At 68.8% G+C, this 55886-nt stretch carries 55 protein-coding genes and 1 riboswitch (2 of these 56 only partly in view); of the genes, 30 read left to right on the top strand and 25 right to left on the bottom strand.

What is annotated here, in order from left to right; genetic code table 11:
- Positions 1-1955, bottom strand: partial view of an esterase-like activity of phytase family protein gene (locus MTDSW087_RS12580; RefSeq protein WP_144764316.1) — the 5' portion only. Its footprint begins 544 nt before the window's first position; only the first 1955 of its 2499 coding nucleotides appear in the window; its start codon is at positions 1953-1955; the stop codon falls past the left edge of the window.
- A 219-nt stretch (positions 1956-2174) separates the two neighbouring features.
- Complete coding sequence (gene hpnH / locus MTDSW087_RS12575) at positions 2175-3338, bottom strand: adenosyl-hopene transferase HpnH (RefSeq protein WP_144764314.1); 1164 nt, start codon at positions 3336-3338, stop codon at positions 2175-2177.
- Between the two features lie 702 nt (positions 3339-4040).
- Between hpnH and hpnN the strand changes: the two genes are divergently transcribed.
- Genes hpnN through MTDSW087_RS12560 form a run of 3 tightly spaced genes read left to right on the top strand, consistent with a single transcriptional unit; the run spans position 4041 to position 7398 of the window.
- Entirely contained in the window at positions 4041-6695 is a 2655-nt protein-coding gene (hpnN, locus tag MTDSW087_RS12570) for a hopanoid transporter HpnN (RefSeq protein ID WP_144764312.1), read from the top strand.
- A gap of 53 nt (positions 6696-6748) precedes the next feature.
- Positions 6749-7006, top strand: coding sequence for a type II toxin-antitoxin system Phd/YefM family antitoxin (locus MTDSW087_RS12565; protein WP_144764310.1), 258 nt, complete (start codon positions 6749-6751; stop codon positions 7004-7006).
- Positions 7003-7398: a type II toxin-antitoxin system VapC family toxin gene (locus MTDSW087_RS12560; RefSeq protein ID WP_144764308.1), complete on the top strand. Its 396-nt coding sequence runs from the start codon at positions 7003-7005 to the stop codon at positions 7396-7398. The genes MTDSW087_RS12565 and MTDSW087_RS12560 overlap by 4 nt, the downstream gene beginning before the upstream one ends.
- A 45-nt stretch (positions 7399-7443) precedes the next feature.
- Here MTDSW087_RS12560 and hpnK read toward each other — a convergent pair whose 3' ends face one another.
- The 5 genes from hpnK to MTDSW087_RS12535 form a co-directional block, all read right to left on the bottom strand.
- Positions 7444-8307 carry a hopanoid biosynthesis-associated protein HpnK gene (hpnK, locus tag MTDSW087_RS12555; protein WP_144764306.1) on the bottom strand — a complete coding sequence of 288 codons (864 nt, stop codon included), beginning with the start codon at positions 8305-8307 and terminating at the stop codon, positions 7444-7446.
- Positions 8308-8436: 129 nt separating this feature from the next.
- Positions 8437-9870 carry a hopanoid biosynthesis associated radical SAM protein HpnJ gene (gene hpnJ / locus MTDSW087_RS12550; protein WP_144764305.1) on the bottom strand — a complete coding sequence of 478 codons (1434 nt, stop codon included), beginning with the start codon at positions 9868-9870 and terminating at the stop codon, positions 8437-8439.
- Positions 9871-9931: 61 nt separating this feature from the next.
- Positions 9932-11125, bottom strand: coding sequence for a bacteriohopanetetrol glucosamine biosynthesis glycosyltransferase HpnI (gene hpnI / locus MTDSW087_RS12545; RefSeq protein WP_144764303.1), 1194 nt, complete (start codon positions 11123-11125; stop codon positions 9932-9934).
- Between the two features lie 70 nt (positions 11126-11195).
- Positions 11196-11792, bottom strand: coding sequence for an MlaC/ttg2D family ABC transporter substrate-binding protein (locus MTDSW087_RS12540; protein WP_144764301.1), 597 nt, complete (start codon positions 11790-11792; stop codon positions 11196-11198).
- On the bottom strand, positions 11783-12892 hold the full coding sequence (locus MTDSW087_RS12535) for a flippase-like domain-containing protein (protein ID WP_144764299.1): 1110 nt from the start codon (positions 12890-12892) through the stop codon (positions 11783-11785). Before MTDSW087_RS12535 ends, MTDSW087_RS12540 begins: the two co-directional genes overlap by 10 nt.
- A gap of 208 nt (positions 12893-13100) precedes the next feature.
- Here MTDSW087_RS12535 and MTDSW087_RS12530 point away from each other — a divergent pair, with 208 nt between their 5' ends.
- From MTDSW087_RS12530 to MTDSW087_RS12500, 7 genes are all read left to right on the top strand, one after another.
- On the top strand, positions 13101-14282 hold the full coding sequence (locus MTDSW087_RS12530; protein ID WP_144764297.1) for an amidinotransferase: 1182 nt from the start codon (positions 13101-13103) through the stop codon (positions 14280-14282).
- 130 nt (positions 14283-14412) lie between these two features.
- Entirely contained in the window at positions 14413-15687 is a 1275-nt protein-coding gene (locus tag MTDSW087_RS12525) for an NAD(P)/FAD-dependent oxidoreductase (protein ID WP_144764295.1), read from the top strand.
- Positions 15688-15855: 168 nt separating this feature from the next.
- Positions 15856-16572: a glutathione S-transferase C-terminal domain-containing protein gene (locus MTDSW087_RS12520; protein ID WP_144764293.1), complete on the top strand. Its 717-nt coding sequence runs from the start codon at positions 15856-15858 to the stop codon at positions 16570-16572.
- 118 nt (positions 16573-16690) lie between these two features.
- Entirely contained in the window at positions 16691-17035 is a 345-nt protein-coding gene (locus tag MTDSW087_RS12515; RefSeq protein ID WP_144764291.1) for a DMT family transporter, read from the top strand.
- Positions 17036-17037: 2 nt separating this feature from the next.
- On the top strand, positions 17038-17601 hold the full coding sequence (locus MTDSW087_RS12510) for a TetR/AcrR family transcriptional regulator (RefSeq protein ID WP_144764289.1): 564 nt from the start codon (positions 17038-17040) through the stop codon (positions 17599-17601).
- A 50-nt stretch (positions 17602-17651) separates the two neighbouring features.
- Positions 17652-18824, top strand: coding sequence for an efflux RND transporter periplasmic adaptor subunit (locus MTDSW087_RS12505; protein WP_144764287.1), 1173 nt, complete (start codon positions 17652-17654; stop codon positions 18822-18824).
- 54 nt (positions 18825-18878) lie between these two features.
- The gene (locus MTDSW087_RS12500) at positions 18879-22043 is read left to right on the top strand and encodes an efflux RND transporter permease subunit (RefSeq protein ID WP_144764285.1); all 3165 of its coding nucleotides are present in this window, start codon (positions 18879-18881) and stop codon (positions 22041-22043) included.
- Between the two features lie 147 nt (positions 22044-22190).
- Here MTDSW087_RS12500 and MTDSW087_RS12495 read toward each other — a convergent pair whose 3' ends face one another.
- Positions 22191-22943 (bottom strand): GntR family transcriptional regulator, encoded by a 753-nt coding sequence (locus tag MTDSW087_RS12495; protein ID WP_144764283.1) that lies wholly within the window; start codon positions 22941-22943, stop codon positions 22191-22193.
- A gap of 161 nt (positions 22944-23104) precedes the next feature.
- On the opposite strand from MTDSW087_RS12495, the gene MTDSW087_RS12490 reads away from it, so the two are divergent.
- From MTDSW087_RS12490 to MTDSW087_RS12435, 12 genes are all read left to right on the top strand, one after another.
- Positions 23105-24520: an MFS transporter gene (locus tag MTDSW087_RS12490; protein WP_144764281.1), complete on the top strand. Its 1416-nt coding sequence runs from the start codon at positions 23105-23107 to the stop codon at positions 24518-24520.
- 207 nt (positions 24521-24727) lie between these two features.
- The gene (locus tag MTDSW087_RS12485) at positions 24728-25519 is read left to right on the top strand and encodes a sterol desaturase family protein (RefSeq protein ID WP_144764279.1); all 792 of its coding nucleotides are present in this window, start codon (positions 24728-24730) and stop codon (positions 25517-25519) included.
- 170 nt (positions 25520-25689) lie between these two features.
- Positions 25690-26073, top strand: a complete 384-nt coding sequence (locus MTDSW087_RS12480) for a hypothetical protein (protein WP_144764277.1) — start codon at positions 25690-25692, stop codon at positions 26071-26073.
- Positions 26074-26100: 27 nt separating this feature from the next.
- Positions 26101-26319, top strand: coding sequence for a hypothetical protein (locus MTDSW087_RS12475; RefSeq protein WP_144764275.1), 219 nt, complete (start codon positions 26101-26103; stop codon positions 26317-26319).
- The gene (locus tag MTDSW087_RS12470; RefSeq protein WP_144764273.1) at positions 26316-26612 is read left to right on the top strand and encodes a DUF6166 domain-containing protein; all 297 of its coding nucleotides are present in this window, start codon (positions 26316-26318) and stop codon (positions 26610-26612) included. Before MTDSW087_RS12475 ends, MTDSW087_RS12470 begins: the two co-directional genes overlap by 4 nt.
- 101 nt (positions 26613-26713) lie before the next feature.
- On the top strand, positions 26714-27613 hold the full coding sequence (gene panB, locus MTDSW087_RS12465; RefSeq protein WP_144764272.1) for a 3-methyl-2-oxobutanoate hydroxymethyltransferase: 900 nt from the start codon (positions 26714-26716) through the stop codon (positions 27611-27613).
- Positions 27614-27720: 107 nt separating this feature from the next.
- On the top strand, positions 27721-29382 hold the full coding sequence (mdcA, locus tag MTDSW087_RS12460) for a malonate decarboxylase subunit alpha (protein WP_144764270.1): 1662 nt from the start codon (positions 27721-27723) through the stop codon (positions 29380-29382).
- A 5-nt stretch (positions 29383-29387) separates the two neighbouring features.
- Positions 29388-29702, top strand: a complete 315-nt coding sequence (mdcC, locus tag MTDSW087_RS12455; protein WP_144764268.1) for a malonate decarboxylase acyl carrier protein — start codon at positions 29388-29390, stop codon at positions 29700-29702.
- On the top strand, positions 29699-30595 hold the full coding sequence (locus tag MTDSW087_RS12450) for a biotin-independent malonate decarboxylase subunit beta (protein ID WP_144764265.1): 897 nt from the start codon (positions 29699-29701) through the stop codon (positions 30593-30595). Before mdcC ends, MTDSW087_RS12450 begins: the two co-directional genes overlap by 4 nt.
- Positions 30592-31320 (top strand): biotin-independent malonate decarboxylase subunit gamma, encoded by a 729-nt coding sequence (locus MTDSW087_RS12445; protein WP_144764263.1) that lies wholly within the window; start codon positions 30592-30594, stop codon positions 31318-31320. Before MTDSW087_RS12450 ends, MTDSW087_RS12445 begins: the two co-directional genes overlap by 4 nt.
- 1 nt (position 31321) lies before the next feature.
- Entirely contained in the window at positions 31322-32173 is an 852-nt protein-coding gene (gene mdcB / locus MTDSW087_RS12440; RefSeq protein WP_144764261.1) for a triphosphoribosyl-dephospho-CoA synthase MdcB, read from the top strand.
- Positions 32170-33090, top strand: coding sequence for an ACP S-malonyltransferase (locus MTDSW087_RS12435; protein ID WP_144764259.1), 921 nt, complete (start codon positions 32170-32172; stop codon positions 33088-33090). The genes mdcB and MTDSW087_RS12435 overlap by 4 nt, the downstream gene beginning before the upstream one ends.
- A 396-nt stretch (positions 33091-33486) precedes the next feature.
- Here the strand turns inward: MTDSW087_RS12435 and oxlT are convergent, their stop codons facing one another.
- The 8 genes from oxlT to MTDSW087_RS12400 form a co-directional block, all read right to left on the bottom strand.
- Positions 33487-34806: an oxalate/formate MFS antiporter gene (oxlT, locus tag MTDSW087_RS12430; RefSeq protein ID WP_144764257.1), complete on the bottom strand. Its 1320-nt coding sequence runs from the start codon at positions 34804-34806 to the stop codon at positions 33487-33489.
- Between the two features lie 322 nt (positions 34807-35128).
- Complete coding sequence (locus MTDSW087_RS12425) at positions 35129-36709, bottom strand: alpha/beta hydrolase domain-containing protein (protein WP_144764255.1); 1581 nt, start codon at positions 36707-36709, stop codon at positions 35129-35131.
- A gap of 150 nt (positions 36710-36859) precedes the next feature.
- Complete coding sequence (gene phnE / locus MTDSW087_RS12420) at positions 36860-37669, bottom strand: phosphonate ABC transporter, permease protein PhnE (RefSeq protein ID WP_186383824.1); 810 nt, start codon at positions 37667-37669, stop codon at positions 36860-36862.
- Positions 37666-38472, bottom strand: coding sequence for a phosphonate ABC transporter, permease protein PhnE (phnE, locus tag MTDSW087_RS12415; protein WP_144764253.1), 807 nt, complete (start codon positions 38470-38472; stop codon positions 37666-37668). Before phnE (MTDSW087_RS12415) ends, phnE (MTDSW087_RS12420) begins: the two co-directional genes overlap by 4 nt.
- Positions 38469-39272 (bottom strand): phosphonate ABC transporter ATP-binding protein, encoded by an 804-nt coding sequence (phnC, locus tag MTDSW087_RS12410; RefSeq protein WP_144764251.1) that lies wholly within the window; start codon positions 39270-39272, stop codon positions 38469-38471. The genes phnE (MTDSW087_RS12415) and phnC overlap by 4 nt, the downstream gene beginning before the upstream one ends.
- A gap of 14 nt (positions 39273-39286) precedes the next feature.
- The gene (gene phnD / locus MTDSW087_RS12405) at positions 39287-40309 is read right to left on the bottom strand and encodes a phosphate/phosphite/phosphonate ABC transporter substrate-binding protein (RefSeq protein ID WP_144764249.1); all 1023 of its coding nucleotides are present in this window, start codon (positions 40307-40309) and stop codon (positions 39287-39289) included.
- A gap of 359 nt (positions 40310-40668) precedes the next feature.
- Positions 40669-40836 carry a hypothetical protein gene (locus tag MTDSW087_RS30120; protein WP_186383823.1) on the bottom strand — a complete coding sequence of 56 codons (168 nt, stop codon included), beginning with the start codon at positions 40834-40836 and terminating at the stop codon, positions 40669-40671.
- Between the two features lie 1043 nt (positions 40837-41879).
- On the bottom strand, positions 41880-44072 hold the full coding sequence (locus MTDSW087_RS12400; protein ID WP_144764247.1) for a transglycosylase domain-containing protein: 2193 nt from the start codon (positions 44070-44072) through the stop codon (positions 41880-41882).
- A gap of 402 nt (positions 44073-44474) precedes the next feature.
- Here MTDSW087_RS12400 and MTDSW087_RS12395 point away from each other — a divergent pair, with 402 nt between their 5' ends.
- Complete coding sequence (locus tag MTDSW087_RS12395; protein WP_144764245.1) at positions 44475-44735, top strand: hypothetical protein; 261 nt, start codon at positions 44475-44477, stop codon at positions 44733-44735.
- 62 nt (positions 44736-44797) lie between these two features.
- Here the strand turns inward: MTDSW087_RS12395 and MTDSW087_RS12390 are convergent, their stop codons facing one another.
- The gene (locus MTDSW087_RS12390; RefSeq protein ID WP_144764243.1) at positions 44798-45295 is read right to left on the bottom strand and encodes a DUF3617 domain-containing protein; all 498 of its coding nucleotides are present in this window, start codon (positions 45293-45295) and stop codon (positions 44798-44800) included.
- Between the two features lie 363 nt (positions 45296-45658).
- On the opposite strand from MTDSW087_RS12390, the gene MTDSW087_RS12385 reads away from it, so the two are divergent.
- Positions 45659-46288 carry an outer membrane protein gene (locus MTDSW087_RS12385; RefSeq protein WP_144764241.1) on the top strand — a complete coding sequence of 210 codons (630 nt, stop codon included), beginning with the start codon at positions 45659-45661 and terminating at the stop codon, positions 46286-46288.
- 42 nt (positions 46289-46330) lie between these two features.
- Here the strand turns inward: MTDSW087_RS12385 and MTDSW087_RS12380 are convergent, their stop codons facing one another.
- The 4 genes from MTDSW087_RS12380 to MTDSW087_RS12365 form a co-directional block, all read right to left on the bottom strand.
- Entirely contained in the window at positions 46331-46531 is a 201-nt protein-coding gene (locus MTDSW087_RS12380) for a hypothetical protein (RefSeq protein WP_144764239.1), read from the bottom strand.
- The gene (locus MTDSW087_RS12375) at positions 46528-46761 is read right to left on the bottom strand and encodes a hypothetical protein (protein ID WP_238178617.1); all 234 of its coding nucleotides are present in this window, start codon (positions 46759-46761) and stop codon (positions 46528-46530) included. The genes MTDSW087_RS12380 and MTDSW087_RS12375 overlap by 4 nt, the downstream gene beginning before the upstream one ends.
- 180 nt (positions 46762-46941) lie before the next feature.
- Positions 46942-47472 (bottom strand): hypothetical protein, encoded by a 531-nt coding sequence (locus MTDSW087_RS12370; protein WP_238178618.1) that lies wholly within the window; start codon positions 47470-47472, stop codon positions 46942-46944.
- Between the two features lie 56 nt (positions 47473-47528).
- Entirely contained in the window at positions 47529-47954 is a 426-nt protein-coding gene (locus MTDSW087_RS12365) for a response regulator (protein WP_144764235.1), read from the bottom strand.
- Positions 47955-48161: 207 nt separating this feature from the next.
- On the opposite strand from MTDSW087_RS12365, the gene MTDSW087_RS12360 reads away from it, so the two are divergent.
- The 3 genes from MTDSW087_RS12360 to MTDSW087_RS12350 all read left to right on the top strand — a co-directional run bounded on the left by MTDSW087_RS12360 (position 48162) and on the right by MTDSW087_RS12350 (position 51218).
- Positions 48162-48971: a Crp/Fnr family transcriptional regulator gene (locus MTDSW087_RS12360; RefSeq protein WP_144764233.1), complete on the top strand. Its 810-nt coding sequence runs from the start codon at positions 48162-48164 to the stop codon at positions 48969-48971.
- A gap of 687 nt (positions 48972-49658) precedes the next feature.
- Positions 49659-50030, top strand: a complete 372-nt coding sequence (locus MTDSW087_RS12355; protein ID WP_144764231.1) for an HNH endonuclease family protein — start codon at positions 49659-49661, stop codon at positions 50028-50030.
- A 108-nt stretch (positions 50031-50138) separates the two neighbouring features.
- On the top strand, positions 50139-51218 hold the full coding sequence (locus tag MTDSW087_RS12350) for an acyltransferase family protein (RefSeq protein WP_144764228.1): 1080 nt from the start codon (positions 50139-50141) through the stop codon (positions 51216-51218).
- Positions 51219-51326: 108 nt separating this feature from the next.
- Here the strand turns inward: MTDSW087_RS12350 and MTDSW087_RS12345 are convergent, their stop codons facing one another.
- The 3 genes from MTDSW087_RS12345 to MTDSW087_RS12335 all read right to left on the bottom strand — a co-directional run bounded on the left by MTDSW087_RS12345 (position 51327) and on the right by MTDSW087_RS12335 (position 52191).
- Positions 51327-51572 carry a PilZ domain-containing protein gene (locus MTDSW087_RS12345; protein WP_144764225.1) on the bottom strand — a complete coding sequence of 82 codons (246 nt, stop codon included), beginning with the start codon at positions 51570-51572 and terminating at the stop codon, positions 51327-51329.
- Between the two features lie 96 nt (positions 51573-51668).
- Complete coding sequence (locus tag MTDSW087_RS12340; RefSeq protein WP_144764223.1) at positions 51669-51920, bottom strand: PilZ domain-containing protein; 252 nt, start codon at positions 51918-51920, stop codon at positions 51669-51671.
- Positions 51921-51927: 7 nt separating this feature from the next.
- Entirely contained in the window at positions 51928-52191 is a 264-nt protein-coding gene (locus MTDSW087_RS12335; RefSeq protein WP_144764221.1) for a flagellar protein, read from the bottom strand.
- 261 nt (positions 52192-52452) lie between these two features.
- On the opposite strand from MTDSW087_RS12335, the gene MTDSW087_RS12330 reads away from it, so the two are divergent.
- From MTDSW087_RS12330 to MTDSW087_RS12320, 3 genes are all read left to right on the top strand, one after another.
- Positions 52453-52722 carry a hypothetical protein gene (locus MTDSW087_RS12330; protein ID WP_144764219.1) on the top strand — a complete coding sequence of 90 codons (270 nt, stop codon included), beginning with the start codon at positions 52453-52455 and terminating at the stop codon, positions 52720-52722.
- 325 nt (positions 52723-53047) lie between these two features.
- Positions 53048-53156, top strand: a riboswitch (TPP riboswitch).
- 77 nt (positions 53157-53233) lie between these two features.
- Positions 53234-55123 carry a phosphomethylpyrimidine synthase ThiC gene (thiC, locus tag MTDSW087_RS12325; protein ID WP_144764217.1) on the top strand — a complete coding sequence of 630 codons (1890 nt, stop codon included), beginning with the start codon at positions 53234-53236 and terminating at the stop codon, positions 55121-55123.
- A gap of 191 nt (positions 55124-55314) precedes the next feature.
- Positions 55315-55716, top strand: a complete 402-nt coding sequence (locus MTDSW087_RS12320) for a hypothetical protein (RefSeq protein WP_144764215.1) — start codon at positions 55315-55317, stop codon at positions 55714-55716.
- Between the two features lie 131 nt (positions 55717-55847).
- Here MTDSW087_RS12320 and MTDSW087_RS12315 read toward each other — a convergent pair whose 3' ends face one another.
- Positions 55848-55886: the end of a tetratricopeptide repeat protein gene (locus tag MTDSW087_RS12315; protein WP_186383822.1), read on the bottom strand. Its footprint extends 2112 nt past the window's final position; 39 of the gene's 2151 nt are visible here — the last part of the coding sequence; its start codon lies off the right edge, out of view; the stop codon is at positions 55848-55850.

Raw genomic sequence — 55886 nt, 5'->3', positions numbered from 1 at the left:
ACATCTGGCGCGCCGCCCACGATGCCCTGCGCGTAGAAGTCGGATCCGTAATAGCCCGCATAGGCCGAGACCGTGACGGCGCTGTGCTCCTGGGCGAAGCCGCCCGGGCGGCTCAGCGAGCCGCCGCCGCCGCCCACCGCGATGCCCGCCCGCCAGGGGCCGGTGAAGGGCAGGTCGAGGCCGACCGTGCCCTGGGCGATGGTGCGGTCGAGGGCGAGGCCGCCGTTGCGCGGCTGATCGGCGAAGACGAAGTCGCCGCTGACCCAGAGGCCCCAGCCCTGGCCCGCCCAGGCGCCCGCACCACCGGCGCCGCGGCGGAGGGCCGAGAGGTGATCCTGCACGCCGCGCGTGGAGGAGGCGGCGAAGCCCAAAGTCGCGCCGCCGAGCCCCTGCAGCACGGTCGGCGCCGTCTGCTTCATCACGGCGAGCGAGAGCGGGTCGACATAGGTCGGCAGCGTCAGGAGGTAGGCGAGCAGCACCGAGTCGTTGTTGATGCCGGCATCGTAGCTCTGGCCGTTGATGCTGCCCTGGCGGGTGAGGAAATCGTTGTCGTTGCCGACGAGCAGGAAGTAGTCGTTCGGCGCCCGCTCGCTCAGCACCGGCACGAGGCCGAGCGCCTCGAACTTCTCGGAGAGCGTCGTCTGCGTCGCCGGATTGGTGTTGAGGTTCATGCCGAACCGGCCGAGCTGCACCGGGTTCAGCAGGTTGACCACCTCGGTGGCCTGGACCGGCCGGATGTCGGGGCGCAGCACGCCGCCCGGCGCGGCCGGCGTCGTCGTGGTGTCGAAGGTCGAGCCGGCGATGTTGGTCGCCTGGGCGATGTCGACGAGGAGCACGCTCTTGAAGACGATCGGCGTGGTGTTGCCCGTGCCGAGCCCGTTCGAATCGCGCGCGAGCACCAGGAACTGGGTGTCGTTGAGCGCGATCATCTCGCTCTGGGCCGCGGTGCGGTTCGCCGCCTGCCCGTTGCCGTTGTCGCGGTAGACGGGCAATTGCAGCACGTATTCGCGCACGGGTGCGCTCGGCACCGGGTTGGCGGCGATGTCGTAGACGAGGATGCGCGTGTTGGCGCGCGTCTGCTGGTTCGCGGTCGAGTCTTGGAGCGGCGCGCTCTGGAGGATGGTCACAAGGCTGCGGCCGTCCGGCGTGAGCGAAAGCGCCTCGAAGCCCTGGTTGTTGCGCCGGCCGGTATCGGGCGGGTTGAGCGAGTTGAAGTTGAGCTGGCCGTTGGTGCGCGGCCGCAGCGCCTCGGGCACGCCGAGCACGCCCTGGAGCTGCCCGTTGGCGTTGAAATAGTAGACGTTCGCGCCGTACTCGTCGCTGACATAGAAGGACCCGTCGAGGCGGCGGGCGAGGCCTTCCGCGTCGAGGCTGACCCGGCCGGCGCTCGGGCCGGTCGCGGCCGAGGGCAGGATCGCGCCGAGCTGCGTGAGAGTGCCCGTCCCCGGATCGAAGCCGCTGAACCGGCGGCCGAGCGCTTCGGTGAGCACGATGCCGCCATCGGGCGTCAGGGTGATCTGGCGCTGCGAGGCGGTCGATTGCGGGAGGCTGGCGCCGGGCTCGGGCGTGAAGGTCAGCCGGAACCGGTTGAGGCGGCCGGCATAGTCCGTGAAGATGCCGCCGTCCGGATTGTTGTAGCCGCGGTCCGGCAGCGTGTAGAGCGTGCCCGTATAGGTGTCGCCGACCCGGCGCCAGCTCGCGAGATCCACCGCCAGGGCCGAGAACGAGCCCAGCGTGTCGCCGAGGAAGTCGCGCGTCGTGGCGGGAAGGCGGCCGACGCCCTGCAGGCCCAGATTCGTGATCGTCGTGCCGTTGAGGGTGGCCGAGACCGGCTCGTCGGCCAGTTGCAGGTTCGGCCGCGTCACCGTGATCGATTGCGCCGACGCCGCGCCTGCCATCAGGGCGAGCAGCCCCAATGAGCCCGCGGCCCGCGCCGCGGAAGTCCGTACCACCATTGCCCCAGCCCCCTCGTCAGCCTTTTGCGGCTGTCCGCGCGGCAGGTAGCGGCGGCTCGATGACGGTTGCGTGTCGGCGGCCTGGGAATTCCGCCCTGGGAGCGGCCCGGGCTCCTTGGCGTGACGCACCTGCCACAGATGTGGCAGCGAAACATCCGGATACGAAAAGGCCCGCGCTGCCGGAGCTGCGCGGGCCTTCTCAAGAGCGTGTGCCTTCGATCAGGCGGCGGTGCGCTTGCGGGCTTCCTGCTTCGTGTCGATGCCGGCCGCTTTGATCTCGGACAGCTTCTGCGCGACGTTGCGCGAGAACACGAACTCGGCCGGGCGCTGGCCCTCGAGGCTGATCTCGGGGGCCATGTCGCCCTCGGTCTTGATGCCGCGGATGGCGTGGACCAGCGGCTTCCACGGCTTGCGCACCGAATCGACCACCGAGGAGGCCTCGTAGCCCGAGTGGACCATGCAGTCGGCGCACTTCTCGTAGTTGCCGGTGCCGTAGGCGTCCCAGTCCGTGGTCTCCATCAGCTCCTTGAAGGTGGCCGCGTAGCCCTCGCCGAGCAGGTAGCAGGGCTTCTGCCAGCCGAACACGGTGCGGGTCGGGTTGCCCCACGGGGTGCAATGGTAGGACTGGTTGCCGGCCAGGAAGTCGAGGAACAGGCCCGACTGCTGGAAGGTCCACTTCTCGCGGCCCTTCTCCTTGCCGTGGCGGAACACGCCGCGGAACAGGTCCTTCGTGGCCTTGCGGTTGAGGAAGTGCTGCTGGTCCGGGGCGCGCTCGTAGGCGTAGCCGGGCGATACGGTGATGCCGTCGATGCCCATGCGGGTCACCGAGTCGAAGAAGTCGGCGATCTTGTCGGCCGAGGAATTGTTGAAGAAGGTGCAGTTGATGGTGACCCGGAAGCCCATCTCCTTGGCCTTCTTGATCGCCGCGACGGCCTTGTCGTAGACGCCGCGCTGGCAGACCGACTGGTCGTGCATCTCCTTGTCGCCGTCGAGGTGGATCGACCAGGTGAAGTACGGGCTCGGCTTGTACTCCTTGATCTTCTTCTCGAGCAGGAGCGCGTTCGTGCACACGATCGCGAACTTCTTCTGCGCGATGATGCCCTCGACGATCTGCGGAAGATCCTTGTGGAGAAGCGGCTCGCCGCCCGCGATCACCACCACGGGCGCGCCGCATTCACGCACCGATTCGAGAGCCTCGGCGACCGGAAGGCGCTTGTTGAGGATCTCGTCCGGGTAGTCGATCTTGCCGCAGCCGGCGCAGGCGAGGTTGCAGCGGAACAGGGGCTCCATCATCATCACCAGCGGGTAGCGCTTGCGGCCCGTGAGGTGCTGCTTGAGGATGTAGCCGCCGATCTTCGCGACGTACCGGAGGGGAATGCCCAAGTTGCGGCTCCTGTTCTGTTGGCCCCGGCTCAGCGGGGCTGCTTAACGCGAAAACGTGCCCGGTTCCAGCGCTCTAGCTTGGAACGAATCTCGAAAGCGCCCTATTCGGCCGTCGACGCATCACGGATCTCGGAGATGACGCAACGGTGCCACAACCGGGCCTCTGCCCTCCCGCCTCGAACGGGTGCAGCAAAACATTGCGCGCGACAGACCCGGCGAATGCGTCGGCAATGCGACCGGGTGAAGCGAAGCGACGTTGCCGCCCGCGGCGCTGTGCCTTATCGCACAGGCCTCTACCGCAGTGCAAACTGAGCCGTGGAGATCCTGCGCGGATCGCGCCACCGATGGGTGTCGCAGCCTGCGCTCGGTTTGCAATCGTGGCGCCGCGCCATTACTGAGCGCAGGACTCGCGCCTGGGCATTCCCGTCGCGGCATGCCCGGGCCGTGCCCGGTTCCGGCATCGTCCTCGGAAGCCCGGCCGGCCCGGCTGGCGGGAGACTTCCCGACGATCGGGCGTTGCGCGAGAGGGACCTGTGGCATGCGCCTCGGCCGGGCGGGCCCCGCGCGGGAACATCCGGCGCGCATCGTGCGTCTCGAAACCGTGACCGCTGGCCGGGATCGTTTGTGACGGGCGGCGCATCCTTATAGAGGGGCCCCTGGCGCGCCGCGCTCCAGGGCGCGTCCCAGGTAGGCAGGATACTCGTGATCGAACGACTCGTCGCGTCCTCCGTCCGGCACCGCTGGATCGTCATCGCCCTGATCGCGCTGCTGACGGCCGCGAGCGGCGGCCTCGCTGCCCACCTGTTCCGGATCAACACCGACGTCGAGCGCCTGATCGACCCGAAGGAATCGTGGCGCCAGGACGAGATCGAGTACGAGAAGGCCTTCCCGCAGCGGACCAACACCGTGGTCGCGGTGATCGACGGCAAGACGCCCGAGCAGGCCGAGGAGGCCGCGGGCGCGCTCACCAAGGCGCTCGCCGTTCACAAGAACCTCATCGAGACCGTCTACCGGCCCGATGGCGGCCCGTTCTACGACCGGAACGGCCTGCTGTTGATGTCCCAGGCCGAGCTGCAGAAGACCACCGAGCAGCTCGTGCAGCAGCAGGGCCTGCTCGGACCGCTGGCCTCCGACCCGTCGCTGCGCGGCGTGATGCGCGTGCTCTCGCTCGGCGCCCGCGGCGTGAAGAGCGGCGACGCCAAGCTCGAAGACCTCGACAAGCCCATGGGGCAGATCGACGCCACGCTGCAGAAGGTGCTGAACGGCGAGCCGGCGCGCCTGTCCTGGCAGCTCCTGCTCTCCGGCGGCGAGACCAAGTCCACGGACCTGCGCAAGTTCGTGATGATCAAGCCGGTCCTCGACTTCAACGCGCTCCAGCCTGGCTACACCGCCACCAAGCTGATCCGGAACGTCGCCAAGGATCTGAAGATCACGCCGGAATACGGCCTGACCATGCGCCTGACCGGGCCCGTGGCCGTGGCCGACGACGAGTTCGCGACGCTCTCCGACGACGCCTTCCTCAACAACGCGGTCACGGTCGGCGCCATCGTGCTGTTCTTGTGGCTGGCGCTGCGCTCGGCACCGCTCGTCGTCGCGGTCATCATCACCACCTTCGCCGGCCTTGTGGTGACGGCGGCGCTCGGCCTCGTCATGGTGGGCGAGCTGAACCCGATCTCGGTAGCCTTCGCCGCCTTGTTCGTCGGCCTCGGCATCGATTTCGGCATCCAGTTCGCGGTGCGCTACCGGGCCGACCGCTACGAGCAGCCAACCCTGGAGGCAGCGATCCGCGCGGCCGCGCGCGGCGTCGGCTGGTCGCTGACGCTCGCCGCCGTGTCGCTGATCGCCGGCTTCTTCGCCTTCCTGCCCACCGCCTTCCGCGGCGTGTCCGAACTCGGCCTGATCGCCGGCGCCGGCATGATCGTGGCCTACCTGTTCTCGCTGACCCTGCTGCCCGCGCTCATCGCGGTGTTCCAGCCCAAGGGCGAGAAGGAGGCGGTGCGCACCTCCTGGATGGCCGGTGTCGACCCCTGGATCATCGAGAACCGCAAGGCCGTGCTCATCGGCGTCGGCCTGATCACGCTGGCGGGTGCGCCGCTCCTGTGGAAGCTGCCCTTCGATTCGAACCCGATGCATCTGCGCAGCCCGAAGGTCGAATCGATCGCCACCTATCTCGACCTGATCAAGGATCCGGCCACGAGCCCGAACGTGATCGACGTGCTGGCCCCGAGCGTGGACGCGGTGCCCGCGGACTCGAAGAAGCTCGCCGCCCTGTCCTCCGTCGCCGAGGTCATGAGCATCGACACCTTCGTGCCGCGCGACCAGGACAAGAAGCTCGCCCTGGTGGCCGAGACGGCGGAACTGCTCGACCCGGTTCTGAACCCCGGCCGCAAGCCGCCGCCGCCGACCGATGCCGACAACGTCAAGGCCCTCAAGGAGGCCGCCGCCGCCCTCAAGGGCATCGCCACCGGCGATTCCTCCGGCGCCAAGACCGCCGGGCGGCTCTCCGGCACCCTCGACAAGCTCGCGGAGGCCCCCGTCGCCAAGCGCGAGGCAGCCTCCGTGGCGGTCACCACCGATCTCGGGCCGCTGCTGAAGCGCCTGCGCGAGCTGCTGCACCCGGAGAAGATCACTCTCGACAACCTGCCGCCCCAGCTCAAGGCCGAGTGGGTCGCCGCCGACGGGCGCGCGCGGATCGAGCTGCACCCGAAGGGCAATTCGAACGACGACGAGGTGCTGCGCAACTTCGCCAACGAGGTGCGCACGGTGGCCCCGCATGCGACCGGCGCGCCGGTGGCGACGACGGCCTCGAGCTACACCATCCTCGGCGCCTTCGTGCAGGCGGGCGTGACCGCCTTCGTGCTGATCTTCATCATCCTCTCGGTGGCGCTCCGCAAACCCTGGGACGTGGCGATGACGCTCGGGCCGCTGGTGCTCGCCACCCTGTGGACGCTGATGGCGCTCTATGTGATCGGCATGCCGCTCAACTTCGCCAACATCATCGCGCTGCCGCTGATGCTCGCCGTGGGCGTCGCCTTCCACATCTACTACGTGATCGCGTGGCGGGCGGGCGTGGTCGACATGCTGGCCTCGAGCCTGACCCGGGCGATCTTTTTCTCGGCGCTGACCACCGGCACGGCCTTCGGCTCGCTCGTCCTGTCGAGCCATCCGGGCACGGCGAGCATGGGCAAGCTGCTCGCCCTGTCGCTGTTCTTCACCCTGGTGGCCGCCTTCTTCGTGGTGCCGGCCTTCCTGGGCCCGCCCCCGGTGCAGCCGGACGAGGACCGGCCCGAGGGCGACGCCGCGGCCAAGGATCCGCTGATCTCCGCCCGCCAGGCGGAGGCGGTGCCGGTGAAGTGACCGGGACCGAGTTCCGTCTGGACGATTCCATGCCGCGCACATAGATTCGTGGCATGGTTTCCTTCGCGCTCGAAACGATCGGCGACGCGCTCACGGACCTCATCCGTCGGGCAGAAGAGGGCGAGACCGTCGTGCTCACCCGCAACGGCCGTCCGGTCCTGGATGTTGTCCCTCATCGGAAGGGCGGTATCGACCTCGCCGCCGGGGATGCATTCCTGCGCGCGCGCGGTATCGACAACCCGTTCCCCTATGTCGCAGACGACTTCGATGCGCCGCTCCCGGAGGATTTCCTGATCCGGCCCGAAGCGTGAAGCTTCTGATCGACACGCATATCTTCCTGGCGCTCACGCCGCAGCGCCGCATGGATCTGGATGCGCGTATGGCCGCGCTCCTCAGTGATCCATCCCATCGGGTATCGGTCAGCGTCGCGAGTCTCTGGGAAATCGCGATCAAGAACCGTCTCGGCAAGCTCAACCTTGGCATCCTGCGGGCTGATCTGCCGCTCTACGTCCAGAGTCTCGGCATCGAGCTGCTGCCAATCAGCGCGCGCCATGCGGTCACGGATATCGACCCGTTGCCGCCGACGCGCGATCCTTTCGATCGCCTGCTTTTGGCGCAGTGCCTCGTCGAGGGATGCAGACTGGTCACCGTCGACGGTGCCCTTCGCGATCACCCGCTCGCTTTCCGGTTCTCGTCGTCCTGAACGCCGTATCCGTGTCGCGGCGGCCCTGCATGCTCGGATCGGAGCCTATCGCGGCTTGAGCGCGCTCCGCTCCAGAAAATCCGAGAACCCGCCGCGCTGCATCCCGGTGCGCTCCACGGCCGCTCGCGCCGCCGGGTCGATCAGCGCGTCGCGCTCGGCGGCGTAGGCGTAGCCGGGCGCCTCGCCCGGGAAACCGCCCGCGGTGGCCGGGTGGGTATAGAGTTCGGTGAGCCCGTCCGGCAGGTCGGCGAGGAGGCCTGCCACGCGACGCGGCGTCATGGCGCCGGACCAGGCGAGGCCGAGGGTGCGGTCGGGGATCAGGAGCCCGGCCTGTCGCGCCCGCACCGCCAGGAGCGCGGCCCAGGGCGCGGTGTCGAGGGCGGCGCGCGGGTTGGAGCCGGGTTCGGCCCGGCGCAGGATCTCGCGGGGCTCGCGGGGGACTCGCAGGGCCCGCATGCCGAAATCGCGCCCGATCCGCAGGACCGCGCCCGCGATCAGCGGGTGGATGTGGAAGTGCTTGTGCGCGTTGACGTGGTCGAGTGCTAAGCCAGTGGCGCGATAGGCCTCGAACTGGGCTCGGATCTCGGCTGTGAGCTGTCGCCGCGCCGCAGGCTTCAGGGCGAGGTCGAGACCGAGCCGCTCCATGTCCCGCCGCATCAGGCCTTGTGCGTCGGTGAGGTCCGGCAGGTCGGCGGCCGGCAGGGTCGGCCAAGCCTCCACGAGGACGAGGTGCAGTCCGACGCGCAGCGATGGCAGGCGGCGTGCCCGCGCCACGGCATCGGCGGCGGCGGGGGCGGAAACCATCAGGCTGGCGGCGGTGAGGATGCCCTCGCGATGCGCCTGCTCGACGGCCTCGTTGACCTCTGAGCTGAGGCCGAAATCATCCGCCGTGACGACGAGCCGCTTCAAGGGGTGCTCCTGATCCGGGTGTCGAGAGGGATCATCCCTCTCGCGGGTCGAGGGCAGAGCCCTCGAACGAGAACGGCCGGGCTCTCGCCCGGCCGTGAACGGTCTCTGAGTTGGTTTTGAGGCTCTGGCTCAGGCGGCCTTCGAGACGCCTTGGCGCTCGCGGAGGAAGTGCCAGAATTCGACGCCCTCGCGGAGGCGGCGCTTCATCATGTCGGGCGAGCGGACCATCTCGCTGACGATCGAGGCGATCTTCGGGGCGCGGAAGTAGAACTTCTTGTAGAACTCCTCGACCGCCGCGAAGATCTCGGAATGCGACAGGTGCGGGTAGTGCAGCGGGGCGATCTGCACGCCGTTCTCGTCGACGAGCTCGGCATTCTCCACGTCGAGCCAGCCGTTCTCGACCGCCTGCTTGTAGAGGAAGGTGCCCGGGTAGGGCGCGGCCAGCGAGACCTGGATCGTGTGCGGATTGATGCGCTTGGCGAAGGCGATCGTCTCCTGGATCGTCTCCTTCGTCTCGCCCGGCAGGCCCACGATGAAGGTGCCGTGGATGGCGATGCCGAGGTCGTGGCAATCCTTGGTGAACTTCTCGGCGACCTCGACGCGCATGCCCTTCTTGATGTTGTTCAGGATCTTCTGGTTGCCGGACTCGTAGCCGACGAGCAGCAGGCGCAGGCCGTTGTCCTTCAGCACCTTCAGGGTCTCGCGCGGCACGTTGGCCTTGGCGTTGCAGGACCAGGTGACGCCGAGCTTGCCGAGTTCGCGCGCGATCTCCTCGGCGCGGGGCAGGTTGTCCGTGAAGGTGTCGTCGTCGAAGAAGAACTCCTTCGTCTGCGGGAACTCCTTCATGCAGTACTTGATCTCTTCGATCACGTGCGCGACCGAGCGGGTGCGATAGGTGTGCCCGCCGACCGTCTGCGGCCAGAGGCAGAAGGTACAGCGGCTCTTGCAGCCGCGGCCGGAATAGAACGAGATGTAGGGGTGCTTGAGGTACCCGATGAAGTACTTCTCCATCTCGAGATCGCGCTTGTACACGCTCGTGACGAAGGGAAGCTGATCCATGTCCGTCATGATCTCGCGATCCTCGTTATGGATCACGACACCGTCGGCGTTGCGGTAGGACAGGCCCTTGATCTCCGACATGGGCACGCCGTCGGCGACTTCCTTCACCGTGAAGTCGAACTCGTTGCGGGCGCAGAAATCGACCACCGGGGCCTGCTCCATGGCGCCGGCGGCGTCCACGGCCACCTTGGCGCCGATCAGGCCGGCGACGAGCTTCGGGTTGGCCTTCTTGAGCGCCTCGATGGTCTTCACGTCCGACTTGAAGGACGGGACCGAAGTGTGGAGCACCACGAGGTCGAAGTCGTTGGCCTGGGCCACGATCTCCGGCAGCTTGATGTTGTGCGGCGGCGCGTCGATCAGCTTCGAGTTCGGCACCAGGGCGGCGGGCTGGGCCAGCCAGGTCGGATACCAGAACGACTTGATCTCGCGCTTGGCCTGGTAGCGGGAGCCGGCGCCGCCATCGAATCCGTCGAAGGTGGGGGCCTGGAGGAAGAGCGTGCGCATGGGGTTCAAGGCCTCAGTGCAATGCTGGTTGCGATGAGCGAGCGGGAAACAGCAGATCAGATCAGGCGGTCGGCGCCTCAGCATCCTTGCTGAGCTGCGCTTCCGGGATCAGCGTACCGTCCGCAACCACGCGATAATCGTGACCTTTCCATGTCACCGCCCCCGATACGAACCCCCAGGAGAAGTTCGCGAAGGAGAGGATGTCGCGGATCGGCAACAGCCAGTAGGGATGCGAGTCGAGGCCGAAGGCCCGCTCCAGGCGCATGCAGAGGACGATGCGGCAGGCGAGCGCCAGGGCCGCGACCGCGAGCGCGGCGGTGCCGGCGCCCGGCAGGAGCGCGCCGATCAGGGCGAGCGGGAAGGCGTGGGTGACGACGGAGCCGGCATAGCCGGCCGGGTCGACGTTGCGGATGGTGCGGTTCCAGCGCAGCTCGTGCCGCCACAACCCGCGGATGTCGGTATCGACGCAGGTATGCCCGATGGAGAAGTTCGGGATGGCGACCCGGCCGCCGAGGCCGCGGAGCGCCGCCCCGAGCTCGTAATCGTCGGCGAGGTCGTTGCGGATGCGGTGGAAGCCGCCGATCGCCTTCAGCGATTCGGCGGTGAAGGCGATGGTCGAGCCGAAGCAGGGCTTGGCGAGGCCGAGGCCCACCCCCATCACCACGTTGGGCAGGAACTGCACGTCGATGGCGAGCGCCGAGAGGTGGGCGTAGACGCCGCGATTGGCCGGGACGCCGTGATAGAGGCAGGTCACACCGGTGACGCCGGGCTGCGACAGCGCCGCGACCACGCGCTCGAGGTAGTCGGGCCGCACCACCATGTCGCTGTCGGCGAGCACCACCACCGTATGGGCGATGCGCTCGGCCATGTTGATCAGGTTCGAGACCTTGCGGTTCGAGCCGTGCTGGCGCGCGTCGATCACGAGGTCGATGCGCAGGGACGGATGGGCCGCCTGCAGGCGCTCGACCACGCCGATCGCCGGATCGGCCGCGCTCTGGATGCCGAAGACGATCTGGACCGGGCCGGCATAATCCTGGCGGCAGAACGTCTCCAGGTTCTCGTAGAGGTTCGGCTCCAGGCCGCAGAGGGGCTTCAGCACGGTGACGGAGGGGCGCGCCGCGTCCTCGGGCAGGCGCACGGGCTCGGCGTCAGCGAAGCGCCCGGCGAGGTAGGCGGCGGTGAGGCCGTAGACGCAGCCGACCACCGCGATGAGCAGGAGGATCGGCGAGAGCCAGGTCATGTCCCAGAGGGTCATCGGGGAATCGCTCGGTCTCGGGAATTCGGCGGCCGCGGACGCGGCGTGAGGGGCGCGTGATGCGCGGTGTTCAAGGCGTCGGTTTGGCCGAGAGCATGCCTTCGGTGCGCTGGCGCAGGAATGTCAGCAGCCCGTCGGCGCCGCCGGCCTTCAGGGGTTGGCTGAAGCTCGTGCGCTGGCCGGCGACCTCGCTGACGTTGCCGTTGAGCAGCACGTCGGTCACCTTGTTCTCGGCGTTCAGGACGAAGTCGATCTGCGATTCGTCGCCGTCCGGCGTGGTGACGCGGGTCTGGACGAGGCTGCCGCCGTTGCGCTTCTCGGCGCTCTGCACCTCGAACTTGCCGCCCGCCGCCTGCTTCAAGCGGTTGGCGTAGGTGGTGATGAAGTTGCGCCGGAACGCCTCGGTGATGGCGGCCTGCTGCTCCGGCGTGAATCCGGCCCAGGGCTGGCCGACCGCGAGCTTCACCATGGCCGGGAAGTCGAAGGTCTCCTCCAGCACCGGGCCGACCGAGGCGACGCGCTCCGGCAGCGGCGGCACGCCGCCGCGCAGGGTCTCCTCGAAGCGCGCATAGACCTTGCGGACGGTCTCGAGCGCGGGCTCGTCGGCGGCGCGGGCCGGGCCGGCGACGAGGGCGAGCGCGAGCAGGCCGAGACGGATCAGGCGCACTTCTTCAGGTCTCCCTCTGAGTCGGCGTGCCGGGCGGCGGGCATGCGCGGCGGTGCGTAGCTGTAGAAGGGGCCGAGCGTCGCCGGCTGCAGGACGGGGCCCAGGCGCTCGCCGAGAAGACGGCCGCGGGCTTCATCCGTCTCCGCGGCCTCCGCGCGCTCGGCCCGGTGCCAGAGCACGAGGCCGGGCACGCCGACCAGAACGTCGGCGAGGCGCTTGACCAGCGACAGGGCGAGCGCCGCCTCGGCCGGGATGCCGAACAGGGCGCAGAGCGCGATCAGGCCGCCCTCCTGCGCGCCGAGCGCGCCGGGCACGGCGAAGGCCGCGCCGCGCACCGCCTGGGCGAGGCTCTCGATCACCAGCGCCTCGGCGAAGCTGACCGGGTAGCCCATGAAATGCAGGCAGACATAGACCTCGCAGGTGCCGATGACCCAGCCGACGAGGTGGACGAGGATGCCGGAGGCGACCCGGGCCGGGGCGCCGTAGAGCCGGCGCAGGTTGTCGTAGAGCACGTCCACCGCGCCGAGCGCGCGCCACTCGCGGCCCGAGGCGAAGCGGGAGAGCAGCGCCTGGATGATGCGGTGCCCGGCGCGGCGCTGGATCAGGTAGAAGGCCGCGAGCGCCGGCGTCGCCACGGCGAGGCCGCCCGCCACCGTGCGCACGATCGGCCCGTCGCCGGCGAGCCAGACGAGGAAGCCGAGGCCGGCCACCGTGAACAGGAGCTGCGTCAGCGCCTGCGTCATCAGGTCGACGAACATGCTGGCGCCCGCGAGCCCTCCGGAGAGGCCGCGGCGAGTGAGCAGGCGCGCGCCCACGAAGTCGCCGCCGACGGTGGCCACGGGCAGGAGCGTGTTGATGCCCTCGCGCACGAAGCGGAGGTTGATGCAGGCCAGCAGGCTCGGGCGCGCGGCGGCGGGGAAGATCACGAACCAGCCGAAGCCGGCCCAGGCCACCGCGACGGCGCGCGCGAGTACGACGATCAGCGCGCCCCAGCCGGCGCTCACCACCGCGGCGGCCACGTCTTCCAGCCCGGAGGACAGGAACAGGCCGACCACCGTGCAGAGACCCACGATGAGGGCCAGGGTCGTCAGACGCTTCATGGTCTACTGCAAGCTCGTGGTGGCTTGTTGCTGGAATCTCGCCGCGTTTCAGACCGAAAAAGACCGCCGCGGTTGGGGAGACAGCGCCAAGTTGCAGCAATGGCCGGCAATGTCTATCACCCGAGAGACACAGTGCGCGCCAAAGCGGCACCGGGCTTTTCGCCCTCGGCAAACGACCGCAAAAGACCGCGACCAAGGGGACTGAACGATGGACCGCGAATCACCCATCACGGCCGGCGAGGCCGTGCTCGACGACGCGCACGCCGCCGGGTACGGGGCCGGCCGCGAGGGGCAGCCCGGCGTGCCGGCGCCGCAATCGCCGGTGATGGCCTGGAACGAGTGGGACCCGCTGGAGGAGGTCATCGTCGGCTCCCTCGACGGCGCGACCATCCCCACCCATCACCTCACCGTGATCTTCAACCTGCCGCGGGCCGCGCAGCCCTTCTACCGCTTCGCCAGCGGCTGGAAATACCCGAAGTTCATGAAGAAGCTCGCTCAAGCCGAGCTCGACAACTTCATCAAGATCCTCGCCGGCGAGGGCGTGAAGGTCCGCCGCCCGGATTCGATCGACTTCTCGAAGAAGTACAAGGCCCCGCGCTGGTCCTCCCGCGGCTTCTGCGTCGCCTGCCCGCGCGACCCCTACCTCGTCATCGGCGACGAGATCATCGAGAGCCCGATGTGCTGGCGTTCGCGCTACTTCGAGGGCGACGCCTACCGCGCGCTGTTCAAGGAGTATTTCAGGGCCGGCGCGCGCTGGACGAGCGCCCCGCGCCCGCAGCTCATCGACGATCTCTACAACTACGATTACCGGGTGCCGAACCTGAAGGCCGGCGAGCCCATGCAGTTCACGGTCAACGAGTTCGAGCCGGTCTTCGACGCGGCCGATTTCGTGCGCTGCGGCCGCGACCTGTTCGTGACCCGCTCCAACGTGACGAACCTGATGGGCATCGAGTGGCTGCGCCGCCATCTCGGCCCGGGCTTCCGCATCCACGAGATCGAGAGCCGCTGCCCGCAGCCGATGCACATCGACTCGTCCTTCATGCCGCTCGCTCCCGGCAAGGTGCTGGTCAACCCCGACTACGTCGACGTCGAGAAGCTTCCCGCCGTGCTCAAGAAGTGGGACGTGCTGATCGCCCCGCGCCCCGACCCCGTCGAGGGCTTCATGAGCAAGATCTCGATGTGCTCACCCTGGACCTCGATCAACGTTCTCGCCATCGACGAGAAGAAGATCGTCGTCGACCAGAGCCAGCCCACGCTGATCAAGGCCCTGAAGGACTGGGGCTTCGACCCGATCCCGGCGCCGTTCCTGTCCTACGGCCCGTTCGGCGGCTCCTTCCACTGCGCCACCCTCGACGTGCGCCGCCGCGGCACGCTGAAGTCGTACTTCTAGGGCGCGGCGGGCCGGACTCGCCCGGCCACGCGCGTGACGACAGCCCGCATCGGCTTGCGCCGGTGCGGGCTTTTCTATGCGGTGACGGCTCCCGGGGCGCCCGGTCGGCAGAAATCGAGGAAGGCAGCGGATGTCCGCAGGAACAGGTCGCCATGTCGTCGTCATCGGCTCCGGCGCGGTCGGGACGGTGAGCGCGCTCGAATGCCTGCGGGCGGGACATCGCGTGACGGTGGTCGATCCGGGACAGCCCGGGGGCGAGCAGGCCTCGAGCTACGGCAATGCCGGCTGGCTCTCGTCGCATTCCGTCATCCCGCCGGCCGAGCCGGGGATGTGGCGGAAGGTGCCCTCCTTCCTGCTCGATCCGCTCGGCCCGCTCTCGATCCGGTGGGCCTATCTGCCGAAGGTCCTGCCGTGGCTGGTCCGCTTCCTTCTGGGAGCCAGGAATGCAGGCCAGATCGAGCGGACGGCCCAGGCCATGAGGACGCTGCTCGTCGATGCGCCGAAGCTCCATGCGGCCCTCGCCGCCGAGGCCGGCGTTCCGCACCTGATCGAGCGCCGCGGCGTCCTGCACGTCTATCCCGATCGCGCGGCCTTCGCGGGCGATGCCCGATCCTGGGCCCTCCGCCGCCGGGTCGGCGTCGATTGGCTCGAACTCACGGCGGAGGAGCTGCGGCAGCGGGAGCCCGAGCTGCATCCGCGCTACACCTTCGGCCTCGTGGTCGAGGAGGCAAGGCATTGCCGCGATCCCGGCAGCTATGTCGCGGCCTTGTCCAAGCTGGCCTGCGAGCGTGGCGCCGCCTACATCACGACCCGGGCGACGGGCTTCCGCCATGAGGGCGGACGTCTCAAGGCGGTGACGACGGAGCAGGGCGAGATCGCCTGCGACCGCGCCGTGGTGGCGGCCGGTGCGCGCTCCAAGGCGCTGACCGCATCCCTCGGCGACAGACTGCCCCTGGAGAGCGAGCGCGGCTACCACGTGATGATCCCCGATGCCGAGGCCGGCCCGCGCACGCCGGTGATGGCGTCCGATGCCAAAATGATCGCCAATTTCATGGATGGCGGCCTGCGCGCGGCCGGCCAGGTCGAGTTCGCTGGGCTGGCGGCGGCGCCCAACTGGAAGCGCGCGGACATCCTGCGCGACCACCTGATCGCGATGTTTCCGAAACTGGCCGGGACGGTGTCTGCGGACCGCCTGCGCGTATGGCTTGGGCATCGTCCGAGCATGCCGGACGGGCGCCCCTGTATCGGACCGGCCCGGACGACCTCCGACGTGATCTACGCCTTCGGTCACGGCCATGTCGGTCTCGTGGGCTCGGCGCGGACCGGACGCCTCGTCGCCCAGCTCGTCAGCGGTGCGGAGCCCGAGATCACCCTGGCGCCCTTCGACCCTCGGCGCTTCCTGTAGGGTCGGCCGATCCCGGTCGAACGGGCTCCGGAACCTGTGATAGTCTTCCGAGTCGCCGGATCACCTCACGCGGATGCGACGCGCAGCGTATGACGGAACGCGCCTTCGCGCGGTCCCTCGTCCCTGCGGACCCATCGCGCGGCACGTCCCCGGCACGGGAGATGGCGCATGGTCGTCCTGTACTCCTATCCCAGCCTGTTCGGCGTCGCCGACAATAACGGATACGGGCTCAAGGTCTTCGCCGTCCTCAGGCTGGCCGGCCTGCCCTTCACGCACGAGCACATCGTGGACGCCTCGGCCGCTCCGCGCGGGCAGCTGCCCTACATCGTCGATGGCGGGGACACGGTCGGCGACAGCGACGCCATCATCGCCTATCTCACGCGTCGGTACGGCCTGACCCTCGATGCGGGGCTCACCCCCGCCCAGCGGGACACGGCGCACCTCGTCACCCGCATGCTCGACGACCTGTACTGGGTGATGTCCTACTCGCGCTGGAAGGACGAGCGGTTCTGGCCGGCATTCCGCGATGCCCTGCGCCGCGAGCATCCCGAACTGACGGACGCATTGCTTCTGAAGGCGCGGGACTTCAACGCGCAACGCTATCATTACCACGGGATCGGCCGCTACGCGCCGGCCGAGGCTTATGCCCGCGGCGTCGCAGACCTTCAGGTTCTCGCCAATCTCGTCCCCGCGAGCGGGTTCGTGTTCGGAGAGAATCCGACCAGCATCGATGCCGCGATCTACGGGTTTCTGGCGAATATCCACTTCTACAGCATCGAGACGCCGCTCAAGGAATTCGTCTCGGCGCACACCAATCTGGTCGATCATTGCACGGCGATCCACGAGCGCGTCCGCCACGACGAGGCGAGCTCCGCTGACTCATGACGCGAGCGGCCCAGGGCGTCGGAGCACGCGCCCTTGCCGGTGTGGCGGACTGTCGATTTTCGCTTGAAAGATACCAACCAGTCTGTATTTAAGGGCCCATCAATTCACCGGTGAGATCATGTCGAGCCAACCCGTCGCCTATGCCGCGCTCGCCGTCGCCATCCTCTGCGAGATCGCGGGCACGACCTTCCTGGCCAAATCCGAGCAGTTCACGAAGGTGGCGCCGACGCTGGCGATGGCGGCGTTCTATGCCGGCGCCTTCTACTTCCTGACGCATGCCCTGAAGGCCATGCCCCTCGGCGTCGCCTACGCCATCTGGAGCGGGGTCGGCGTCGTCCTGACCGCGCTGATCGGCGCCATGGTCTTCAAGCAATCCCTCGACCTGCCCGCGATCGCCGGCATCGCGATGATCGTCGGCGGCGTCGTGGTGATGCAGGCGTTCTCGACCACGGCGGGGCACTGACCATGACGACCGCCTACCGCCGCAAGAAGCAGCCCGAGCTCGTCCGGCGCACGCTCCTCGACTGCGCCGCGACGCTCGCCCTCGAACAGGGGCTTGCGGCAGTCACCGTGCAGGCGGTCTGCGAGGCCGCGGGCGTCACCAAGGGCGGCCTGTTCCACCATTTCGCCAGCAAGCAGGCCCTGATCGACGGCGTGGTCGCCGACCTGCTGGAGAAGCTCGACGCCGACATCGAGGCGGCCATGGCGAAGGATCCGGTGCCGCGCGGCCGGTTCACGCGCGCCTACGTCACCGTCACCCTGGACGACCTGATGCTGAACCAGAGCAGCCAGTGGACCGCCCTCTACATCTCCTCGCTCACCGAGCCGAGCCTGCGCCGGGTCACGGCGGATTGGTTCGCGCGGGGCCTGGAGCGCTATCGCGAGACGGATGGCGACCCGGTCCTGGAGATGGTGCGGCTGGCCGCCGACGGCGCCTGGCTCGCCGCCCTCCTGCGCGACGACGGCGGCCCGATGCCGGACCTGCCCGCCCTGCGCGCCCGCCTCCTGGCGATGACCCACACGGCCTGACGGGGCGCCGCCCGGCCAATCCTCTCTCGATCCACGGACCGTTGAGCCCCATGGAAGCGCGCGAACGCAGACGCCTGCCCGTCATCCCGATCGTCACGCCCATCATCGTGGTGCTGGCGCTGTTCGGCTGCAAGCCGGCCGCGAACCAGCCGGCCGGAGCCGCAGCCGAGACGCCGCCCATGGACGTCTCCACCGCCGTGGTCGAGGCGGTGGCCGTGCCCCGCACCCTCGACCTGCCGGGGCGCCTCGCCTCGACCCGTGTCGCGGAGGTCCGGGCGCAGGTCTCCGGCATCATCCAGGAGCGCGCCTTCGAGGAGGGCAGCCACGTGAACCGGGGCGACGTGCTCTTCCGCATCGATCCGGCGATCTACCGCGCCGAGGTCGATGCCAAGGCCGCGTCGCTCGCCCGGGCAGAGGCGACCCGCACGCAGGCCCTGCGCCAGTCGGAGCGCACCGAGACGCTGCTGGAGCGCCAGGCGGCGAGCACCGCGCAGCACGACATCGCCACCGCCACCCTGCGCCAGGCCGAGGCGGACGTCGCCAGCGCCCGGGCGCAGCTCGCGCGCGCGAAGATCGACCTGGACTACGCCACCGTCCGCGCGCCGATCTCCGGCCGCATCGGCCGCGCCCTCGTCACGGAAGGAGCGCTGGTCGGCCAGGGCGAGGCGACCAAGCTCGCCCTCATCCAGCAGATCGACCCGATCTTCGCGGACTTCAACGCGGCCGCCTCCGATCCGAGCCCCCTCGCCGAGCGCGCCGCCGGCCGGGAGAGCGCCGAGGTCCGGCTCGTCCACCCGGACGGCTCCCTGCACGCGGAGGCCGGAAAACTGCTGTTCTCGGATGTGAGCGTCGATCCCGGCACCGGCCAGGTCTCCCTGCGCGCCACCTTCCCGAACCGGAGCGGCGCCCTGTTGCCGGGCACCTATGTCCGGGTGCGGGTCGCGCAGGGAATGACGGCGGGCGCCGCCATCGTGCCGGCGCAGGCCATCCAGCGCAGCAGCGCCGGCGAGGCCCAGGCCTTCGTGGTCGAGGAGGGCAAGACGATCGCCCTGCGCCCCCTGCGCACCGGGGCGCTCACCGATGCGGGCTGGATCGTCCTCGACGGCCTCAGGCCCGGCGAGACCGTCGTCGTCGAGGGCTTCCAGAAGATCCAGCCGGGCATGGTGGTGAACCCGGTGCCCTGGGCGGCCGCTAGGACGGCCGAGGCTCCCGCGAAGCCCTGATCGAACCCGGCGGCCCCGCCGCCCCGGCCCTCTTCCCGCCGCAGGCGCATGTCCATGACCCGCTTCTTCATCGAACGCCCGATCTTCGCCTGGGCGATCTCGATCTTCATCATGCTGGTCGGCGCGATCTCCATCGCCGTCCTGCCGGTCTCGCAATATCCGGACGTGGCCCCGGTCACGATCCAGGTGACCGCGACCTATCCGGGCGCGCCGCCCGAGCGGCTCTATGACGGCGTCACCCGCATCATCGAGGAGGAGCTCAACGGCATCCCGGGGCTGATGTACTTCGAGTCCACCAGCGACACCTCCGGCATGACGCAGATCATGGCCTCCTTCGCGCCGGGCTCCGACCCGGCCAAGTCCACCGTCGCCGTCCAGAACCGGATCAAGCGCATCGAGGCGCGCCTGCCGCGGGCCGTGACCCAGCAGGGTGTCATCGTCGAGGAGGCGAGCACCAGTTTCCTGCAATTCGTCGTCGTCAGCTCGCGCGACGGCTCATTGAGCGAGACGGATCTCGGCGACCTCGCCGCGCGGCGCATCCTCGGCGAGCTGCGGCGCGTCCCGGGCGTCGGGCGCGCCACCCTGTTCTCCTCCGAGAAGGCGTTGCGCATCTGGATCGACCCGGTGAAGCTCGTCGGCCTGAACCTGACGCCCGCGGACGTCACCGCCGCCGTCGGCGCGCAGAACGCCCAGGTCGCCTCGGGCATCGTCGGGGCCCAGCCCGCGAAGGACGGCCAGCGCATCGCCGCGACCGTGCTGGTGAAAGGGCAGCTCACCACGGTGGCCGAGTTCGAGGAGATCGTGCTGCGCGCCAATCCGGACGGCTCGCTGGTGCGCCTGCGCGACGTCGCCGAAGTGGAACTCGGCGGCCAGTCCTACACGATGCAGACCCGCCTCGACGGGCGCCCGGCCGCCGGCATCGGCATCCAGCTCGCCCCCGGCGGCAACGCGCTCGCCGCCGCCACCGGCGTGAAGGCCCGGATCGCGCAGCTCCAGCGCACGCTGCCCGCCAATGTCAGCGTCACGGTGCCCTACGACACGACGCCCTTCGTCGAGGTGTCGATCCGGAAGGTGCTGATGACGCTCGCCGAGGCGATGGCCCTCGTCTTCGCGGTCATGTTCCTGTTCCTGCAGAACGTCCGCTACACCATCATCCCGACCATCGTGGTGCCGGTGGCCCTGCTCGGCACCTGCGGCGCCCTGCTGCTCGCCGGCTTCTCCATCAACGTGCTCACCATGTTCGGCATGGTGCTGGCGATCGGCATCCTCGTCGACGACGCCATCGTCGTGGTCGAGAACGTCGAGCGCATCATGGGCGAGGAGGGCCTGTCCCCGCGCGAGGCGACCCGCAAGGCCATGGGCCAGATCACGGGCGCCATCATCGGCATCACCTCGGTCCTCGTCGCGGTGTTCGTGCCGATGGCGTTCTTCCCCGGCTCGGTCGGCGTGATCTACCGTCAGTTCGCGGTCAGCATGGCGACCTCCATCGCCTTCTCGGCCTTCCTGGCGCTGTCGCTCACGCCCGCGCTCTGCGCGACGCTGCTCAAGCCCGTCGCGAAGGGCCACGGCCACGCCAAGGGCGGGTTCTTCGGCTGGTTCAACCGCCGCTTCCAGACGGGCACGCAGGCCTACCGGTCCGGGGTCGCCGGAATCCTGTGCCGTCCCGTGCGCGCCCTCCTCGTCTACGCGCTGCTGCTGGGCGCGCTCGGCTGGGGCTACGTGCGCATGCCGTCGAGCTTCCTGCCTGTCGAGGACCAGGGCTACGTCATCGTCGATGCGCAGACGCCGCCGGAATCCTCGACCGGGCGCACGCTCGGCGTGGCGCAGCGGATCGAGGAGCATTTCGGGGCCGAGCCGGCGGTCGCCAGCCGGACCATGCTGCTCGGCTACGGCTTCTCGGGCCAGGGCCAGAACGCGGCGCTCTCCTTCGTCACCCTGAAGGACTGGAAGGAGCGGGGCCCAAGCGACGGCGCCGAGGCGGTCAGCGCCCGCGCCAACGCCGCCCTCGGCGGCCTGCCCGACGCCATCGCCATGGCGCTGTCGCCGCCGGCCATCGAGGCGCTGGGCAATTCGAGCGGCTTCGCCTTCCGCCTGCAGGACAAGGGGCAGCAGGGCTACGCGGCCCTGGCCGCCGCGCGCGACCAGCTCCTCAAGGCGGCGAGCCAGAGCCCGGTCCTCGCGGGCGTCTATGTCGAGGGCCTGCCGACGGCGCCACAGATCGAGCTCACCCTCGACCGGCAGAAGGCGAACGCGCTGGGCGTCACCTTCTCCGACATCAACGAAGCGCTCTCGACGAGCCTCGGCTCGGCCTATGTCAACGACTTCCCGAACCAGTCCCGCATGCAGCGCGTGATCGTGCAGGCCGAGGCCGGCCGGCGCATGAAGGCCGAGGACCTGCTCGACCTCCACGTCCGCAACGCGGGCGGCCAGATGGTGCCGCTCCAGTCCTTCGCCCGGGTGCAGTGGACGATGGGCCCGTCGCAGGTCGTGGGCTTCAACGGCTATCCGAGCATCAAGATCTCGGGGATGGCCGCGCCGGGCTATGCCAGCGGCGACGCCATGGCCGAGATGGAGCGGCTCGCGGGTCAGCTGCCGCCGGGCTTCGACTTCGCCTGGACCGGGCAATCGCTGCAGGAGAAGCTCTCGGGGAGCCAGGCCATCTACCTGCTCGCGCTGGCCCTGTTCTGCGTCTTCCTCTGCCTCGCGGCGCTCTACGAGAGCTGGTCGATCCCGCTCGCCGTGCTGCTGGTGGTGCCGACCGGCATCGTCGGGGCGGTCTTCGCCATGCTCGCGCGGGACATGCCGAACGACGTCTACTTCAAGGTCGGCCTGATCACGGTGATCGGCCTGACGGCGAAGAACGCCATCCTCATCATCGAGGTGGCCAAGGACCTCGTGGCGCAGGGCCGGTCCGTGCGCGAGGCGGCTCTGGAGGCCTGCGAGCTGCGTTTCCGGCCGATCGTGATGACCTCCTTCGCCTTCATCCTCGGCGTGGTCCCGCTCGCGATCGCCACGGGCGCCAGCATGAACAGCCAGCGCGCCATCGGCACCGGCGTCCTCGGCGGCATGATCACGGCGACCGTGCTGGCGGTCTTCGTCACCCCGCTCTTCTACGTCCTGATCGCCTCGGCCTTCCGGCGGGGCAGCGGCGCGGACGAATCCGCGGAAGGCGTGGCCGCGCCTGCTCCGGCGGAGCGGGCTTCGAGCGGCGCGCGATAGGCTGTCGCGGACCGCTCGTTTTCCGGTGCGGAAGACTTGTAAACCTAGAGCGCTCTTAAGCCGAAGCGGACACCGGTTCGGCGCAAGAGAGCGCGTCACAACAAGAACTTAGAGCCGTTCCTGATTGCAACGCGATCGGGAACGGCTCTAGGTGTCGAGCGTCTTGCGGGCGAAGCTCTCGATGTAGTCGATTAGCCGGTCGGATGCCGCTTCCGCGGCCTCGCCGTCGCGCCTGGCGATGGCCTGGCAGACATCGGCGTGCAGGGTCGCGCTCAGCGGCAGGTCCGCCGCCTCCTTGTAGTGCTGGTACCAGAACCGCCGCGACAGCCCGGCCATGTTGGCGAGCGAGCGCACCGCGAACTCGTTGCGCGAGGCGGCCGCCACGAGCTCGTTGAACTGGCGGTCGAGGCGCATGAAGGCGAGGTCGTCCGCGGCGCCGGCCGCCTCGCTCATGCCCTGGGCGAGGGCGGCGAAGACCTCGCGCTCCTCCTGCGTCGCGCGCTCGGCGGCGAGCCGCGCGATCAGGCGCTCCAGGACGCGCCGCGTCTCCAGGAGGCGCAGCTGGGTCCGGATGTTGATCTCCGAGACGAGGATGCCGCGGCGCGGCATCACCACGACGAGGCCGTCCCGGGCCAGGCGCTGCAGCGCCTCCCGGATCGGGGTGCGCCCGATGCCGAGGCGCTGGACGAGGTTCTGCTCGCTGAGCACCATGCCGGGCGGCAGGGCGAGCGTGGTGATCAGCTCCTCCAGCTGCTGGTAGGCCTTCTCCGTGAGGGTCAGGTCGGGCAGGTCGTCCTGCTCGGCCGCCGGATCCGGCGCTCCGGCGGCGGTGGTGCCGGCCCGGCTGCGGCCCCGTGCCCCCGCGCGGACGGGCGAGGTCTTTCCGGTCACGAAGTTCATCGTCCCCCCACTGGGCTGATCGGGATCTGGATATCACGGCGCGCGCCGCGGCACAGGACGCGCAAGGACAGTCCACCGGCCTGACGCTGATATATCTTGCGCATCTCATGCGTATCCCTCATGTTTTCCACGCAGATATAATGCAGCCAGGGAGGCGAACGATGGCAGGGCCGATCGCAATAGGAGCCGGCACCCTCGTGCCGGAGCGGGCCGCCGAGACGGCGACGGCCCGGGCCTCGCGCGCGATGGTGGCGGCACGGCTGGAGCGCCTGCCGATGACGCGCTTCCAGCGCACCATCTTCCTCATCATCGCGACGGCGTGGTTCTTCGATTCGATCGATCTCGGCTCGCTCACCTTCCTGCTCGGCTCGATCAAGACCGAGTTCGGCCTCTCCACCGCCCAGGCCGGCCTGCTCTCCAGCATGAGCTTCCTCGGCATGTTCCTGGGCGCCGGCATCTCCGGCATGCTCGCCGACCGGTTCGGCCGGAAGGTCGTCTTCCAGGTCAGCATGATCTTCTGGGGCCTGGGCAGCGTCTGGTGCGCCTTCGCGCCGGATGCGACCGCGCTCGGCTACGCGCGCCTGCTCCTCGGCTTCGGCATGGGCATGGAATTCCCGGTGGCGCTCGCCATCGTTTCCGAGTTCCTGCCGACCGCCAATCGCGGGCGCTACCTCGCGATCATGGAGGGCTTCTGGCCCCTGGGCTTCATCGCGGCCGGCTGCCTGAGCTACGTGCTCCTGAGCACCTTCGACTGGCGCGCCGTCTTCCTGGCGCAGGCGGTGCCGGCCCTGTTCCTGTTCGTGATCCGCTTCTTCGTGCCCGAATCGCCGCGCTGGCTGGCCGATCGCGGCCGCTACGAGGAGGCGGACCGGGTGATGGCCGGAATCGAGGCGAAGGTGGGCGAGCATCTCGGCGGCCGCGCGCTGCCCGAGCCGCAGCCCCTGCCGGAGCAGCCCCGGGGCGAGCATCGCTTCTCGTTCCTGGAGCTGTGGAGCCCGGGCTATGCCAGCCGGACCGTGATGATCTGGCTGACTTGGTTCTTCGCGCTGCTCGGCTTCTACGGCCTCACCACCTGGCTCGGGGCGCTCCTGCAGGAGGCGGGGCACAGCGTGACCAAGTCCGTGGTCTACACCATCCTGATCTCGCTCGCGGGCGTGCCCGGCTTCATCACCTCGGCGATCCTCGTCGAGCGCTGGGGCCGCAAGCCCACCGCCGTGCTGATGCTGCTCGGCAGCGCGGTCGCGGCCTATCTCTACGGGCACTCGCCGAGCTTCGGCTGGCTCATCGCCTTCGGCCTGGTGATGCAGTTCTTCCTGTTCGGGATGTGGTCGGTGCTCTACGCCTACACGCCCGAGCTCTACCCCACCCGGGCGCGTGCGACCGGGGCGGGCTGCGCCTCGGCGGTCGGGCGCGTCGGCTCGCTGATCGGGCCCTACCTCATCGGCATCATCCTGCCGTCGCTCGGGCATGGCGGCGTCTTCGCGCTGGGCGCCGGCTCCTTCGTGGTCGCGGCCCTGAGCGTGGCCCTGCTGGGCATCGAGACGAAGGGGCAGTCGCTCGAGGCGATCTCCCACTGAGCCCCCTCCCCGGGCGCGCCGGAGCCGTTCCCGATCGCGCCGCGACGGGAACGGCTCCAAGCCCTCACCCCGGGCGCGCTCTCCTTCGCCGGACCGGCATCCATCCCGGCGGAACGCACCCGGACCCGGCAAGCCGCGCCGCTTTCTTGTTGCATTCTGATATATCAGTGATATTCTCTAGCGCGATCCAAGACGGGAGGAAACGCCATGGAACTCGCGGCCACCACCATGAGCGAGCGGCAGCGCGCCTACCGGGCGAACTACCGCCAGCGCGTTGCCGGCTGGTACAACGGCTTTCTGCACATCGCGATCATCTACACGATCGGCCTGACGGCGCTGTATATCTACATCTCGAACATCAAGGCGCCGAGCTTGATTGAACTCGCGACGGTTCCGGTCGTGTTCCTGTTCTGCAACTTCTTCGAATGGTGGCTGCACCGCTACGTCATGCACCGCCCGTCGAAGAACCCGATCGCCCGCGCGGTCTACAACCGCCACACGCTGCAGCATCATCAGTTCTTCACCGACCACGAGATGCGCTTCGCCGACCACAAGGACTACCGGGTCACGTTCTTCCCGCCCTACGCGCTCGCCGCCTTCACGCTGATGTCGATCCCCGGCGCCATCGTGCTCGGCAACGTGTTCACGGCGAATATCGGCTGGCTGTTCATCACCACCACGACGAGCATCTACCTGATCTACGAGTTCATGCACTTCTGCTGCCATGTCGACGACAACTGGTTCGTGCGCCACATGCCGTTCATCAACACGAACCGGCGCCACCACACGGCCCATCACGACCAGTCGATCATGATGGAGCGCAACATGAACCTCACCTTCCCGATCATGGACTGGCTGTTCGGCACCTCGGACCTGAACCGCGGCCTGCTGGGCACGCTCTTCAACGGCTACGACACCCGCCACGTGAAGACCGACATGCGCAAGACCGCGCGCACGCCGGGCGCGCCCGAGGCCGGCGCGATGCAGCCGGCCGAGTGAGCGCAAGCCGGACGACGAGACCCCGCGGCGCCGGCTCGGCGCCGCCGCGAGCGCCCTCCAGCCGAAGTGGATGCCGGTTCGGCGAAGGAGAGCGCGTCAAGACAATGACCTGAAGCCGTTCCCGATCGCGCCGCGATCGGGAACGGCTCGGGAACGACCGGGAGGCGGACATGACCATGATCGAACCGAACGTCGCGGCCCTGCTCTGGTTCGCGCTCTTCGCCGGGGTGGCGAGCACCGGCTTCTACGTGCTGACGGGCGTGTTCCCGCTCGAGACGCGCCCCGACCTGAGGAGCCGCCCGCTCGGCCTCGTCCTCATCGCGGCCAACGTCCTGCTCCTCCTCGCCCTGGTCGGCGGCAGCCTCGCCTACGGCGTGGCGAACCTGCGCTGGACGAGCCTCGTCATCGTCGGCGGCCTCGCCCTGCTGTTCGCGCCCGGCCTGTTCAACGTCTGGCCCCAGCGCTGGCGGGACGGCATCGCCGGCCTCGCCATCGTGTTCGCCGGCATCGGCGCATCGCTCGGCCTGCTCCAGCATGTCGGCACCGTCTTCTGACATCACGCGAATTCCGGGAGGGACCCGATGCCGTTTCCGATCAAGTTCGGCCTGTCGGTGGCCGTAGCCCTCGCCGCGCTCGCGGGCTGGTTCTACATGCGCCATCTCGGCCAGACCGGCCCGCAATGGGCGGTGGCCTTCCTCGGCCCCTTCATGGTGGTCAGCCTCTGGATCTTCCCCGAGGTGATGCGCACCCGCTCCGAGGGCCGCACGCCGCGCCACCAGCTCCGGGAGGTCCGCTCGTGACCAAGGTCTATTCGGGCGACCGCACCATCGACGGCATCCTCGTCACGGTCGACGGGCAGCCCCTCGACGAGCACACCGAGAGCAGGTGCTACAGCCGCAACGGCTTCGAGTGGAGCTACGAGGGCCCCGAGCCCTCGCAGCTCGCCTACGCGATGCTCGTCGACCATCTCGGCGACCCCGCCCGGGCGGAGCGGCTGGAGCCGTCCTTCATGCGCAGCGTCGTGGCCAACTTCCAGAACGAGTGGGAGATGACCTCGGCCGACATCGACCGCGTCCTCCAGCGCTTCGCGTAATTCGAACGTACCTGCGGCTCGTCCCGGACCGGACGCCAAGAACAAACAAGACAAGAACAACCAAGAGAAGCCGAGAGCAACGAAGACGGGGAGGCGCCACGATGGGCACCGAAGCGGGAACCGGCACGGGCGGGTCCGAGCGCAGGATCGAGAAGCGCACCATCCTCGACATCCGCGCGGCGAAGCGGACGGGCGAGAAGTTCGTCTACATGTCCGTCCCGGACTACACCTCCGCCCGCTGGGCCGAGATGGCGGGCGTCGACGTCGCCGTCGTCGGCGATAGCCTGGCGATGGTCGCGCACGGCCATGCCAGCACCGTTCCGGCGACCATGGACATGATGATCCTGCACGCCCAGGCCGTGCGGCGCGGCGCGCCGAACACCTTCGTGCTCGGCTGCATGCCCTACCAGAGCTACAACACCGTCGACCGGGCGCTCATGAACGCCACGCGCTTCATGCAGGAGGCGCTGTGCGACGCGGTGAAGCCGCAGGGTGGACGGAGCCAGGCGCAGATCCTGAAGGCCCTCGTCGATGCGGGCATCCCCACCGCCTCGCATATCGGCCTGACGCCGCACACCATCGCGAATTTCGGCGGCTTCAAGATCCAGGGACGCACCGCCGAGGCCGCGATGAAGATCCTCGAGGATGCGCTCGCCATCGAGGATGCGGGCTGCTTCATGCTGGAATTCGAGGCCGTTCCGGCGCCGATCGCGACGCTGATCTCGCAGCAGCTCACCATCCCGACCATCGGAATCGGCGCGGGCGCCGGCTGCGACGGGCAGATCCTGCTCGCCTACGACCTGCTCGGCGTGTTCACGGACTTCAAGCCGAAATTCACCAAGCGCTACGCGAACCTCACCGAAGTCGCGGTCTCCGGCATCCGGCGCTATGTCGAGGACGTCAAGGCGGTGACCTTCCCCGACGACGACCACTCCTATCGCGTGGACCCGGCGGAGTACGAGAAGTTCCTCACCCTCGTCGAGCGCCGCAAGCAGGTCTGAGCCCCCGTCCGGTTGATCGGGTCGGTGGCGGGACCACGCCCTTGTCCCCTCCCCCTCGCAGGGAGGAGAGGCCCGTCCGCGACCGCATTGAAGCAGGATGCCGAGCCATGCTCGATACGACCCCAGGCGATGCGCGGGTCTGGAACGCGCTCGAACGCGGCTACCGCGAGCGGCTGCGGCGCGGCTCGGCCTGCGCCGACGGCAAGATCGTCCGCCGGGACGACATCGTCCGTTTCCTCGAGGCGGTGGTCGAGCCCGGCGACCGGATCTGCATCGAGGGCAACAACCAGAAGCACGCGGATTTTCTGGCCCAGTCCCTGGCCAAGGTGTCGCCCGAGGCCGTGCACGACCTGCACGTCGTGCAGTCGAACATCGCCCTGCCCCCGCATCTCGACGTGTTCGAGCGCGGCATCGCCCGGCGCCTGGACTTCTGCTACGCCGGCCCGCAGGGCGTGCGGATGGCGCGCCTCGTCGGCGAGGGGCGGATCGAGGTCGGGGCGATCCACACCTATCTCGAACTCTACAGCCGCTACTTCTGCGACCTCACCCCGCATGTGAGCTTCGTGGCCGCGGACGCCGCCGACGCGGACGGCAACCTCTATACGGGGCCCAATACCGAGGACACGCCGGCGATCGTCGAGGCGACGGCCTTCAAGTCGGGGGTGCTCATCGCCCAGGTCAACCGGCTGGTCGACAAGGTCCCGCGCGTGGACGTGCCGGGCGACTGGGTGAGCTTCGTCGTCGAGGCGCCCAAGCCCCACTACATCGAGCCGATCTTCACCCGCGATCCGGCCGTCATCACCGAGGTGCAGATCCTGATGGCCATGATGGTCGTCCGCGGCATCTACGAGAAATACGGCGTCACGCGGCTGAACCACGGCATCGGCTTCGACACCGCGGCGATCGAGCTCATCCTGCCGACCTATGCCGAGGATCTCGGGCTCAAGGGCAAGATCTGCCAGTACATGTCGGTGAACCCCTGCCCGACGCTGATCCCGGCGATCGAGTCCGGCTTCGTCGAGAGCATCCACTGCGCCGGCTCCGAGCTCGGCATGGAGGCCTATACGGCGGCGCGCTCCGACGTGTTCTTCATCGGGCGCGACGGCACGATGCGGTCGAACCGCATCTTCTGCCAGCTTGCCGGCCACTACGCCGACCTGTTCATCGGCTCGACCCTGCAGATCGACCTCGAAGGCAATTCCTCGACGGCGACGCTCTCGCGCATCACCGGCTTCGGCGGCGCGCCGAATTTCGGCTCCGAGTCGCGCGGGCGGCGCCATGGCAGCGAGGCCTGGCTGAAGGCCGGCCGGGAGCAGCGGCGCGACGGCGCGATGCCCCGGGGCCGCAAGCTCGTCGTGCAGATGGTCGAGAGCTTCGGCGACGGCATGGCGCCGACCTTCGTGGAGACGCTCGACGCCTGGGCGCTGCAGAAGACCTTCGGCATGCCGCTGCCGCCGGTGATGGTCTACGGCGACGACCTCACGCACATCGTCACCGAGGAGGGCATCGCCAATCTCCTGCTCTGCGACACGCTGGAGGAGCGGGCCCAGGCGATCCGCGGCGTCGCCGGCTACACGCCGGTGGGGCTCAAGCGCGACCGCGCGATGGTGGCGCGGCTGCGGGAGAAGGGCGCGGTGCAGTACGCCGAGGATCTCGGCGTCGACAAGCGGCTCGCGACGCGCGACCTGCTCGCGGCCCGATCGATCAAGGACCTCGTCGCGTGGTCGGGCGGGCTCTACGAGCCGCCCTCCCGGTTCCGGAACTGGTGAGCGTCATGGAGCACCTGGAATACGAGTTCGACGGCGCCGGGCCGCGGCCGGCCGGCGCCACGGCGCTCGCCGGCGTGGTCGGCTCCGGCAACCTCGAAGTCCTCATCGAGGCGATCGATCTCGGCGGCCGTTGCGCCGCCGTGGTCGACACCTCCGTGCGCGGCTACGGCGCGACCTGGCGGCAGGTCCTCGCGGACTTCTTCTCCCGGCACGGGATGGGCGACGTGCGCATCTCGATCAACGACGGCGGCGCGACGCCGGCTGTGGTGAGCCTGCGGCTCGACCAGGCCGCCGCCGAGATCAAGGAGGAGGGCCCGTGAGGATCGCCCGGCAGAGCTTCTACGAGGCGACCGCGCGCAAACGCGTCCTCGGCCTCCTCGACAGGACCTCCTTCGTCGAGTTCTGCCCGCCGCGGGAGCAGGTCGTCTCGCCCCATCTCCCGAGCCTCGGCATGCCGGTCGCCTTCGACGACGGCGTGGTGGTGGGCGAAGGCACGATCGACGGAAGGCGGGTCCTGATCGCCGCGCAGGAGGGCGGCTTCATGGGCGGCGCCGTCGGCGAGGTTCACGGCGCGAAGATCACCGGCCTCCTGGAGCGTGCGGCCGACACGCGGCCCGCGGCCGTGATCCTGCTCCTCGATACCGGCGGCGTGCGGCTGCACGAGGCCAATGCCGGGCTCGTGGCGATGGGCGAGATCCAGCGGGCCGCGCTCGGCGCCCGGCATGCCGGCGTGCCCGTCATCGTCGCCATCGGCGGCAAGAACGGCTGCTACGGCGGCATGTCGATCGTCGCCCGCTCCTGCGACTGGATCGTCGCCAGCGAGGAGGGGCGCCTGTCGATCTCGGGGCCCGAGGTCATCGAGACGGTGGAGGGCATCGAGGAGTTCGATGCGCAGGACCGCGCGCTGGTCTGGCGCACGATGGGCGCGAAGCACCGGCGGCTGATCGGCGAGATCGACGCGCTGGTCGCCGACGACATGGCGGCGTTCCGCGCGGCGATCCTCGGCTTCGTCGGCCGCCCGCGCCCCCTCGACCTGGACGCGCTGGAGGCGGAGCATGCCATGCTCGCGCGCCGGCTCGAACGCTTCTGGGACTGCGCCGACGGCATGGAGGTCTGGGCGCGCCTCGGCGTGAACGACCCCGCCGACGTTCCCGCGCTCGACGCGGCCCGCTTCAACGCGCTGCTCGGCGCCGTGTCGGAGAGAAGCCGATGAACGCGAAGAGCGAGACCAAAGGTGCGATCGACGGCGTGCTCGCCGCCTTGTTCGGTGCCGGCCACGGCATCGTGCGGGACGGCCCGGTCATCGCCGGCATCGCCCGCTTCGAGGGCCGCGCCGTCACCGTGATCGGCACCGCGGACCGCACCACGATCGGCGCGGACGTCGCGCTCCGCCTCGCCCGCGCGACGCTCGACGCGATGCACGACGAGCCGGGGCGGCCGATCCTCGTCATCGTCGACAATGCGGGCCACCGGCTCAGCCGCCGCGACGAGCTGATGGGCAATAACGGCTGCATCGCCCACCTGACCCGCTGCCTCGACACGGCCCGCCGACGCGGCCACCGCGTGATCGGGCTGGTGCACGATCTCGCCGTGTCGGGCGGCTTCATGGCGACGGGGCTCGCCACCGATCTCTGCTTCGCGCTGCCCGGCGCCGAGGTCCGCGTGATGGCGCCGGCCGCCATGGCGCGGGTGACCAAGATCCCCGTCGAGCGCCTGAACGAGCTCGCCGCCGCCAACCCGGTGCTCGGGCCGGGCGTCGAGAACTTCATCCGGGTCGGCGGCCTCGAAGGCGTCTGGGACGGCGACCTCAAGGCGCATTTCCGGGAGGCGCTCGCGCGGCCCCTCACGGGCGACGACACGCGCCGGGCGCTCGGCGCAGCACGGGGCGGGCGCAGCGCCGCCGCCGCGGTCGCGGCGCGCGTCCGCGCGGGCGCCTGACATGCTGGCCCTGCTCCGGCCCGGCGCCTCGGCCGCGTCCCGCATCGACGCGCTCGCTGCCGCCGCCCTGGCCGACGAGCTGGCCTGCTACCCGAAGCCCGGGCTCGTCAGCCCGGTCGATTCCGGCAGCCACGCGGACATGGACGCCGCGACCTTCCGGGCCAGCATCGCCGCGCTCGCCGGCTATTTCGGCGCGATGGCGGAGGCCGGAGCGGAGGGCGCTGCCTTCCCGGCCCTGAACGCCCTCGGCCGTGCGGCGGAGGCGCGGATGCTGGCGGCGACGGGGGGCGTCAATACCCATCGCGGGGCCGTGTTCTCCCTGGGCCTCGCCGCCGCCGCCGCGGGGGGCTCGGCACCGGAGCGCGGCGCCGCCGCGATCTGCCGGACTGTCGCCGACCGCTGGGGGGCCGACATCCTCGCCGCGGGCCGGCTCGCGGAGCAGCGGACGCACGGGGCCGCGGTGCGGGCGCGCTACGGGGCGCCCGGCGCCCGCGAGGAGGCCGCCGCGGGCTTCCCGACCGTGATCGGGCACGCCCTACCGGCCTTCCGCATGGCGCGCCGCGCCGGTGCGTCCCGCAACGACGCCCTGGTCCAGGCCCTGTTCGCGATCCTCTCGGTGCTGGAGGACAACAACCTGCTCTACCGCGGCGGCCCGGCCGCGCTCGGGCGCGCGCAACGCCGCGCCCTCAACTTCCTCGCCTCGGGCGGCATCCTGGCGCGCGGCGGCCGCGCGCTAGCGGTCGCAATCCATCGCGCCTTCGTCGCAGAGCGCATGAGCCCGGGCGGCGCGGCCGACCTCCTCGCCCTCACCGCCTTCCTCGCGCGCGTCGAGGAGGCGCATCCCGGCCCGTGACCCTCGCGATCCTCTGTTCCGGCCAGGGCGCGCAGCATGCCGAGATGTTCCGCACGCTCGCGGGCGAGGAAGCGGCGCGGCCCATCCTCGCGCGCGTCGGAGATCTCACCGGCCTCGACCCGTTCGCGCCCGCGCTCGATGCGGCGCCCGAGGCGCTCGCGGCCAACCGTCTCGCGCAACCGCTGGTCGTCGGACACGCCCTCGCGGCGCATGCGGCCCTGGCCGCCCACGGCATCGGCGCCGCCGTCCATGCCGGCTACAGCGCGGGCGAGTTCGCGGCGCATGGCTGTGCAGGAGCTCTCGATGCGGCGGCGATCCTCGATCTGATGGCGCGGCGCGCGGCGTTCATGGATGCCTGCGCGCACGATGTGCCGCAGGGCATGGTCGCCACGATCGGCCTGCCCCTGCGCGAGGCCGAGGCCATGGCCCGGCAGGCCGGCGCGTTCGTCGCCATCGTCAACGCGCCCGATCACGTGGTGGTGGGCGGGCGGCTCGCGGCGCTGGACCTCTACGAGGCGGAGGCGGTCGCCCGCGCCCGCCACCTGCGGCGCCTGCCGGTGCGCGTCGCCTCGCACACGCCGTTGATGGCACCGGCGGCGCCGGATCTGCACGCCGCGCTCGCCGCCTCGGGATGGCGCCGCCCCGATGCGCCCACGCTCTCGGGCCTCGACGGGCGCGCGCTGCAGACGCCGGCCGACGCGGCGCTCCATCTCGCACGGCAGGTCCACGAGCGGATCGACTGGGCGCGCTGCGTCGAGAGCGTGTTCGAGTACGGCGCGACGGCGGTGCTGGAGATCGGCCCCGGCCGCGCCCTGACGCGGATGATCGAGGAGAGCCATCCGGGCATCCCGGTCCGCGCCTTCGAGGATTTCCGCACGGCCGCCGGCGCCGCGACCTGGGCCTCGCGTCACGTCTGATGCCATTTCCGATTGGTCGCTTCGGCTGGGAGCGCGGCCCCCCTCTTCCCGCCCGAAGTCGGGTCTACCCGATTTCGGTCTTCCAGTGTCGATCCCGGGCAGGCCCGGGATCGATGCGGGGAGAGGCCCACAGGGATCTTGTCGTCCCTGTGGGAAGCGGAGGTGAAGCCGCAGCGGCGGTGAGGGGGCGATTCCGGACGAGACTCCTCCGTTCAAGCCCCCTCACCCCCGGCTGCCGCCTCGCTCAGCCGACGACGAGCTCGGCTGAGCCCTCTCCCCGCAAGCGGGGCGAGGGGATCCGCATTGGCCGATCCGATGAACTGGAAACCGTATGAGCCGCTCGTGCCGGCTCCGAGCGACGCCGGGCCCCGAGAGGCCCGGCGCAGAGATCCCCCGTCAGGCGTGCGCGCTCCGCGAGACGAGCGTCGGGATCGGGGGCGCCTCGCTGGACAGCGCGTGGTGCTTGCGGAGCATCGGCTTCAGCAGGAGGAGCGCCGCGATCGCCGCGACGAAGTTCATGCCCGCGGTGAGATACAGCACGCCGGTCCAGGATCCGCTCGCCTCCATCATGACGTTGCTCAGCGGGACCAGCAGGGCGCCGACGCCCTTGCTGCAATAGAGCAGGCCGTAGATCTTGCCGTAATGCTTGGTGCCGAAGGTGTCGGCCGTCACGGCGCTGAACAGGCTGTAGATCTCGCCCCAGGCGAAGAACACGACGCTCGAGGTGAGCAGGAAGGCCCACGGATTCGACCCGAGCTCGCTCAGCGCCAGGATGCCGAGGCCTTCGAGCCCGAAGGCGACGAACATCGTGTTCTCCCGGCCGATATGGTCCGAGATCCAGCCGAAGAACGGCCGCGAGAAGCCGTTGACGATCCGGTCCATCATCAGGGCGAAGGGAAGGGCCGCCATCGTGAAGAAATACGCGTTGACGGGCATTTCCTTGACGCCGAGATCCTTCGCGATCAGCCCGAGCTGCGCCACCGCCATCAGGCCGCCGGTGATGACGCAGGTGACGATCAGGAACATCACGTAGAAGACCGGCATGCGCACGGCCTCGCCGAGGGTATAGTTCCGCCGCGTCTGGGTCGGCCGCGTGACCTCCGGCGCCTCCCCGGCCCGCGGCGCGCGGATCACCAGGCCCGCGCCGATGATGACCGCGCTGATGATGAAGGCGAACCAGAAGAAGGCGGCCTGATAGCCGCTCTCCTTGATGAGGTTGGCGATCGGGATGATCGTCAGTGCCGAGCCGCCGCCGAAGCCTGCGCCGACGAGGCCGGCCGCGAGCCCGCGCCTGTCCGCGAACCATACGACGGCGACGTTCGCCGCCGTCAGGTAGACGGTGCCGGCGCCGATGCCGCCGATGATGGCGGCGACGTAGAACGCCGTCAGCGACGACGCGTAGGCATCGAGCAGCCAGGACAAACCCGCGCAGATCCCGCCGACGATCATGAGCGCGCGCGGCCCGTAGCGATCGAGCAGCGAGCCGCCCACCGGCGTCAGCCAGGTCTGGAAGACGACGAAGATGGTGAAGGCGGTCTGGATCGAGGCGCGGCTCCAGCCGTGCACCCGCTCGATCTCAGGGACATAGAGCGTCCAGGCGTATTGCAGGTTGGCGATCGCGACCATCGCCGCGATCGCGGCGACCAGTTGGATCCAGCGCGTCGAGGCGGACCCGCCCGCGCCTGATGCGCGCGGCGCCGTGCCGGGATTTGCCATGGCTTGAACCTCCCTCGAGCACGACGTTGGGCAAGGCGGCATCGTTCATGACACCCCCTCCGGCGCTCCCGCCGTGTCGAGGCTCGCCCTGGATTGGAAGCAATATATTTCTGATATGTCAAGCGAGCAGGCAAGGTATGTCACGATGGGATCGACCGCGCCCGGCTCCTCCCACGCGCACGCTGTCGCCCGCTCGGCACCAAGCCTGCGCTCGGACCTTAGCGGGATCGGCTGGCCATCGTGTCGAAGGTGCGCGGCCTAGAGCATTGATTGTGCCGCATTTTCTTTCGCGGAACCGGCAACCACTTCCGCAGAAGATGCTCTAGCGCGGCGGTGCCGCCTCGGCCTTGGGCTCGGGGATCGGCACTTCCGCCGCGGCGTTCAGGATCACCGCCACATCCTCGGCCAGCAGGAAGCCCTGTTGCTCGGCGGCGCGTGCCGCCTCGTGGACGCGGTTCACGTAATCGGACCGGTCCCGATAGCGCTCGGCCAGGGAAGGACGCCCGTCGCCGCCATCGGCCTGCACGCGCGCGAAGGGCCGGTAGGTGCCGACCAGCGAGCAGGTGAAGCTCGTGAGCGGCGCGTTCTGGCCGCCATGGATCCCGAGCGGCACGGCGATGTCTGGCAGGCGCACGCCGCCGATCGGGTTGCCGTCGGGGTCGCGCTTGGGCACCTGCACGACGGCGTCCGGCAGGTTGCGGGGCGCCTGGAGCACGGCCGGATCGCCCGTCGCCGGCTCGACCGGCATCAGGCGGGTCTCGGGCGGGGCCGCGTTGCGGGCGACCCACTGATCCAGCCGGACGAGCGTGGCGCGCGCCACGGGGGCCCAGTCGAGCCGGCCCGGCGGCAGGCGGCAGGCATCGGCCTTCAGGACGTTCACATGCGAGGAGCCGGCGACGTCGTACATCCGCACGTTCGCCGGGAGCGGCAGGTCGGCGGTGCCGTGCGCGCCGGTCCGCCCGAGGGAGGCCCGCAGCGAGGCGTAATCGACGGTGGAGTTGAGCAGCATCATCCGGGGCGGGATCTCGCCGCGCGCCTCGACCTTGGCGACGATCTCGCCGATCGTCAGCGGGCCGTCATGGACGCCGGGAAAGTCCGGATCGGCGAAGTTGGGCGTCCCGTCGGCGCTCGAGCCGGGCCCGGTGCCCGATTGCATGATCGGCAGGAGCCCGGCGCCCGAGACGAAGACGTGCATCCCGTCGAAGACCCGCCGCCCCTCCGCCATGTTGAAGCCGTCGAGCAGGAAGGTCTTGAGGAAGCGGCCGTCCTGGGACTTGCCCGTGCCGAGCGTGCGGCTGATCGTGCCGGCCAGGGGGTTCCGCGTGCCGGCGCCGTCGGCCGCCGCATGCGCCAGGAAGTCGGCCGCGTCGCGGACGATCGCGAAGCCGACGCCTTCCACGAAGCGTCGGCGGCCCTCCCCATCGACGAAGGACGGCAGGTCCGCGCCCCGGCCGAGCTCCCAGTAGATCTCGGCGACCGCGAAGCCGCGATCCTGCAGGAAGCCGGTCCCGACCCCGACATCGCCGGACAGCATCGGGACGGCACGCGGTGAGTTGTAGAGCGCGTTGGCATAGGCCCTGCCGCGGTTCGGCACGTCGACCAGGAGCGTGCCGTTGCCCGCAGCGGGATCGGCCGGCGCGATCAGGATGATGCGCGCGCTGTAGGCCACGCGGCCGGCCTCGTTCCGCTGCGCCTTGTCGAGGTCGGGAATGCCGTGGTCGTCGGGCGACAATTCGCCGACGACGCGCCCATCGAAGCGCAGGTAGTCACCGGCCCGGAAGGTTCCGAACGGCTGCGGGGACGCGAGTTCGAGCCGCGTTACCCGGGCCTGAGCGGGGCCGCCGAGCGTGACGGCGGCGAGTCCGATGGCGAGCCCGGCGGCGCGCGAGCAGCGTCTCAGCAAGGGGCGTCTCCCGGTTGTCGTCCTCGGGACGGAGCCTGGACCAGCGACCGCATCATGGCCAGCCGGCGACCCGTCCCCCCGTTCACAACCGCGACAGCGCCTGCCCGTCTCCCCGTGCGGCCCGGGGAGCGTCCGGCAGGGTGCCTGCTCTCACAGGATCCTCGACCGGAGCGCGGTGACGAGGATCTCCGCCAGGACGACCACGCCGAAGATGGCTGCCAGCACCACCGCCACCTGGTCCCAATAGAGCAGGTTGAGGGCGGTATCGAGCGCGACGCCGATGCCCCCTGCCCCCACCAGGCCGAGCACGGCGGATTCACGGATGTTGATGTCCCATCGGAACAGCGCGATCGACCAGAAGGCCGGCTTCACCTGGGGCCAATAGCCGAGCAGCAGGGTCGAGAGCCGCCCGGCGCCGGCCGCCTGCAGCGCCTCGATCGAGCCGGGATTGGCCTCCTCCAGCGCCTCGGCGAAGAGCTTGCCGGTGAAGCCGACGGAGCGCAGCGCGATCGCCAGCGTGCCCGCGAGCGGCCCCGGGCCGAACACCGCCACGAACAGCAGCGCCCAGACCAGCGAGTTCACGGAGCGCGAGGTCACGAAGACGAATTTCGCGAACAGGTTCAGCGGGAGGTTGGCGGTCACGTTGCGTGCGGCGAGCAGCCCGATCGGCACCGCGATCGCGATCGCGATCAGGGTGCCGAGGGTCGCGATGTGCAGGGTCTCCACCAGGGCGCGCAGGGTCGGCCCGACATAGCCGGCATCCATCGGCCACATGCGGCCGAACAGGTCGGCCATCTGGTCCGGGGCGTCGTAGAGGAATTCGGGGATGATCTCGATCGAGCGCAGGCTCGCCACGAAGGCGGCCACGGCGAAGAGCGTGAAGGCGAGGCGCGCCAGCCGCTTCCACGGCGAGAAGCGCTGCCAGCGGCGCGGCGCGGGGGCGGCGAGCGCGGTGCTCACTGGAACACCTTGCGCGCCCAGCCGGACACGATCTCGGCGACCATGATCAGCCCGACGATGACGATCAGGATCGCCAGCACCACGTCGAAGTCGAACCGCTGATAGGCGGTGAACAGCGTCGCGCCGATGCCGCCGCCACCGACGATCCCGACCATGGTCGAGTTCCGGAGATTGGAATCGAGCTGGTAGGTCGCGAAGCCGATGAAGCGCGGAAGCACCTGCGGCTGCACGCCCATGATCAGGACGGACAGGAAGCCCGCCCCGGTCGCGCGCACCGCCTCGACCTGCTTCAGGGAGATCTCCTCGATCGCCTCGGCGAAGAGCTTGGCGATGAAGCCGATGGAGGCGACGATCAGGGCCATCACCCCCGCGAGCGCCCCGAAGCCGATCGCCTTCACGAACAGGATCGCCACGATGATCGGGTGGAACGAGCGGCACAGCGCGATCAGGGCGCGCGCCGGCCACGTCACCCAGGGCGGCATCAGGTTGCGGGCTGCCAGGAACCCGATGGGCAGGGCGAGCGCGATGCCGATCACCGTCGCGATCACGGCGATCTGCAGGCTCTCGACGATCCCCGACTGGATCAGCTCCCAGCGGGAGAAGTTCGGCGGGAACATCCGGGTGAGGAACTGGCGGCCGTGGGAAAGTCCGCTCGCGAAGCGCTCGGGGGCGAAGCCGAGCTGTCCCGCGGCATAGATCACGTACAGGGCGAGCAGGACCCAGCCGAGGCGCGCCGTCCAGTTCGGGCGGAAGGCGACGCGGCCGGGATCGCCCGGTGAGGCCGGTCCGGCAGGCGCGGTCATTCGAGCCAGCTCTCGCCGCCATAGATGCCGCGCAGGTCCCGCTCGCTCAGCCGGTCGGGCGGGCCGTCATAGACCACGCGGCCGCCGGACATGCCCACGACGCGCGCGGCGAAGCGCTGGGCGAGGGCCACGTTGTGGATGTTGACGACCACGGGCACCCCGCGCTCGGCCGCGAGCCGGGACAGGATCTCCATGATCTCCACCGACGACTTGGGGTCGAGCGAGGAGGTCGGCTCGTCGGCGAGCACGATCTCGGGCTCCTGCATGATCGCCCGGGCGATCCCCACCCGCTGGCGCTGGCCGCCGGAGAGCGCGTCGGCGCGGCGCGTGGCGAAGCCCGACAGGCCGACCGCGTCGAGGAGGTCGAAGGCCCGCGCGATGTCCGCCTCGGGGAAGCGGCGCAGCCAGACGCGCCAGGCCGGCACGTAGCCGAGGCGGCCGCAGAGCAGGTTCTCCATCACGGAGAGGCGCTCGACGAGGTTGTACTCCTGGAACACCATGCCGATCCGCCGGCGCGCCCGGCGCAGGGAGCGGCCGGACAGCGTGGCGAGATCCTCGCCGCGGAACAGGATCTCGCCCGAGGTCGGCTGGACGAGCCGGTTGATGCAGCGGATCAGCGTGCTCTTGCCGGTCCCCGACGGCCCGATGACGGCCGTGAGCCCGGTGCCCGGCACCACGAGGTCGATGCCCCGGAGGACGGGCTGGCCCGGCCGGTACTCCTTGACGAGGCCACGGATCACCAGGGCGCGCGGATCCTCCGTCCGGAGGCCCGCCTCGGGCCCGTGGACGGCGTCGCGCACGGCCGATCCAGCCGTCACGGCTTGCCCGCGCCTTCCGCCTTCTTGCGGGCCGCCTCGGCCTCGCGCGCGGCCTCGCGCGCATAGGCGGCCTTGTTGTAGGGGGTGCCGGAATCCTCGGCGACCTTGCGCACCACGGCCCAATCCTTGAGGTAGGTGATCGGCGCGAACCGGTCGTCGCCCTCGAAGTCCTTCACCATCTCCGGCGGGAAGCGGAAGTCGTAGAAGCATTGCTTCAGTGTCTCGGCGAGTTCCGGCTTGAGATCGTGGGCATAGGCGAAGCCGGAGCTCGGAAACTTCTCGCTGGTGTAGATCACCCGGTAATCGTCGCCCTTGATGGTGCCGCGGGCGACCATCCGGTAGAACACGTCCGAGGCGACCGGGGCGGCGTCGTAGTCGCCGGTGCCGACGCCGAGCGCGGACTTGTCGTGGCCGCCCGAATAGACGAGCGCGTAATCCTCGCCGGGCTTGAGGCCCTGCTCGGGGAAGAGCGCCTTCGGGGCGAGGTTCCCGGAATTCGAGGACGGGGCGGTGTGGGCGACGCGCTTGCCCTTGAGGTCGGCCAGCGTCTTGTAGGGGCTGCTCGCCTTCACCACGACGATGAGGTTGTAGCCCTCGGCACCCTTCTCGGTGCCCTTGGCGGCGAAGGGGATCGCCCCGGCCATGTTCACGGCGAAGCCGAGCGGGCCGGTCGAGAAGCCGGCCACGGTGAGCCGGCCCGAGCGCATCGCCTCGATCTCCGCCGAGTTCGACTGGACGGGATAGTAGACGACGCGCTTGCCCGTGCATTTCGCCAGGTAACTGGTGAACGGCTTGAAGGCGTTCTCGTAGACGGCCGGGTCCTCGACCGGGGTGTAGGCGAACACGATCACGCTCGGGTCGCGCGTCTTCGCCGGCACATCGGCGACGAGATCCTTGTTCGCGTCGCAATAGGCATCGTCGAGCTGGCCGCGATTGGCGCAGTCGTCGGCCCAGGCGGGCGAGACCAGGCCGAGGCCGCAAGACAGCGCGAGAATCGCACCGTGCCGAACACTCTTCACGCGATATCCTCCCGGCGAAGCGGCGTCTCGGGCCTGCCCCGTCGCGCCGCCGCCGGTCCGGGGCGACGCTTTATCCGGCAAACTGTAGGCGCGGGCTTCCGGAGGACGCAAGGCGGATGGTGACGATACGGTCGCGGCGTCGCCAGGGGAGCGGATCGCCTTCGGCCCCTGCCCCATTCCGCCGCCCGTATGTCGCGGAGGGCCGGCTGCAGGGCCGCTCCAGCTGAGCTGTCGGTGCTGTAGCACACAGATGCCCGGGGCCGTTCGGTGCGAGGAAGCGTCAGGTCGTCAACGCCCCCTCGGCGGCCTGATCGAGCGGCGCAGCGGTCTTCGGACCCTGCGCCGTTTGTCGTTCGCGATCAGCCGACCGCGACCATCTCGCGGTCGCGCACCGTGCAGAGGGCGAAGTTCCGGAACCCGAGCCCGAACTGCCAGAAGAACTCGCGCTCGCCGGCGACGACGAACAGGCCGAAGCTGTCGAGCTCGAAGCGAAGCTTGGATCCGATCTGACCCGTGAAGCCGTTCATCAGCACATCCTCACTTCTGTGTGAGGACAGTATTACCACGTTTACGGCCCGTTAAAAGATGTTGCTAAATTTTAGGTAAATCAAACGTAAACGGCTGTGCTGCCGGATAGTCCCGCCCGTTGCGATGCCGACGATCGATCGGAACGCGATGATCCCATCGCGAGGCACGAGCCGAGCCTCATAAGGAGCCCGGCTTCCGGACGCGGGCGGGAATCACGACAGGCCCCCTCTCCCGAATGGGAGAGGGGACCCGCACCTGATCCGGCATCGCCGCTGGCCGCTCCCAACCCATTGTCCGGAAGAGGCCCCTTCCCCTCCCCCTTGCGGGGAGGGGCCAGGGGTGGGGGTGGCCCAGAAGGCACCGCCCCGCTCCATCCTGAACCACCCCCACCTCCGGCTCCTCCCCGCAAGGGGGAGGAGAGTGGGCCCAGCTTATGACAATAAGCTTGACATGCGAGAACAAAACACGTACGCAGCTCCCCACGCGCTGTCCCGCAGCGCGACGGGTCCTGCAACCCGCCGCGCCGTGAGCAGGGAGCCCGAGCCGGATGACCGCCGGCAAGGACCAGGACAGCGCGGCGGTTCCCGCGTCGCCGGCCGGTCAGCCGGTGCCCCGGGCGCCTCTGCGCGACACAGGGCCGTTCTCGGCGCCAGCCCGGACGAACACGGGACAGCGCCGACAGTCCGGCCTGCAGGTCGAGGAACCGATGCCGGGCCCAATACGAGGCCGGGTGCAGGACACGTTACGTCTGCCGAGGACGAGGCTGGGATGGGGGACGCACCGCGTCGCGGGACCAACCCCGATACCAGGCCATCCGAGGTCGGGGTCGATGCAGGCGGGTATCCAAGAAACCGCGACGCTCAAATCGGGTGAGACCGGGCAGCCTGCCTCTCTCATCCGCGGGACGCCGGGGAGCCGGTGTTTGCGCAAATCAGTTCAGGGTTCCGCGGCGTCCCGCGTCTCCCTCTCCGGCCAAGCCTCCGGCGTCACCAGACGCGCGGAGCCGAAGGCGCTTGGAGGCCTCATGCGGCCGCCGACCGGATCACTCGCCGATGCCGAACAGCTTCTCGAAGAAGTTGCGGTCCTGCTGCGGCTCGGCCTGCCGGCGACGCGGCGCCTGGGCCTGCGGCTGCGGGGCCGGCTGGGGCGTCGTGCCGAAGATCTGGCCGAGGATCTCGCCGGGGCCGCCCGCCGCCGCCACGGAGGCGGTGGTCTCCGGCGCCTTGCGCCAGCGGTTGAGGCCGGGCAGCGGAACCGGGTTCTGGCCCTTCAGCGCCGTGGTCATGTAGGTCTTCCAGATGTCCACCGGCAGGTTGCCGCCGGACGCCTTCTTGGTCGGCTCGCCGTCGTCGTTGCCGAGCCAGACCCCGGTGACGAGGCTGCCCGAGTAGCCGATGAACCAGGCATCGCGGAAATCCTGGCTGGTGCCGGTCTTGCCGGCGAGGTCCCACCCTGCGATGTCGCCCTTCTTGGCGGTGCCGATCACGAAGGTCTCGTGCATCATGGCGTTCATCATGGCCGCAGCGTTCGGGTCGATGACCCGGCCGAGGCCGCCCTCCCCGCGCTTGTAGAGGACCTTGCCGTCGGTACCCTTCACCGAGGCGACGACGTAGGGGATCACGCCGGTGCCGCCATTGGCGAAGGCGCCGTAGGCGCCGACCATCTCCAGCGGCGTCACCTCGGAGGTGCCGAGCGCGATCGAGCCGTTCGCCTGGAGGGCCGAGGTGATGCCGAGGCGCTGCGCGGTCTGGACCACGGCCTTCGGGCCGACCTCCTGGCCGAGGCGCACCGCCACGGTGTTGAGCGAGAGCGCGAGCGCGGTGCGCAGGGTGACGGCGCCCTCGTAGCGGTGCGAGTAGTTCTCCGGCTGCCAGGAGCCGATCTTGATCGGCGCGTCCTCGCGCACCGTGTCGGGCGTGGCGCCGCGCTCGACCGCGGCGAGGTAGACGAAGGGCTTGAACGAGGAGCCGGGCTGGCGCTTGGCCGTGGTCGCGCGGTTGAACTGGCTCTGCGCGTAGTCGCGCCCGCCGATCAGCGCGCGGATCGCCCCGTCCGGCTTCATCGAGACGAGGGCGCCCTGGTGGACGTTGTAGCGGGTGCCCTGCTTGTTCAGCTCGTCCACCAGCGCCTTCTCGGCCGCCGCCTGGAGGCCGGTATCCACCGTGGTCTGCACCACGATGTCGCTCTCGAACTTGCCGACGAAATCGTCGAGCACGTCCATCACGAGGTCGGCCACGTAGTTGGCCGAGCCGCCGCCGCGGCTGCTCGCGGGCCGTGCCGGCTGGGCCAGCGCCACCTTCACGTCCTGCGCGGGCACGAAGCCGAGCTCCTGCATCGCGGCCAGCACCTGGGCGGCGCGGGCCTGGGCAGCGGGCAGGTTGCGGTTGGGGGCGAGGCGCGAGGGCGCCTGGACGAGGCCGCCGAGCATCGCGGCCTCGGCGAGGCTCACGCTCTTGGCGGGCTTGCCGAAATAGCGCTGCGCCGCCGCCTCGACGCCGTAGGCGCCCGCGCCGAAATAGACCCGGTTGAGGTAGAGTTCGAGGATCTCGTCCTTGGTGTATTTGTGCTCCAGCCAGAGCGCGAGGATCGCCTCCTGGATCTTGCGCGAGGCCGAGCGCTCGGGCGTCAGGAACAGGTTCTTGGCGAGCTGCTGGGTCAGGGTCGAGCCGCCCTGCGCCACGCCGCGCCGGGTCAGGTTCTGGCCGATCGCGCGGGCGATGCCCACCGGATCGACGCCGAAATGGCCGTAGAAGCGCCGGTCCTCGATCGCCACGAAGGCGCGCGGCAGGTAGGGCGGCAGCTCCTTGATCGACACCACGCGGCCGCCGGTCTCGCCGCGATTGGCCAGCAGCGACCCGTCGCTCGCCAGGATCGCGATGTTGGGCGGGCGCTTGGGCACGCTGAGCTGGTCGATCGGCGGCAGCTGCGAGGCGTGGTAGGCCACGAGGCCGGCGATGCCGATGAGGCCCCAGAGGCCGAGCACCAGCACGCCATAGGCCATGCGGCCGATCAGCGAGCCGCGGCGCTTCGGCGCCTTGCGCGGCGACGTGCGGCGCCCGGCCGGTGCCTTGCGTGCGCCGGATTCAGCCTTCCGCGTGCCTGCCCCTGCCACTCCGCCTCCTGCGCGATCCTGGCGCGACAGGCGCAGGTCGAGCGCGCCGGGTGCCGCGACGCGGCCTTCCGGCACGTCGAAGTTCGGCTCGCTCCGGCGGTCCCGTCCGCGTCCCTGCGCCATGCGTCCCGTCTGGTCCTGCGGCTCTCGTATCGGCAGAGGCGTCGGTGCGGCCCCGAGGCGGCGCCGGCTCTCCTCCGCGCCCGCTTCGGCACCGTAAATGCGGCGGGTTTAAGGGGCGTTAACCCACTATTTTGCAAGCATCTGAGTGGTTTAGGGTTTTCGGATCGCTCCGGGGACCGGCCCGGAGGCGTCCGGCCCGCTCCGCCGGGCGAGACGCGCAGCCTGGGCCTGGGCTGGACGGTGCAGGAGCCGCCGGGCAGTCCTCACCTCACGGTTGAGGGTCGGATCGTGGAGGCCGCGGCTTGATGCGGACACTGTATTTCACCGACACTATCGGCGTGCCCGAGCGGGAGCTACGGCTTCTCCACCTGCTTACGCCATCCCAATCGTCGAGCGACACGCATGTCGGGTCTTCTGGTCACCATCCTCGTTCTGTACATCCTCGCCGCTGGCGTAATCGCCCACGGGGTCGTGCGCCCCGCGGTGATGGATTGGTACCACTCGAAGACCTACTGGATCGACGGATCCGGTCGCAGCGGTGTTTTCCTGCAGCTCATCAGCTCGAAGGTCAGCTTCGAGGCTTTCGCCTTCGTGGTGTCCTGCATCTTCGGCGCGCTCGGAGGATGGATCTATGCGATGCGCAAGAACAGGATCTCGATCTGAGGCCATGGCTCGCGCAGCTGCGTGGACCGGGTTCGGCCATTGCAACGCGATCGGGAACGATTCTAACGCGGTGCCGTCTGGGGCATCTTCACGATCTTGCCGTCCGGCATGATGATATCGCCAGGGCTCTGACCGGCTTCGCAGGGGCCGATATAGGTCGCGTCGATCACCATCTGACGCCGAACGGGCTCCTTGGCATTGGGGATGCCGGTCAGCGTCGTGTCCACCTCCATGTGGATCTTGCTGCTGAAATCGCCCGTGATCAGGCTGGTGCCCGCGGCCGAGATCGGGCCGATCTTGCACTCGGTCTCACCCTTGTAACCGGTGCTCGTCTTGACCAGATTGCGTTTGGAGCAATTTTGACTCGCGCCGAATGCGCCCTGCGCCAGTTGATCCGTCTTCTCATCGATGCATTGGCGGGCCGTCGTGTTACCCTCCGCCGATACGGTCTTGCTCTCCCACAGGCCCGCCTTGCGCGCCGGCAGCGTATCGGCCACGGCCAGGGTGGTCATTGCGGATAGAGCCGTCGCAATCCCGACACCGATGAAACGCGCTGGCATGACGTCTCCCTGGAGGTCGCGCGGCTCCGTGGCCGCCACGGGGCGCAGGGGCTAACCCATGTGGCATGGGCACACAAGCTCGTGCTCCGGCCCTTTCGGCCCCTAAACTTGACGTTGATCAAATCGTGGCCCGGTCGACTGGGGTGAAGTCCCGGCTCGGCGCTTTGGATGCGGCGCCGCGATTGAGGCGAATCGCAACTCAGCCCGCCCGGCATTCGCCGTGGCGGGCCTTCTTCGGCGCCGGTAGCGCCAACTGCGTCGCCCCGCCCGTCTCCATCCACTCGGATCTCAAGCCCGAGGCGATCGATGGACTGCGAGCCTGACCGTCTGTCTCGCACGCCCGGATTCGACTATCGTGGCCGTATGACCGGATACGCAGATCCTCGCCCGCTGCGCCGCTTCACGGCCTGCCTCCTGCTCGCCGGCTGCGCCCTTCGGGCCGATCCCGCGGCGGCCCAATTCTTTCCGTCCTTCATCGGCTTCGGCGCGCTTCCGTCCTTCGCCTGGCCCCGAGCGGCGAAGGATCCGGACAGCCGCTGGTCCGGGTCCTATGCCCGCATGTCCACCGGGTTCGAGGTCGTCTCGTCGAAGCACCTCGGCGGCTATGCCGGTCCAACCATCGGGATCGAGGCAGGACGGATGTGGCGAGAGGGCCAGTTCGTCTACGGCATCTCCGGCGGGTTCGACTACTTGGCTGCAGTCGGTGGGAGCACCACGCCCGGTTTCGGCGGGCTCGCCTACACGCGCGACTTCGCGGGCGCGCTGCAGATGAAGGTCGGCACGCTGCTCACGCCCGACGTCCTGCTCTATGCCAAGGCCGGCGCCTGGGCCGTGCACGAGACGTTGCGCGTCGGCCCGACGACGGTCTTCCAGCCCTTTTCCCGAGAGGACATCGCAATCCGGCCGAACGCCCAGATCGGGGTCGAGTGGGCCCTCACCGATCGCCTCTCGGTCGCGGTCGAGGCAGGGGTGGTCGGCGGCGGCTTCCGCTGACCTTTCCCGCCGTATCGTGAGGTCACGCGTGGCTTGTTCGCGTCAGCGGCTGTCCCGCCACATCTCGGCGGCCTCCTGCAAGGCTACCTCGCCCTGAGCGCGCGCTTCCTTCTCGCTTGCCAGCGAGTACATCGATCGCCTGAGGACATGCGTTCGCTCGCGCACCTCCCATTCGAAGCGGCTGGGATCCTTCGAGCAAGGCATCACGGCCAGCGTGAAAGGATGCTGCAACGTTCCGTTCATGGGATGGCCTCGCGCGGTTGCTCATCGCCCGAGGTCTTGCCGACGGGGCAATCCGGAAAGGACATCCAGTCCGTGAAGGCGTTCGTCGGATAGCCGTGCTCGCATGACGCCACGCGCCAAGGCCGCTCATCGCCGAAACGGTCGGGGTCCCAGCGAATGACTGCGCGCCGGTCGGGCTCGTGCCGATTGATGGCGATGATCCAGCGACCGTCCTGCGGCGCTCGATCCATGGTTCGCCAACTCCACATGGCACGCTCCTCGGCGCCCTCCGATTCGGGCACCGAAAACGCACGAGACAGTCAGACCGTTCGATGTCGAGAAAGCTGGACGCGAAAAATGTCCCGCTACCTTGCCGGATGATTGATCGGTCAGGTCGTGACCATATGCGCCAAGGCTCAGGTCGGATTCGCTTAGCTATTGTTGCCGAGGCCAAGGCCGCGGATCAGGTCGCCGATCGGATCGATCTTCCCGCTCGTCGGAGCTTGCTCACTCTGCTGCGGATCAGATCCCGATACGTCCGTGCTCTGACGGTTCAGCGCGACCTGACGCGCGGCCGTGGCGCGACGCACCAGCTTGCGCCCATGTGTGCCTTCCCCCTTGCGAGACGTTGCAGCGACCAGCGTCAGCTCCGCCGGCAGCGGCTGCACCATCACGCCATCTGAAGGCAGCACGGTCGTTGGCTCAGCCTTCATGAGGGCGGCGACGTCAGGCAGTGGCCTCGACCTGCGCCGTGCGACATGACTGGCTGCCGGCGGATCGACCCACGCCGTCGCCTCGGTCGGAGCCGAAACGCTCATCGCAGGCTTGGCGGCGGGCCGAGCGGCTCGCTCGAAGTTGGCGGGGTGCAGAATGCCTGCCGCAGCCACAAGGCCCAGCACGGCAATGCCCGTGACGGCGATAGTCGATCGGTAGTGTTCCATGAATGCAGAACGAACGGCCAAGGTAATCGTTCCGCTTGCGGCACTTGCAGAGTGGGCCGCGTCTACATTGCGCCCGCTCAGCCGGTTTCCGAACCATCCGGGGCGAGGCGACCAGCCGCCCGTGTGGCGACCAAATCCCGTACCGCGCCGACGAAGGGCTCGGGCTCGAATGGCTTGGCGACGAAGCGTGCACCCTGAGGGAGAACGTCCGCATCCGGTGTCCCGCGACCGGACACGATCAGCATCACGACGTCCGGCCAGCGTGCCGCGACAGCCTTGGAGAAGGTGAGCCCGCTGAGCGGTTCGCCCTGAAGCTCAATATCGACCACCAGGACATGGAGATCCGGATCGGCATCGAGCGCGTCGGTCGCCGCCTCGACCGCGCCGACCTCGATAACTCGCATCGCGGCGTCCCGTAGCATCTGAGCCATGGCAAGCCGCTGGGCCGGCACGTCTTCGATCAGAAGGACGCCGAGCGGCGTGTTCGCGACCTCGCTGGCCATGTCTTACCTCACTTCGCGGCATGCGATCGCAAACGCTTCAGCAGCAGGGAAAGCCTCAAAGCCCGGGCCTGAAGTGAAGGAAAGGCAGCGGCTCTTGCCAGATGGCGCAGGGGCCGTGCTCACTGTCCATTGAATTGACAGGACGCAATTTGGCTCGCCTTGTGTTTGTGTAAAAAGGCAAAATTAGCTTTGTTCTAGGAATTAGATATGTCAAATTCATTCATTCGTAAGCTGGCGCTTCGAGTGCCACTGAATGAAGTAGATATTGATGTTTTGAAAACGGCAACAAGGATGGTGGAGCGGGTCAAGGGCGGTGTAGATTTGGTAAACGAGGGAGATCATCCGCAATACTCCCACATCATTCTCGACGGATTTGCGTGTAGATATAGAATATTGCCTGATGGTGGCAGGTCGATACTCGCGTACCTCATTCCAGGAGATGGATGCGATCTGCATGCGTCGATTTTAAACCGAATGCCTCATTCCATCTCGACTTTGACGCCCTGTACCGTGGCCTATATCGGCTACAGTAAAGTCAAGGAAATGGCGGCATATAGGCCGAACATTTATCTCGCTCTGTGGTGGTCAATTTTAACCGATGAGGCAATTCTTCAAGAAATGCTTGTCGGCGTGGGGAGGCGGTCGCCTGACAAGCAGGTTGCGCATTTCCTTTGTGATGTTTTCACGCGCCTGCAAGCTCTCGGGCTTGGACAAGCGCCAAACTTCCGACTTCCTCTGTCTCAATCTGATTTAGCTGATACAGCGGGGCTATCAAGAATTCATGTCTATCGCGTATTGAGCAAACTCCGCGACTTGAATTTTATCAAAGTTCGTCACAAAGGGATTGAAGTTCTCGATCTTGAGAAATTAAGGAAATTTGCCGCGTTCGACTGCGGTTATCTGAATTTAGATAACGCAAGAAAAATGACTGGCGTCGATGATGTATCTCGACTGTCTGATGCAACAAGAGCCAAATACGAGCAAATTATGGAGGAAGGCAATCGAAACGAAAAATAATGAACTTATCCAAATGCGGAAACAGATATTTCTCGGTAACAAAAACTATTTTATGGCGCCTTGGTGGTCTGATGATGGCGAATTCGACGTTGTGTCGGGTGGTAAAAATCAATATTACTTACTAAAACCGCCAGTTTAAATTGCAACTCTACGATAATTTTTATTCGATAAGCCGGCTCTGCTTCCTTGCGGCAGATCGAGCATGACATGCGATCGCATCTTCGAAACGAGAGATGCATCTTTTGCAGTTGTTGATGACCGACGATCGCGCGATGCCTCATACTAGGCGGCCGTTGGCGCCGCACAGCCAGGTGCCGCCATGCCGCTTTCGCGCGAATTATATGATGAAGTTCTACGCCACGCATGCCCGGCATGTGGGATGGAACATGAGAAAAGGGGTAGCTGGTTCAGAACGCTGTCAAGCTACAAATGCCCGTCTTGCGGTTTGGAAATTCAGCTTGGCTATGAGGTTAAAATAAAAATATTTTCTCGACATGAATCGTTGTCGCCAGTCGTCGAAAGTGACAAAGAAAATTTTCATAATGGAAGAGGAAATAATAATTGAAGCGGTCGTGCACCTTCAGCGTGATGCTGTTCCAGCCTGTATGAGAAGACTTCCCTTAGCAGTCTCCTACAATAAAAAGTCCGCCACTCGGGCAGCGGGATGACAGGTCGGGAGGAGCCGGTTTGGGCAGGCGGAAGCGACGTTGGCGCGATGACGATCCGGCGGCGCACCGGCCGCACGCTCTCGAGCCGCAGATCTGCGCGCTCTGTGACCGGCCGATCCCGCGCCATGCGCGCTCCAGCCTGCACCACCTCACGCCGAAGCTGAAAGGGGGCACGCATCGTGGCACAGTGCGGTTGCACCAGATCTGCCACTCGGCGATCCACGCCCGCTACAGTGAAGCTGAGATCGCCCGGCGCCTCGCCGACGTGGCGGCGCTCCGGACGGATCCGGAGATCGCGCGGTTCCTCGACTGGGTGCGCACGAAGCCCGACGACTTCCATGCCGCGACGCGGATGACGCGAGACCGCCGCGGCGCCCGCCGCGAGCGGTAGGGCACGACGCGCGTGGCATGCCGATCGATACAACCAGCATGCGAGGCTTAGCCGCGTCTTTACCGGTCCGGTGCCAGGATCCGCGACCTTCTGCGGACAGGTGGCATCGTGACGGATCTCGCGGGACAGGGTCGGGACGCGGAACGTCTCGATTGGGTCGACACTGCCAAGGGTATCTGCATCGTCCTTGTGGTGATGATGCACTCCACCCTCGGCACCGAGGAGGCACTGGGCGGCGAGGGCTTCCTCGGCGCGGTGGTGACCTTCGCCAAGCCCTTCCGCATCCCGGATTTCTTCCTGCTCTCGGGCCTGTTCCTCGGGCGGGTGATCGACCGGAATTGGCGCCTGTTCGCCGACCGGCGCGTGGTGCACTTCGCCTATTTCTACCTGCTCTGGCTGGTGATCCAGTCGGTCGCCAAATACGGCGAGGTCGCGCAGAACGGCGGACCGGCGGGCTTCCTCGCACATCTCGCCGAGGGCTTGGTCGAGCCCTACTCCACGCTGTGGTTCATCTACATGCTGGCGGTGTTCTCGGTGGTGACGAAGCTGCTGCGCCGCCTGCCGCCCGCCCTGCTGCTGGCCGGCGCGGCGCTCCTCCAGATCGTGCCGATCCCGACGGAATCCTACCTCGTCGAGGAATTCTGTGCCCGCTACGTCTATTTCGTCGGCGGCTACCTTTTCGCCGGGCCCATCTTCGCCCTCGCGGCCGCGGCGGGCCGCCGGCCGGGCCCGGCGCTCGCGGGACTCGCCGTCTGGGCTCTGGTCAACGGCTGGCTCGCGACGAGTCCGTCCGGCTTCCCCGGCTTTCCGACGCTCGCGAGCCTGCCTGTGGTCGGCCTCCTCATCGGCAGCGCGGGCGCGCTCGCCATCGTCGCGAGCGCGAGCCTGCTCGTCCGCGCCGGCGGCCCGGTCACGGAGACACTCCGCGTCTGCGGATCGCGCTCCATCGTGATCTATCTCGGCTTCTTTCTGCCCATGGCCGCTACCCGGACTCTGCTCGCGAAGACCGGCATCATCGCCGATATCGGACTGGCCTGCCTCGTGGTCACGCTGGTCGCGGTGCTGGTGCCGCTCGGGTTCGAGCGGATGATCCGCGGGACCTGGCTCAAATTCCTGTTCCGGCGGCCGCGCTGGTTTCACATCGCCGAGGCGCCGCGGGCGCGCCGGCCCGCTCTGGAGACGGCCTGACCGCACCGGAGCCTCGCCCCGATCACGCCGGGTCGGGGCACGCCCGCCGGTCGTCGGTCCGTCGCGCGCTCCCTCTCCAGATCGGCATCCGGGCAGATGGAGAGCGCACTAGAAGCGGAGGCCGAGGCGCCGGCCCGTCCGCCAGATCACCGTCGCATTGCGCGGCGCGTCGTCCTCGGGGAGGGTTAGGCTGAAGCGGTCCGGCACGGCGTCCTGGTCGGGCACCTCGATCATCGCGCCGTCGGACGAGATGTCCCAGACCATGCACTCGACGGGCGCGCCCTCGGAGCCCGGATGCAGCTGGCCGAAGATGAAAGCATTGCTGCGCGGGCTTGTCCTGCGGCCGTCGGACATCGAATCACCGGTCTCCTACCGGCGATACGTTACATCAGGCGGCGCGGGGCGCTATCGGTGGCAGGGCGGCACCGACCGGACAGAAGCGCATGCGCGTCAGGGATTCGCCGCGAAGCGGGCCCCGATCTCCTCATGCGTGCGCCAGACGATCTCACAGACGCGCACCTCCGGGAGCCAGCCGGCGGCGAGGAGGAAGGTTTCCGGCACGGTGCCCGCTTCGAGGGAGACGAGGCGGACGCCGCGCTCCGACATGTCGTAGATCAGGCACGGTATCGAGGTGTGCTCATCCACGGTGATGAGCCCGTTCTCGTCGAGGCGCTCGCGGGCGGCGGCGCGGCGTTCTTGCATCACGGTTTCAGGCCCTCACGTCGAGGAGGCGGGTGGTCTCAGCGGCGTCACGCGCCGCGATCGTGTCGGCTTCGAAGGCAGTCCCGGCCCCGATCGCGTCGAGCGCCGTCGGCGACAGGTCGAGGATCACGGCCTCCGGCAGGCCCGAGCCGTCGGGCCTGCCGGTTCCGCCGGGGCCGGCATCGAGCCGGGCGACCTGTTCGGCCGCGGCCGTCAGGCGGAGATTGGCGCCGGCCAGGCCGCCGGCTGCGATCTGCATGGCAGAGGACATCACGAAACCTCGGTCATCCCCCATCGTGTCTCCCGGCGCCTGAACGGCCCGTTCGTCCGTTCGATTGCATTCGATCAAATGGACAGCTTTTGCGTGTAATTTGTTGGGCCCACTCTCGATCCGTCCAGCAACGGCGTGCGCTGCGTCACCCCGCGCGTCACCCTGCCGTGTCCTCGCCCATATGACGCCACCGTTCGGGTCCAAGCGGCCGCCGCCCAGACGCCCAATCCATCGGGCATCCAGGAAACGACAGGAGTTCTCATGACCCCGAGCAAGGCGGCGTTCCTCGCCCTCGGCATCTGCCTCGTTCCGGCTGCCGCCCTCGCGCAGCAATCCCCGGCGCGCGAAGCCCTGAAGCGGTCCTGCACCGGCGACTATATGGAATTCTGTAGCGAGCACGCCCCCGGCGGCCCCGAGGTCGAGGCCTGCTTCAAGGCCAACCTGAAGAAGCTCTCGCCGGCCTGCACGGCCGCCATCACGGCTTACAAGCAGGAGCAGCGCACGACCCGGCGCGTCAGCGAGGCGCGCTGAGCGGATCCGATACGGGATCGCCGCGCCGGTCCGGCGATCCCATCCGAGGCCGCCGACATCAGCGGGCAACATGGGTGGCTTATGGCTCCTGCCGCGCCATGGGGGAGCACCATGACCGATGAGATCGAACACCGCGCCGCAAGGGTGACCGATGTGGCGCTCGGCATCATGCTGGGCGGCGCCTTTCTTCTGGCGGTGACGCTGCTGCTGCTTGGCTACTGAGCCGAGGGCAGAACCCAGATCCGGTGGGTCTCGAACCGCCGTGCGCTGTCAGGCACACGGGCCACGCGGCATTGACAAGCCCGTGCAAAGTGTCGAGGCTCGCGGCCGTTCCGAGGGGGGCCCCGCGACAGGGGGCTGAGATTGGGCCTGAAGCCCTGACCCTTGAACCTGATCCGGCTCGTACCGGCGGAGGGACGGGAACCTGCGGCCTGCTCGTCGGCAGAGCCGGACTCTCATCACCCTTTCGTCCAGGGGTTCGGGTCGCTCCATGTACCGGGAGAGATCCACGATGAACGCACCCGTCCTGCCCAAAGATGTGAAGGGGGCGCCCGAGAGCGTCACCACTGGCCCGATCCACGGCTCGCGCAAGGTCTATGCGAGCGTGCCCGGCCGCGCGGACATCCGGGTGCCGTTCCGCGAGATCGCTCTGACCGATCCCAAGGAAGCCCCCGTCCGCGTCTACGACCCGTCCGGCCCCTACACGGAGACGGATGCGCGCATCGATCTCGTCAACGGGCTCAAGCAGCTCCGCGAGCCCTGGATCGCGTCCCGCGGCTACGAGGCGGCCGTGCCGCGCGCGGTCAAGCCCGAGGACAACGGCTTCGCCTCGGCCGACAAGCTCGTGGCCCCCTGCCCGGCCGAGCGCACCCTGCGCAAGGCGGCCGCAGGCCAGATGGTGACGCAGTACGAGTTCGCCCGTGCCGGGATCGTCACCGAGGAGATGATCTACGTCGCCCACCGCGAGAATCTGTGCCGCGAGCAGATGCTGGAGCGGGCGGAAGTCGCGCTCGGCGACGGCGAGAGCTTCGGCGCCGCGGTGCCCGCCTTCATCACCCCCGAATTCGTGCGCGACGAGGTGGCGCGCGGCCGGGCGATCATTCCGGCCAACATCAACCACACCGAGCTCGAGCCGATGGCGATCGGCCGGAACTTCCTGGTCAAGATCAACGCCAATATCGGCAACTCGGCCGTGACCTCGTCGGCGGCCGAGGAGGTCGAGAAGCTGGTCTGGTCGATCCGCTGGGGCGCCGACACGGTGATGGACCTGTCGACGGGCCGCAACATCCACAACATCCGCTCGTGGATCTTGCGCAATTCCCCCGTGCCGATCGGGACCGTGCCGATCTACCAGGCGCTGGAGAAGGTCGGTGGCGACCCGCTGAAGCTCGATTGGGAGGTCTTCAAGGACACGCTCATCGAGCAGGCCGAGCAGGGCGTGGACTATTTCACCATCCATGCGGGCGTCCGCCTCGCCCACGTGCCGCTGACCGCGCGGCGCGTCACCGGCATCGTCTCGCGCGGCGGCTCGATCATGGCGCGCTGGTGCCTCGCCGGGCATCGCGAATCGTTCCTCTACGAGCGGTTCGACGAGATCTGCGACATCATGCGGGCCTACGACGTCTCGTTCTCGCTCGGCGACGGGCTGCGTCCGGGCTCCATCGCCGACGCGAACGATGCCGCGCAGTTCGCGGAGCTGGAGACGCTCGGCGAGCTCACCAAGATCGCCTGGGACAAGGGCTGCCAGGTGATGATCGAGGGCCCCGGCCACGTGCCGATGCACAAGATCAAGGTGAACATGGAAAAGCAGCTGCGCGAGTGCGGCGAGGCGCCGTTCTACACGCTCGGCCCGCTGACCACCGACATCGCGCCGGGCTATGACCACATCACCTCCGGCATCGGCGCCGCAATGATCGGCTGGTTCGGCACGGCGATGCTCTGCTACGTCACGCCGAAAGAGCATCTCGGCCTGCCCAACCGCGACGACGTGAAGACCGGCGTCATCACCTACAAGATCGCCGCGCACGCCGCCGACCTAGCCAAGGGCCATCCGGCCGCGCAGCTGCGAGACGATGCGCTTTCCCGCGCCCGTTTCGACTTCCGCTGGGAGGATCAGTTCAATCTCTCGCTCGATCCCGACACGGCGCGCAGCTACCACGACGAGACCCTGCCGAAGGACGCCCACAAGGTCGCGCATTTCTGCTCGATGTGCGGACCGAAGTTCTGCTCGATGAAGATCACGCAGGATCTGCGCGCCGAGGTGCTGGCCATGGAGGCCGCGGGCGAGGTGATCCACACCGCTCCCGTGATGTCCGAGGCCCAGCGCGCGGAGGGGATGCGGGCGAAGTCCGAGGAGTTCCTGGCCGAGGGCGGCAAGCTCTACGTCGACGCCGCCGAGTAGCGGCAAGCTATCCCGCGGCGGTCCGTCAAGCCGCCGCGGGAGGCTCCGGCAAAAGTCTGAAATTAGCGGGCAAATTCGTGATCCCGGTAACCGTATGTTTACGGTCGACCCGTGTTTCCGGGTGGCTTTAAGACCTGGGTAAGACTTCCGGCCTTTGATCCCGGGCAGACCTCATGCGCGGGAGATCAGCGATGAGTGAAATCGCCGGGATACGCCCGGTCGAGCGTTCAACAGGGGCGCCCGCCCCTGTCGAGGCCGTGACGTCGACCCAGGACTCGCGAGCGGGGGCGGATGCCACCGGGCGGATGCGAGACCCCCTCGAACCCGCCGTCACCCTCGATATCGGGCGCGGTGACGCCTCCGGCAGCGCGGAGCGCGGCGTGCAGTCCGAGTATCGCGGACGTTACGTGAGGCCGCCCGACTCTCAGGAGATCGTGTTCCAAGTCATCGACCCGGGCACAGGTACGGTGATGGTGCAGTTGCCGAGCCCGCAGGCGGTCGAGGCGCGCACCTATGCCGAGGCGGCCGCGGCCCGCGCGGCGAAGGCGGCTGAAGCCATGTCCCGCGCGCATCCGCTCGACCGCACCGCCTGAGCCGCGGGCAACGCCGGACTCTTCCCTCTCCGGATCCGCCGCTCCGCAGGGCTCGGCGGGGCGGGAACCGCGCGGTTCCCCCCTGCCCCGGGAGCGCCCTCCCCTGAACCGCGTGCCAAGTCGGACGGGCGTCAATCCGCCTGTTCGGCGACCCAGCGGCGCCACATGGC

The organism is Methylobacterium dankookense (assembly GCF_902141855.1).
Lineage (GTDB): Bacteria > Pseudomonadota > Alphaproteobacteria > Rhizobiales > Beijerinckiaceae > Methylobacterium > Methylobacterium dankookense.
Note: the sequence above shows the minus strand (reverse complement) of the source record. Positions and strands in the feature narration are given on the sequence as shown.

What these genes read in the sequence shown, in the direction of transcription:
- hpnJ (WP_144764305.1), bottom strand. Translation starts at nt 9,870, where the DNA reads ATGCGCACGCTCTTCCTCCAGGCCCCCACCTTCGACGGATTCGATGGC.
- oxlT (WP_144764257.1), bottom strand. Translation starts at nt 34,806, where the DNA reads ATGGCAAATCCCGGCACGGCGCCGCGCGCATCAGGCGCGGGCGGGTCC.
- MTDSW087_RS12530 (WP_144764297.1), top strand. Translation starts at nt 13,101, where the DNA reads ATGGACCGCGAATCACCCATCACGGCCGGCGAGGCCGTGCTCGACGAC.
- MTDSW087_RS12525 (WP_144764295.1), top strand. Translation starts at nt 14,413, where the DNA reads ATGTCCGCAGGAACAGGTCGCCATGTCGTCGTCATCGGCTCCGGCGCG.
- MTDSW087_RS12510 (WP_144764289.1), top strand. Translation starts at nt 17,038, where the DNA reads ATGACGACCGCCTACCGCCGCAAGAAGCAGCCCGAGCTCGTCCGGCGC.
- MTDSW087_RS12360 (WP_144764233.1), top strand. Translation starts at nt 48,162, where the DNA reads ATGTCAAATTCATTCATTCGTAAGCTGGCGCTTCGAGTGCCACTGAAT.
- MTDSW087_RS12395 (WP_144764245.1), top strand. Translation starts at nt 44,475, where the DNA reads ATGTCGGGTCTTCTGGTCACCATCCTCGTTCTGTACATCCTCGCCGCT.
- MTDSW087_RS12390 (WP_144764243.1), bottom strand. Translation starts at nt 45,295, where the DNA reads ATGCCAGCGCGTTTCATCGGTGTCGGGATTGCGACGGCTCTATCCGCA.
- MTDSW087_RS12335 (WP_144764221.1), bottom strand. Translation starts at nt 52,191, where the DNA reads ATGTCCTCTGCCATGCAGATCGCAGCCGGCGGCCTGGCCGGCGCCAAT.
- MTDSW087_RS30120 (WP_186383823.1), bottom strand. Translation starts at nt 40,836, where the DNA reads ATGAACGGCTTCACGGGTCAGATCGGATCCAAGCTTCGCTTCGAGCTC.
- mdcC (WP_144764268.1), top strand. Translation starts at nt 29,388, where the DNA reads ATGGAGCACCTGGAATACGAGTTCGACGGCGCCGGGCCGCGGCCGGCC.
- MTDSW087_RS12475 (WP_144764275.1), top strand. Translation starts at nt 26,101, where the DNA reads ATGCCGTTTCCGATCAAGTTCGGCCTGTCGGTGGCCGTAGCCCTCGCC.
- MTDSW087_RS12480 (WP_144764277.1), top strand. Translation starts at nt 25,690, where the DNA reads ATGACCATGATCGAACCGAACGTCGCGGCCCTGCTCTGGTTCGCGCTC.
- MTDSW087_RS12535 (WP_144764299.1), bottom strand. Translation starts at nt 12,892, where the DNA reads ATGAAGCGTCTGACGACCCTGGCCCTCATCGTGGGTCTCTGCACGGTG.
- MTDSW087_RS12340 (WP_144764223.1), bottom strand. Translation starts at nt 51,920, where the DNA reads ATGCAAGAACGCCGCGCCGCCGCCCGCGAGCGCCTCGACGAGAACGGG.
- MTDSW087_RS12365 (WP_144764235.1), bottom strand. Translation starts at nt 47,954, where the DNA reads ATGGCCAGCGAGGTCGCGAACACGCCGCTCGGCGTCCTTCTGATCGAA.
- MTDSW087_RS12400 (WP_144764247.1), bottom strand. Translation starts at nt 44,072, where the DNA reads ATGGCGCAGGGACGCGGACGGGACCGCCGGAGCGAGCCGAACTTCGAC.
- MTDSW087_RS12385 (WP_144764241.1), top strand. Translation starts at nt 45,659, where the DNA reads ATGACCGGATACGCAGATCCTCGCCCGCTGCGCCGCTTCACGGCCTGC.
- panB (WP_144764272.1), top strand. Translation starts at nt 26,714, where the DNA reads ATGGGCACCGAAGCGGGAACCGGCACGGGCGGGTCCGAGCGCAGGATC.
- MTDSW087_RS12490 (WP_144764281.1), top strand. Translation starts at nt 23,105, where the DNA reads ATGGCAGGGCCGATCGCAATAGGAGCCGGCACCCTCGTGCCGGAGCGG.
- MTDSW087_RS12495 (WP_144764283.1), bottom strand. Translation starts at nt 22,943, where the DNA reads ATGAACTTCGTGACCGGAAAGACCTCGCCCGTCCGCGCGGGGGCACGG.
- MTDSW087_RS12565 (WP_144764310.1), top strand. Translation starts at nt 6,749, where the DNA reads ATGGTTTCCTTCGCGCTCGAAACGATCGGCGACGCGCTCACGGACCTC.
- mdcA (WP_144764270.1), top strand. Translation starts at nt 27,721, where the DNA reads ATGCTCGATACGACCCCAGGCGATGCGCGGGTCTGGAACGCGCTCGAA.
- MTDSW087_RS12375 (WP_238178617.1), bottom strand. Translation starts at nt 46,761, where the DNA reads ATGGATCGAGCGCCGCAGGACGGTCGCTGGATCATCGCCATCAATCGG.
- mdcB (WP_144764261.1), top strand. Translation starts at nt 31,322, where the DNA reads ATGCTGGCCCTGCTCCGGCCCGGCGCCTCGGCCGCGTCCCGCATCGAC.
- MTDSW087_RS12485 (WP_144764279.1), top strand. Translation starts at nt 24,728, where the DNA reads ATGGAACTCGCGGCCACCACCATGAGCGAGCGGCAGCGCGCCTACCGG.
- MTDSW087_RS12500 (WP_144764285.1), top strand. Translation starts at nt 18,879, where the DNA reads ATGACCCGCTTCTTCATCGAACGCCCGATCTTCGCCTGGGCGATCTCG.
- MTDSW087_RS12345 (WP_144764225.1), bottom strand. Translation starts at nt 51,572, where the DNA reads ATGTCCGACGGCCGCAGGACAAGCCCGCGCAGCAATGCTTTCATCTTC.
- thiC (WP_144764217.1), top strand. Translation starts at nt 53,234, where the DNA reads ATGAACGCACCCGTCCTGCCCAAAGATGTGAAGGGGGCGCCCGAGAGC.
- MTDSW087_RS12320 (WP_144764215.1), top strand. Translation starts at nt 55,315, where the DNA reads ATGAGTGAAATCGCCGGGATACGCCCGGTCGAGCGTTCAACAGGGGCG.
- MTDSW087_RS12445 (WP_144764263.1), top strand. Translation starts at nt 30,592, where the DNA reads ATGAACGCGAAGAGCGAGACCAAAGGTGCGATCGACGGCGTGCTCGCC.
- MTDSW087_RS12380 (WP_144764239.1), bottom strand. Translation starts at nt 46,531, where the DNA reads ATGAACGGAACGTTGCAGCATCCTTTCACGCTGGCCGTGATGCCTTGC.
- phnE (WP_144764253.1), bottom strand. Translation starts at nt 38,472, where the DNA reads ATGACCGCGCCTGCCGGACCGGCCTCACCGGGCGATCCCGGCCGCGTC.
- MTDSW087_RS12520 (WP_144764293.1), top strand. Translation starts at nt 15,856, where the DNA reads ATGGTCGTCCTGTACTCCTATCCCAGCCTGTTCGGCGTCGCCGACAAT.
- MTDSW087_RS12505 (WP_144764287.1), top strand. Translation starts at nt 17,652, where the DNA reads ATGGAAGCGCGCGAACGCAGACGCCTGCCCGTCATCCCGATCGTCACG.
- MTDSW087_RS12515 (WP_144764291.1), top strand. Translation starts at nt 16,691, where the DNA reads ATGTCGAGCCAACCCGTCGCCTATGCCGCGCTCGCCGTCGCCATCCTC.
- hpnI (WP_144764303.1), bottom strand. Translation starts at nt 11,125, where the DNA reads ATGACCCTCTGGGACATGACCTGGCTCTCGCCGATCCTCCTGCTCATC.
- MTDSW087_RS12330 (WP_144764219.1), top strand. Translation starts at nt 52,453, where the DNA reads ATGACCCCGAGCAAGGCGGCGTTCCTCGCCCTCGGCATCTGCCTCGTT.